The organism is Bacillus sp. SJ-10 (assembly GCF_002843505.1).
GTDB lineage: Bacteria > Bacillota > Bacilli > Bacillales > Bacillaceae > Bacillus > Bacillus velezensis.
The window spans coordinates 2,363,395-2,418,482 of the sequence record NZ_CP025258.1 but is presented as its reverse complement, the minus strand read 5'-3'; the positions used below and the strand labels follow the sequence as shown (position 1 = coordinate 2,418,482).

The following is a 55,088-nucleotide window of genomic DNA, read 5'->3' as shown; positions in this document are numbered from 1 at the left end:
ATTGCATGCGGCGCCTGCGGAGCTGCGGCACCAGACATTTATGATTATGATGATGAAGGCATTGCGTTCGTTACGCTTGACGAAAATAAAGGCGTCGTCGAAGTTCCGGAAGTTCTGGAAGAAGATATGATTGACGCATTTGAAGGATGCCCTACTGATTCAATCAAAGTTGCGGATGAACCGTTCGAAGGCGACCCGCTGAAATACGAATAAAAAAGCCCTCTCCGTGAGAGGAGCTTTTTCGTCCTGAATAAGACTCCGGCTGTTATCGGCCGGAGTCTTATTTTTTGCGATCAGCACAAACAAAAAAGCGTCCGGCTGTTTTCACAGAGCGGACGCTTTCAGTCTTTATTGTGTTTGGATGCTGCGTTTTTGTTCAATCCAAGGTTTCAGCTTCGTAAAGATGAACGTAAAGACGATGGTGATGATAATGCCTTTTACAATGTTAAACGGCAGAATTCCTGCGACAACCGCCGTTTTTAACTGGCTGTTTGACAGTGCCGGTGAATGTAAAAACCAAGTATACGCGGGCAGGATAAGAATATAGTTCAAAATACTCATCAGCACGGTCATCGCCGCGGTTCCGGCCAGAAGGCTCACCGCAAGACCTTTTGCAGAATTGAGCTTTTTAAACATAAACGCCGTCGGCAGAATAAACAGCGTTCCCGCGATAAAATTGGCTGCCTGCCCGACAGGCACGCCGGCCATGCTTCCTTGAATGATATACTGCAGAATATTTTTAATCGCTTCAACCGCAATCCCCGCCGCAGGCCCGTATACCAAAATGGCGATAATTGCAGGAACGTCACTGAAATCAATTTTCAAGTAATCCGGCAGACCCGGAAACGGGAAATTTAACAGCATAAGCACAAAAGCAATACTGCTAAGCATACTGATGACAACTAATTTTTTTACTTTCACAATGCTCTCTCCTTTTCGATCAAATCTCTCGAAAAGAGGAAAGGTTCTTTTGCGCCCCAATAAAAAAACCGCTTTTGTTAAAAAGCGGGAGCTTACTAAGGCTTGGCAAAGAAACGTTTGATATAAGCATCAAAACGTCTGCTGAACCTCCATCTTCTCCCATCCAGACTATACTGTCGGCTCCGGAATCTCACCGGATCCTGCCGCCGAAGCAGCTCGCGGGCTTAGAGCATGATGCTCATCACCGCCGGTAGGGAATTTCACCCTGCCCCGAAGATTGATCTTATGAATTTATTCACATTATATATGATCAAATTGCAATTGTATAGAGAACTGCTCAAATTTAAATAAAATATTGGGGAAGCCCGATTTTCAGCTGATTCTGCGGTGTCCTTTTCTCCTTTACTGCGTCACTACACATTGACACTCTATTGAGAATATGATAAATTATCAGATATTTAGTCAGCTAAACTAGGAGGAAATCTAACAATGTTTCGAGTTTTGGTCTCAGATAAGATGAGCAATGACGGCTTAAAGCCGCTGATGGAATCAGACTTTATAGAAATTGTTCAAAAAAACGTCGCGGATGCAGAAGATGAATTACATACCTTTGATGCCCTGTTAGTCCGCAGTGCCACGAAAGTAACCGAAGAATTGTTTAAAAAAATGACCTCTTTAAAAATCGTCGGCAGAGCCGGTGTCGGGGTAGACAACATCGACATTGATGAGGCCACAAAACATGGGGTTATCGTGATAAACGCGCCGAATGGAAACACCATTTCAACGGCAGAGCATACATTCGCGATGATTTCTTCATTAATGAGACACATTCCGCAAGCCAATATCTCAGTAAAATCAAGAGAATGGAACCGGACGGCTTTTGTCGGGGCGGAGCTCTACGGAAAGACTTTAGGCATTGTCGGTCTGGGCCGGATCGGAAGCGAGATTGCCCAGCGCGCCAGAGCGTTCGGTATGACGGTTCATGTATTCGATCCTTTCTTAACCGAAGAGAGAGCCGGCAAAATCGGCGTAAACAGCCGGACATTCGAAGAAGTGCTTGAAAGCGCGGATATCATTACCGTCCACACGCCTTTAACAAAGGAAACAAAAGGACTGCTTAACAGAGAAACCATTGCCAAAACAAAAAAAGGCGTCCGCCTTATCAACTGCGCAAGAGGCGGCATTATTGATGAAGCTGCGCTTTTGGAAGCGCTGGAAAGCGGCCATGTCGCAGGCGCTGCCCTTGACGTGTTTGAAGTGGAACCGCCAGTTGAATCAAAGCTTCCCGACCATCCGCTGGTGATCGCCACACCTCACTTAGGCGCTTCAACGAAAGAAGCACAGCTGAATGTCGCGGCACAGGTTTCTGAAGAAGTGCTGCAGTTTGCAAAAGGTCTGCCTGTCATGTCAGCGATCAATCTGCCTGCGATGACGAAAGATGAATTCAAAAAAATCCAGCCTTATCACCAAATTGCCGATAAAATCGGAAGTCTCGTGTCACAATGTATGAAGGAACCCGTCAAAGATGTTGCGATTCAATATGAAGGCACCATCGCCAAACTTGAAACATCATTTATTACAAAAAGCCTGCTGTCCGGTTTCTTAAAACCGCGTGTAGACTCAACGGTCAATGAAGTGAACGCCGGCGGTGTAGCAAAAGAACGCGGAATCAGCTTCAGCGAGAAGATTTCCTCCAATGAATCAGGATATGATAACTGCATCAGCGTAAAAGTAACCGGAGACCGGAGCACATTTACGTTAACGGCTACGTATATCCCTCACTTCGGTGAACGAATCGTTGAACTGAACGGCTTTAATATTGACTTAAATCCTGCCGGCCACCTCGTTTATATCCAGCACCAGGATACGACTGGTGTAATCGGACGCGTCGGACGCATCCTCGGCGATAACGATATCAATATCGCTACCATGCAGGTAGGCCGTAAAGAAAAAGGCGGAGAAGCCATTATGATGCTTTCTTTTGATAAACATTTAGATGATAAAGTCGTCAATGAGCTGACTTCAATTCAGGATATTGTTTCCGTTAAACTGATTGACCTTCCGTAACCAACAAAAAACCCAAAACATTCATATGTTTTGGGTTTTTTACGTTTAATGGCTTGGAAGCGGATTAGGCGCCGCAGGCACAGCGATAGGTTTTGTCACATCATAATTACCGATTTTCTTTGTATGCGCATGTGTGAACAGCACCTCAGAATAACCGAATTCCTTCGCGGTTAACAGAAGCCCTTCGATCATTAAAATCCCTTCCAGCGAATCTTCAACCTTATGTTTTTCGGACAATTGAATCCGCAGCTGCTCGCCGTCTTCCCTTTCCGATACCGATGCAATCGCATCTGCTTCTATAATGCTCGCGGTCTGTGAGCCTCCGTCTGTTGTCTTCATCCCGTCAATAGCCTGATATACTGAATAATAGGTTTGTTCAGACGGGATGAGATACTCTTGTCCCAGACTGTCGCTGTAAGAAAAATACGCCCGGTTTGTCTGTTTATGTACGGACATCTCAGCGGAAATGCCGTAAGATTTATAAAAATCCTGTCCGGCTCCGTTTTGAACCTTTTTCAATTTAATCCGCTCGTAAGGACTCCATGTCAAAGTCTCTTTCAGCATCTTTTTCAATAAGTCAGCATCGGCAACTGATTCGATAGAAAGCCGTCCGTTTACCTGCACAAGCAAATCCTTCTTATCCGCCGTTACCTGCACACCGTCCAAAAGGTTCGGCACAGACAGGAAGGATTCGGGCACTTCTAGGTTTTCCGCTTCCGATAAAGCCTCTGAAACCGATTCATCCGGCTTCTTTTTTTCAAAACTGACCGGAATGACGGCGGATGTTTCTGAATCGGCAAATGCCAAAGTAATGTAATTGTTTTTGTTTTGGTTTGAGACGACGAACGTCTTCTGATCCGGCGGCTTGACAGAAGCTGACTGACTGGCTTTTTCTGTCTGGCGGCTGTCAGCGGTAAGATCACCGGAAGATTTGTTTGTCATCAGGTGAGGAGATATAATCAGAGCGATGCACAATGCGCAGACGCCGGCTGCGGCGGGGCCGATCCAGCTTCGGGCCGGCTTTTTCCTGTACGGTTTACCTGTTTCAATATTCCGGTAAATGGCCTCGGGTGAACGATGATCTCTAACCGCCGGAAGTTGTCTTAACAACTCCTCTACTCTTTCTTCGTTCCAATATGACTTCATCATCCATTAGCTCCTCCCTCAAAAGCTCCATCTGTTTCCGAAGTATTTTGAGCCCTCTGTGTTGGGTCGTTTTGACTTTGCTTTCCGAGAAGCGGAGAGCGGCGGCTGTTTCCTGAATGGAATATCCCTGAATAAATCTCAAGATAATAACAGCTCTTTGATCAATGGTGCAATGATCAAGCGCGGTATAAATTTCCCGGACGTTTTCATGCTGTACGGCGAGTTCGTCCGGAAGCAAATGCTGATCTCTGACATCTTGTGTATCCCAATCAAACGTACCCATAATACGCTGTCTGATCGTCTGCTGCTTGCGGAACCAGTCAATCGCCACATGGCGTGCGATGGACAACAGCCATGTTTTTTCACTGCTTCTTCCTTCAAATGTATGATAGGAATTCAAGACGCGGATATACACTTCCTGCGCCAAATCTTCAGCCTGCGACTTATCTTTTACCATATAAAATAAAAATTGATATAAATCTTGATGGTATGCATCATATAATATCTGAAAGGTTTCTTCCATGGGAAACCCCTCCGTTCACTTTTTTGTCGTAAAAATGCGTTGAAAAGTTACATTACAACTATATTACGAGAAACTGGAATTTGGAAGGGAATTTATATTAACATATTCTTAAATTTTTAAAGGAGAAACAAATAAAAAAACACCCGCAGAACATGCGGGTGTTTCGTATGGAACAAGATTGTTCGTCAATTTCAGACGTCATCCTGCACTTTTGTCGGAATATAAAATGTAAACGTCGTCCCTTTGTCGATGCTGCTGTGAACCGCAATTGAACCGCCGTGGGCTTCCACGATATTTTTTACGATGGCGAGTCCGAGTCCGGTTCCCGCCCTGCCTCTTGTTCTTGCTTTGTCCGCTTTATAAAAACGTTCAAAAATAAAAGGCAGGTCCTCTTCCGGTATTCCCGAGCCGGAATCTTTGATATCGATTTTCAGTCCGTCTTTTACGGTCTGAGCCGCGATATGAACGCTTCCGCCTGACTCCGTGTGGCGCAGCGCATTATCTATAAGGTTGGTAAACACCTGTTCCATTTTATCTTCATCAAAGACACACTCCGGCTGAGACACCGAGATGTCTTCTGTGAGCGAAACGCCTTTTTCCTTCGCTACCCCGGAAAATTTGCGGGAGATCTTCTCCAGAAATTCATGCAGGTTTACCGTTTCATAGTGCAGGCCCGTATGTCCGGATTCCATTCTGGCCAAATCCAGCAAATCATTGACGAGCCGGCCCATGCGAAGAGATTCATCATAAATGATCTGCGCGATTTCTTTTTTCTCCTCTTCAGTGCTTGCAATGTCGTCCACTATTGCTTCGCTGTATCCCTGCAGCATAGAAATCGGGGTTCTGAGCTCATGACTGACATTGGCAATAAAGTCTTCACGCAATTTATCCAGCCTGCGCTCTTCGGTCATATCACGGAGCACGGCCACGGCGCCGCGGACGTGTGATTCCGCATAAAGAGGCGACATCAATAAAACCCATGACCTTCCTTGAAGCGTCATTTCAATCATTTGCTCTTTTTCCGTGTTCACTGCATTTTGAAATAGCTCTTTTGCTTCAGGGGGAAGGTTGTCTCCTTCTTTAATGTTCATGTTCTGCTCATAATACCATGCCTGCAGAAAACGTTCGGCCGGCGGGTTGGTCACCAAAATGGTGCCGTCGATATTAATGGTAATGACCCCGTCTGCCATACTGCTTAAAATATTGGACAGCTGTTCTTTTTCCTGATTCAGCGCGTTAATATGGAAATTGAGCTGCCGTCCCATCTGATTAAAGGCAATAGCCAGTTCCCCGATTTCATCTTGGGTCAGAATCGGAATTTTTGTATCAAACTTTCCTTTCGCCAAGTCTTGGGCGCCTTCCCGCATTTTCCGAAGGGGATATGTCACCCTGCTGGATAAAAAGAACGCGAAAAACGTTGTCAGGACGATGGCAATGCCCGCCGCAAGAAAAATATAGCGTGTTGTATGTTTCGTCGTATCTTTGACGGCAAGCAGCGATTGGGATAAAAAGACCATGCCTTTTTTGCCGTCTTTTTCATACGGCACTCCGACGATCAGCCGTTCGTTATCCGAACCGGCATTGTTGGGGACCGCGCGTTTACTTACTTTTTTGCGGTCTGTCAGCGCCTTGTGCAGATCCCGGTCATGTTTGATCTGCTCTAATGTAATAGAGGATAAATGATTATCGTCATTGGGCGAATACCAGACATGCTTATCATCCTGAATGATCGCGATGCTCGTTAAATTGTCCGCCAGTTCCCACGTGATGGATCTGGCAAGCGGCTGGTCTTCATGATTTTCTATTATGACCGCAATTTTATCGGCAAGCTGCGTTAAATCTTTTTCCGCTTCTTCAACGTGGTAATTTTCTATAAATTCCAGAAGCAGCACCGTTAAAATAAATAAAACAATTAACACGAGTGAAAGAATGGTAAACCAAAGCTTTCCTACTACGCTTTTCCAAAACTTCATTCAGCGCCTACCTCAAATTTGTATCCGACTCCCCATACGGTGACGATTTTTTTCGCCGCTCCCGGGGATACTTTATTTAATTTTTCACGGAGCCGTTTGACATGGGTGTCCACCGTTCTGAGGTCTCCGAAAAATTCATACTGCCACACTTCTTTTAAAAGCTTTTCCCTGTCGTACACTTTGTCCGGTGTTTTCGCCAGGAAGTACAGCAGTTCATATTCCTTCGGCGTCAGGCTCACCTCTGTGCCGTCCGCAGTCACCCTGTGAGCATCGTGATCAATGGATAGATGCGAAAAGACGAGCACATTTTTTGTCGGGGTATTGGCTGTCAGATAAGATGTTTGGGAAGCCCTTCTTAAAAGCGCCTTTACCCGAAGCACCACTTCTCTCGGGCTGAAAGGCTTGACGATATAATCGTCCGTACCCGCTTCAAACCCCTGGACGCGGTTGGCTTCTTCCCCTTTTGCCGTCAGCATGATAATCGGCGTCGCTTTTTTTTCTCTGAGCTGCCGGCATACTTCTATTCCGTCCGTTCCCGGCATCATTAAATCCAAGAGCACCAGATCATAATCTGATGCCAGCCCCATTTTAATGGCCTCGTCGCCGTTTTCCGCTTCTTCAATCACATAGTTTTCCCGTTCAAGGTACATTCTTAAAAGGCGTCGAATTCTGGCTTCATCATCTACTACTAATATTTTAGTTTCATTTGTTTGATCCATCGTTTTCCCCCTGCTTTCCTTCTGTTACTTTCATTTTAACAAACTGTGCGGCAGCTTGAGAACTGTATCGGCTTTTTGCATCTATGCGTACGAATGAAGTCCGGCAAGCACGAGATTCACAAAAATTAAGTTAAACATAATAATGGCGAAGCCGATGACGGCAAGCCACGCGGACTTTTCGCCATGCCAGCCTCTTGACAGCCGCAAGTGCAAATACGCTGCGTAAAATAAAAAGGTGATCAGCGCCCATACTTCTTTCGGGTCCCAGCCCCAAAAACGCGTCCATGCAAGCTGCGCCCAAATCATCGCAAACACAAGCGCGCCGAGTGTGAATACCGGAAAACCGATAGAAACAGCGCGGTAGCCGACTTCATCGACCAAGTCCAGATTCACATTTTTGACGAGCGGGCTGATAAGAGCGCTGATTCTCTTTCTGAATATCAGCCTGAGCGCACCGTATAAAACGAGACCTGCGCCAAACGACCAGATCACCGTATTGACCTTTCTGCCTGAAAAAATGGCCGGAAGCTCAATAAGCGGCTTCATTGCGCCTTCCGTAAGCAGTTCTCCGTCATGCGGGCCGACAAGCGCAGGCATATCATATATCATGACGCTTTTGGCCTCTTTTTTATCCACCCAATTAAATTCAGCTTTGTAGTCCGCCAGCCGGAATGCCGACGTGACGGCGATAAATGCCACGGTCGTCACGAGTATAAACATAATGACTTCAAGCCAGAACGTTTTTTTGCCCGGTCTGGATTGGTCGACATGCTTTAACAGGAAAATGACGCCGGCTACAAAACTGATCGCAAGAATCGCCTGCCCGAGCGCCGCCGTTGTGACGTGAATGTACAGCCAATTGCTCTGCAGTGACGGAATAAGCGGCGTGATGTCTGTCGGAAACATGCTTGCATATGCGATAAGCAAAAGCGCGATAGACAATGTGAACATGCCTAATGAAGGCAGTCTGTAAATAAAGTAAATAATAATAAAAGCGAGAACAAGCATCATGCCGAATGACGTCGTAAATTCAAACATATTGCTGACAGGCGCATGTCCGCTTGCCGACCATCTCGCAATGAAGTAGCCGAGATGACAAAGAAATCCGAAAATGGTTAACGTGATTCCGATAGCCGACCAGCGGCCCTTACCGTCCTTAGCACCTTTTGTTCCCCGGATGGCGCCGCCGAAAACCGGGACGGCAATTAAATAAATCAAAAAGGCAGCATAAAGAAAATTTGCGCTCAGCTCCGCCATGACACCACTCCTTTTTCACTAGGCCTGATTTTTGGCCAATTCTTTTTGATCGGCCGGCTCTTGAATCCCGGTCCCGCTAAGAACAAATTCGATATCTTTTTTCAGACCGAACCAGTTTTTGTTCGTATGTCCCGCCACAAGCACTTCATGATCACCTGTTTTGATCCAGATCCTTCTGTGCTGCCAGTACATTCCTTGAATGACGCCGATCATAAAGATCGCGCCGCCGACGGCAAGCACCCATAAGGTTAAGTCTTTTCTGACGGTGAGTCCTGTAATGTTTTTCGTTTCCACATGGTCGAATTTTAATTTGTACTTGTTACTTTCGGAACCTTCAACAGTCTGCTGAATCGCAACAAAACTTTTCTCCCCTTTCGGCTTGTCAGGAGCCGTGATTTTAAAGACAAAAGCCGGATTGTTAGGAACCTTCGTTTTCGTGCTCGGTTCTCCGTCCTTGTTAAAATAAAAATCAGGAAGATAACTGGCGATCTGCACTTTGTAACCGTTACCAAGATCATAGTCCGTGTCGGGATCAAGAAGATTGATCTTCAGTTTGCCGAATGACTGTTTTGTTTTTTGGTCGATCAGCTGAAATACCATCTGATCGAGCTGGTTTTCTTTATAGTCCACCTGATACACAGAATAGGAGTCAAAGCGCAGCGGTTCATTGACGCGGATATTGTTTTCTTTGACTCTTTTAAGCTTCGGCTTTTCACCGAATACAATGTCGCCTTCCCTCTTGTACAAAACCGCGTCCGTTGTGAAGGATTTGGCGACTTTGCCGTTTCCGGCTCTGTCAATGGCGTCGGCGAATACTTTTTTCTCAGTGTCTTTGTTATATGTCTGCATCGTGAACCGGTTGTTTTTTAAGTAATACTTGCCGTCAGTGCCGGGGATCTGGGCGGTTTCGCCTTCACGGACCCAGAGCGTTTCATCGACATACATACCGGGTACAAATCTCAGCATGGCTCCGATCAGAAAAATGATCAGACCGATATGATTGACGTAGGGCCCCCACCTTGAAAAACGGCCTTTTTCCGCCAGAATGCTTCCCTCTTGTTCTCGCACTCTATAATGCTTTTTTTTCAATCGTGTTCTGAGGCTATCAGCCGCATCCCCGCTCAGCTCGGTTTCTGTCCGGCTGTATAGACGCTGCCTCTTCAAAAAGACCGGATTCCGCCGTACTCCTTGATTTTTCAGCGCCCTGTACAAAGGAATCACCCGATCCAGACTGCAGATGACCAGTGATATGCCAATGGATGCGATCAGGAGCATATACCACCATGAGCCGTACAGGTGATGAAATCCCAGCAGATAATACAGTTGACCGATTATGCCGTACTGCTGTTCATAATATGTATCCGGCTGGGCGCCCGGCGGCAGATAAGCTTCCTGCGGAAAAACCGTGCCGAAAGCAGACGCCGCCAGAGTAATGACGATCAGCCATATTCCGACTTTTACGGAAGAAAAGAAGTTCCATACCTTATCTACGATTGTTTTGTTATATGTTTGCGAACGTCTTGCGCTGCCGTCGTACCGCATATCGGCAAGCGGCGATTTTTGATCATCAAGCGGCTTCCCGCACGACTCGCACAAAACCGTCCCGGCTGGATTCACGTGCCCGCATTCACATTTGACCTTTTTCATGAAGACGCCTCCGGCTTAATTAAATTCATATAGTCATGAACCATGCGTTCTGTCATCGTGCCGGTCACCACTTTCACGACGTTTCCGTCGGGATTGATCAAAAATGTCGTCGGAATAGGTGATACGCCGTACGCGTCCAGCACTTGCCGGTCAGTATCGAGCGCAACCGGGAAATTGACGCCGTATGTTTTCATAAAATTATGTACTGCAATTTTTGATTCGCCGACATTTACCGCAACCACCTCGACACCGAGGTCTTTAAAATGCTTGTATTGATTCTCCATGTAGGGAAATTCCTGCTTGCACGGCTCGCACCACGTTCCCCAGAAATTCAGAAAAACACCTTTTCCTTTTAACTGACTCAGTTCTATGAGTCTGCCCTCTGTATCTTTCAGCGCGAAATTCGGGGCTTTGGACCCCTCAGATATACGCTCTCCGTTTGTGTATACGGCATTATAGATGGTATATCCGAGCGCGCAGAGTAAGATGAGAAGGATGCCGGTCCGAATGAATAAACGCCGCCGTTTTTTGTTCATTGTACACTGCTCCCCTCCCCTGCCTGCAAATCCATTCAATTATATCATCAACACGTTTTGTAATTTTTGAAGGTTATGTGAAAATTAGAAAGCGTTTTTACCGTGTTCAGCTAAAGCCCGCAGCCTTTTCACCTCATGCGGCGACAATTCTCTTGCGTCTCCTGTGCGCAGGCCTCTTAAATCTAAAAATGCGTATTCTTCACGTTTTAGTTTCAGCACGTCATGACCGATCGCCTCGAACATGCGGCGGACCTGTCTGTTCCGGCCTTCATGAATCGTCAGCTGAATGATGCTCGTCTGCTTTCTTTTGTCCAGGGAAAGCATTTTCGCTCTGGCCGGCGCCGTCTTGCCTTCTTCAAGCTGAATGCCGCGCTCAAGCTTTCTCAGAAGTTCCTTGGAAGGAATCCCCTTCACTTTGGCGACGTATGTCTTATCAATTTCGTATTTCGGATGCATGAGTTTGTTGGCAAACTCGCCGTCATTTGTCAGCAATAAAAGTCCGCTCGTATCATAATCAAGCCTGCCGATCGGATAAATGCGCTGCGGCACTTCTTTGAAAAAGTCGGTCACCACTTTCCGCCCTTTGTCGTCATCAGCTGCTGAGATCACTCCTCTCGGTTTATAAAGCAGAAAGTACACGGGTTCTTCCCGCTCCACCTTTAATCCGTTTACTTCAATCTGATCAGAACCGGTCACTTTTACGCCGAGCTCTGTTATTACTTTTCCATTCACCTTTACTTTTCCTTCTTTTATCAGCTCTTCCGCCTTTCTGCGTGATGCCACGCCGGCATGAGCAATAACTTTTTGCAGTCTTTCCATGTCGTTCACCTCAAGTATAATCTTACTTTTTTCCCCTTGAACAAACAAGCTTTTTCAGGGAGAGTTATTCTGATATATAAAAAGCGCCTGATTTCAGGCGCTTCCAAATAATAACGTAACTATGATGATTGATGCAACCACCCCGATCAAATCAGCAAGAAGACCAACCTTTAAAGCATCCCCCATTTTTTTGATGCCGACCGCCCCGAAATACACCGTCAGGACATACAGCGTCGTGTCAGTCGATCCCTGCATGACCGAGGCCAGCCTGCCGATAAATGAATCAGGCCCGTACACGGCGATCAGATCTGTCGTCATGCCGAGCGCCGCCGTCCCCGAAATCGGGCGGATCAGAGCAAGCGGCACGACTTCTGCGGGAATGCCGAGCGCTGTAAAGAAAGGCTTGCACAGCCCCATGACAAAATCCAGCGCGCCTGAGGCCCGGAATACGGTAATCGCCACCAGCATCCCGACCAAATACGGAATGATGGAAAACGCAATCTCAATTCCTTCTTTTCCGCCTTCAACGAATGATTCATACGTCGGCACTTTTTTGATCGTGCCGTATATCAATATACCGGCGATAATAATCGGAATCATGGCTAAAGACAGCCAATTCACCATTTCCATTCGCTTACCTCCCTTTTCTTTTGCGGCGGTACCAGAAGTAGCGGTCAATGAAAATCGCGCCGATTCCCGAAATTAAAGTCGCTAAGATGGTCGGCCCGACGATATCGGTCGGTGATTTCGCCGAGTAAGCCATGCGCACGGCAATGACGGTTGTCGGTATCAATGTAATACTCGAAGTATTTACCGCCAAAAAGGTAATCATGGAACGGCTGGCCTCAGACTTACCTCCATTCAGCTTTTTCATCTGCTCCATGGCTTTAATGCCGAGCGGTGTCGCCGCATTTCCCAGTCCGAAAAAGTTTGCCATGAGATTTGATAAGATGTATCCCATCGCCGGATGATCAGGGGGAATATCGGGAAACAGCTTAGAAATAAACGGGCGGCACATTCTGCTGAATATATCCAAAAGGCCGGACTGCTCGGCTATTTTCATCAGGCCGAGCCAGAACACGAGAACGCTCATTAATCCGAACGAGATCGTAACCGCTTCTTTCGCTCCTTTAAAAACGGCTTCATTCACATCCTGCAAGGTACCGTTAAACATCGCAAAGACAAGTCCGATTACCGTCAGACATACCCAGATTAAATTGACCATGACGAACCGCCCGCCGCGCTCATAAACAGGCTCGTAAACGTCTCAATGAAATGCTTTTTCGGTTTTTTATGGCGCTCATTTTCATAATAGACGGGGATCTTGGCGATCACTTTCCCATCATGCATAACAGTCATCCGGCCGACGACATCAGGAATGAGAGAGGCGTCCTTTTTCCAGGCTTTTTTCGGTTTTATTAAGATTGTGCTGATTTTTACATCGTCGATTTCATCCTCTTTTAACAAATATTTGACATCCCGGGCAATAAAAGCGCGCTTTCCGTAAAACGTCTTTTTCAGCTTCGGAATGCCGCCTTTTTTAGCGACGACATAAGTTTTATAGTGATCAAAGACATAATTAAACATATTCATATGGTCATCCCAGTCATCCGGATCATTTATGGTGACCGCGATGAGATCCGTACCGTCTTTTGAGGCCGTCGAGACGAGCGTCCGTTTCGCGATTTTTGTGTAACCCGTTTTTCCGCCTGTGCTGTAACGGTAGAGCCCAGTCAGAAGCTTGTTTTTATTTTTCCATACCCGGTCCATCGTTTCCGCCTTATACACTTTTGTGCCTGAAACGGTCCGGTATTCCTTGATTTTCATCGCATATTTAGTCAAAAGCGCCATGTCATACGCCGTTGAATATAAATTTTCATGGTCGTCCAGCCCGTGCGGATTTTGAAATTTTGTATTTTCCATCCCGATTTGCTCGGCTTTTTTGTTCATCATAAATACAAAACCGTCAAGGCTTCCGCCGACATATTCCGCTATTGCCGCAGCGGCGTCATTTCCTGATCTCAGCATAAGCCCGTATACGAGATCTTTCAGCTTTACTTTTTGTCCCGGCTGAAGATAAATGGCTGAGCCTTCCGTTTTTACGGCATTCGGGGAAACCGTCACGGTCTCTTCCATTTTCCCTGATTCAATCGCCAGCACCGCCGTCATGATTTTCGTAATGCTTGCAATCCGTCGCTTATGATGTTCATCCTTGGCGAATAACACCCGGCCAGATGCTCCGTCGATTATAATCGCGCTTTTTGCGCTGACATGTATTTGGGCATGTGCCGTATTGCCGTCTGTAATGGAAAAAAGAATAACAAAAGTCAAAAGAAATACGGCAGCTTTTTTGAGAAAGCGCATGAATGCTCACGTCCTTGTTGTGGGTTTGTACAAGTTTATGCGCATGTCCATGACTTATGAATACCAATTGCATCACTTTCACATAAAAAAACTCTCCCAAAAGGAAGAGTTTTTATCTGACTGGTGCCATATTTGAGCGTGATGCTTCATATTGCGCCAATTCTTCCCGCATGCGCAGAAATTCACTGCTGAGCGAAAGCAGAAGGCTCCGCAGCGAATCCGGCACTTGCTGGTAGAATTCAATCGCACTTTGGCCTGTATAAGCGGCGCGGCTGTTTTCGTACCATGTATCCTTTTTCGGCATGAAAAATTCTTCCACGCACTGATGATACACTTTATACAGCGTTTTTTCCGCTCTCACCTCATGAAACGGCTCCTGCATTAAGAGCCGGCGGCAGGCTTCCTGGGCGCCTTCACAAAAGACGGTCATCCGCCTCAGCACACTGAGAACGTCGCGGCAGTATGCCTCATCCGCCTCTCCTTGAGCCCGCATCTCCGGCAATGTTGTATGATTTAAATAGCTGCTGACCATCGTGACAACCTCGGCTAAAAATTCACCAGTTTCTTCAGTATGGGCCCTCACAATCGAATTTCCCATTTCCGTCCGTTTCCTTCCTCTCTTGTACTTCGTCATTTGCGTCATTCATCAATGGCCTTTCCCTACTATCGTATGATGAAAAACGATTATTATTTAATATCCTCAAAAGTTTGGTTGAAGTTTTCAAAGAATAAATCGGCTTCCTCCTGGAGAACGTCTTCCTCCGCATTTTCAGGAAGCGGCGGGAGCTCCTCCAATGTTTTTAAGCCGAATTGTTCAAGAAATACCGGTGTCGTGCCGTATAAAATCGCCCGGCCGGGACCGTCGGCGCGGCCCACCTCACACAGCAGCGCTTTTGACACGAGGCTGTGCAGAATCCGCTCAGACTTCACGCCCCGGATATCTTCAATTTCCGCCCGTGTGATCGGCTGCTTGTACGAAACGATCGCCAGCACTTCCAAAGAAGCCTGTGACAGCCCTTTTGACGGCACTTCAATTAGTTTTTTCAAATAAGGCACGAATTCTTTTTTCGTTCCAAGCATATACGTATCCGCATATTCGGTAAGCTCGATGCCCCTGTCATCTTCCTTGTACTGAGCGGCCACTTCTTCCATGATTCCGGCCAGTTCCGCTTCTTCTATTTCAAGCACCGTCACCAATTGCTTTTTGGTCAGCCCTTCATCACCCGCCGCATACAGCAGGGCTTCCACAATTGCTTTCCAATTCACGATATCAAGCGCCATGAATGGATTCACTCCCCGTAATGTATATATCTGAAAAGTTTTCTTCCTGTTCAATGATAATCTGCTGATTTTTCATCAGCTCCAGGACTGCTAAAAACGTCACGACGAGATGGTCCTTTTGCCGAGAAGGAAAAAGCTCCGTGAAGTTTATTCTTCTCCCCGCCGTTTTTAAGCTTTTTACGATTTCGTTCATTCTGTCTTCAATCGGTATTTCCTGCCTTGTAATGGTCGTTTCTTTCGGCCGCGTGATTTTTTTACGCTGAAGCACCTTTTGAAACGCGCCGATCATGTCATAAACGGTCACCGACAGCTTCTGCTCGGTCTGTTTGATTTCTTTTGCATACTCACTTAAATCACTCGGCGGCTTGGTAAATGACTTTTGTCTTTCTTCTTCCCGCTCTTTTAAATCCTTCGCAGCGGTTTTATACTTTCTATACTCAATCAGTTTTTCAATCAGCTCGTCCCGAGGGTCTTCTTCTTCAAGCATTTCGTCTTCAAACAGCTCTTCCTCTTGTTTCGGAAGCAGCATTCTGCTTTTAATGCTGAGAAGCGTCGCCGCCATGACCAGATATTCACTGGCGACATCAAGTTCAAGCTCTTGCATTGTATGTACATATAATAAATATTGTTCAGTAATGGTTGCCACGGGTATGTCGTATATGTCGATTTCAAGACGGTTAATCAGATGAAGCAGCAGGTCCAATGGGCCTTCAAACGTATCAATTTTCACTTGATATTCTACCATTATCTCACCATTTTCAATATCACTCTCATTGCCGGAAAAACTGGCTACCCTTTAGTATAATCCACCGAAATGCTCTCGTCCAATACTTTTATATACGTCCTCCGTTATTTAGAAAATACTGAAAAAGAAGATATACGCCTATACCTTTAAAGGCGGATGCACATATGATAGCCGTGTAAACTTGAAACAAAGGGAGGCTGATTTCACATGAGCGGAGCTTGTTTCGGCGGAGGTTTTGCATTAATTGTCGTTCTGTTTATTTTGCTCGTTGTCGTAGGAGCATCTTACATCTGCTAGTTCCTCAGGCTTCGGACACCAAGCCGCTCTTTTTTCCTTTTCATAACGCTGTGGTACACTGGTTTTAGCATAAAAGGAGGAAGCGGCTTGTATCCTAAAGCTTATATCGGCTTTTTGGCCGAATTTCACGCATCAAGAGATTATTTTGAGTGTCATGAACTGTTAGAGGAATATTGGAAAGAAAGCCCGGCTGAAAAGCGGAGCATTCATTGGGTCGGCCTGATTCAGCTTGCCGTCGCTCTGTATCACCAGCGCAGGGGAAATGAAGCCGGGGCGAAACGGCTGATTGCCAACAGCTTACGTATTCTCCGGTCTGAAAAGCAGGCGGTCTGTTCTCTCGGTCTCAGCCATCCGAAGCTGATTGAGCTGATAGAAACGCTGTCAGACGATATAGAAGCGGGCCTGCCTTACAGAAGTGTTATGCTGCCGATTACAGATGAAGCCCTGAAAGAAGCATGTCTTGCCGAATGCCGCCGAAAGGGCTATACATGGGGGCAAGACGGCGTATCAGATACCTTTCTTATTCATAAACACCGCCTGCGGGACAGGACGGATGTCATTAAGGAACGCGAACGGGAATTTGAGAGAAGAAAAAAAAGCAGAGGCTGACGGTCAGCCCTGCTTTTTCTATATCAAAACAGCTCCCGAAACCGTGAAGATTCCGGGAGCATTTGTCAGTTATTATATGAGATATCCTGATCTTTTTGATGTTGACAGCGTTCAAAAAAGCTTTGCGTTAATTCATTCGGAACGAGTGCCTCCGTTTTGAACAGACGTTTTAAGGCGTCCATCATTTGCTTTCCGATTCCTTGATGGCGGTGAGAAGGATTCACGCTGATATGCCGGATTTCAACTTCTGAGTCCTTTTTTTCGACTCCGATCGCTCCGACGATATCTTCATCCTCTTTCCAAAGAAAGAGCTGGCGGCCAGTATCCGTTTCATAGTCCTTTATTGTCTGCTGAAGCTGCTTGAGATCTTTTTCATTCGGCATAAATGACAGAAGACCCATCGCAATCTTTTCAAACGATTTTTTATAACGAATTAACATAAAAACCCCTCTATATCCAAAATGTCCATTCATGTCCTATCAAACGGATACATAAAGGCGATCCGTTTCCTCACATTATATCATTTTCGCTGCTGTTTTAAACGCTTTTCAACAAATTATTCAAATGAACGGTTTAAATTTGCCATTTCAATGGCAGATACTGCGCAATCCGCTCCCTTATTTCCGGCTTTTGTTCCGGCTCGTTCGATGGCCTGCTCAATGGTTTCAGTCGTCACGATGCCGAAGATTACCGGGACGCCCGTCGCCGTTCCCGCCTGGGCAATGCCTTTTGCCGCTTCATTGCAGACATAGTCATAATGCGTTGTCGCTCCTCTGATAACCGTGCCGAGCGTAATGACGGCATCGTATTTTTTCGTTTCCGCCATTTTCTTTGCCGCAAACGGGATTTCAAACGCTCCCGGCACCCAAGCGACGTCAATGTCGTTTGATTCTACACCGTGGCGAAGCAACGTGTCTTCCGCTCCGCTTAACAGCTTGCTCGTAATAAATTCATTAAATCTGCCGACGACGATTCCGATTTTAAGTCCTGTTCCTACTAGGTTTCCTTGTATGATATTCATATGTTATCCATCCTTTTTTGTGAGATTTGTTTTTAGAAATGAAGCAGATGTCCAAGTTTTTTCATTTTGGTCTGTAAATATTGCTTGTTATGCTCACTCGCTTCCATTTGAAGCGGCACCCGTTCTGAAATGCTGAGACCGTATCCTTCGAGGCCGGCGATTTTCCGGGGGTTATTGGTTAAAAGTTTCATATGCTGAACCCCTAAGTCGCGGAGAATCTGGGCGCCGATGCCGTAGTTGCGCAGATCAGGCAGAAAGCCGAGCGCTTCGTTCGCTTCAACCGTGTCATACCCTTGTTCCTGCAATCGGTACGCCTTCAGCTTATTGATTAAACCGATTCCTCTGCCTTCCTGGCGCAAATACAATAGAACGCCGCGGCCTTCTTCAGCAATTTGCGCAAGCGCGGCATGAAGCTGAGGTCCGCAATCACAGCGATGGGATGCAAACACATCGCCCGTCAGGCATTCTGAGTGCACTCTGACAAGAACGGGTTCGCTGTTAAACGGGACATCCCCCATGACAAAGGCGAGATGTTCTTTTCCGTCAACCTCGTTTGTATATCCGTAAACTCTAAACGTGCCGAAGTCAGTCGGCAGCGTAATATCAACTTCTCTGTTCACAAGTGTCGTAATGTTGTAACGGTACTCTATTAAGTCTTTTATCGTAATCATTTTCAGATGGTGGCGTTCGGCGATTTCGGCTAACTCCGGCACTCTGGCCATTGTGCCGTCTTCATTCATAATTTCACAAATGACGCCCGCTCCCTGAGATCCGCAGGCTTTTGCAAGGTCAACGGCTGCTTCCGTATGGCCGGCCCGCTTCAGGACGCCTCCTTTTTTTGCGATTAAGGGGAAAATGTGGCCCGGACGCTGAAAATCGTCAGACACAGATTCTTCGTTCAACAGCGCCTGAATGGTAAAGGATCGTTCCTGCGCGCTGATGCCCGTTTTTGTCAGCCTGTGGTCAATACTGACCGTAAACGCGGTCTCATGTGAGTCCGTATTATGATCGACCATCGGGTGAAGATCCAGCCGGCCGGCGATGTCTTCAGACAGCGGCGTGCAGATCAGGCCTCTCCCATGGGTCGCCATAAAATTAACCACTTCCGGCGTGGCATGCTCAGCCAGCGCTACGAAATCTCCTTCGTTTTCTCTGTCTTCATCATCGACAACAATGATGACTTCACCTTTTTTCAGCGCCTCTAACGCCTCTTCTATCGGATGAAACATATCGATCTTCCTTTCTAAAAGCCGTTCTCGCTTAAAAAGGCTTCCGTGATAGTTTGATTGCTTTTGGTTTGTTCTGTTTTGTGCAAAAAGCGGTATAAGTATTTACCGATCATGTCACACTCAATATTTACGGTCGATCCGACTGTTTTCGTCTGAAAAATCGTTTCTGAGATGGTATGCGGAATGATGGATACCGTCACGCTTTCGTCTGATAGACCGAAAATCGTCAGGCTCACGCCGTCTACCGTAATTGAACCTTTCAATACGAGCGTTTTTGTCAATTCCGGCGAAAGTTTTAAATCGTAATAGACCGCGTTGCTTTTTTTCTCGATCCGCGTAATTTCCGCCGTTCCGTCCACATGCCCTGATACAAAGTGGCCGCCGAACCGTCCGTTGGCGGACATCGCTCTTTCCAGGTTTACTTTACTGCCTTTTGACAAGCCGTTCAGCGAAGTGGCTTTCACTGTTTCCGGCATGACATCAACCGTAAATTGATTGTCAGAAAATCCGGTTACGGTCAGGCAGATGCCGTTTACCGCAATGCTGTCGCCAAGCTTCACATCACTTGTCACTTTTGAAGCGGCGATGGTTAATGCCATGGAAAGGCCTGTCTTTTTGATTGCTTGGATCGTGCCTGTTTCTTCAACGATTCCTGTAAACATCGTCACCATCCTTTCCATCTTTAGGTATGGCCGTCAGTTTTATATCCGGCCCGATTTGGGTGATTTGTGTGAATTGTAAATGGGGGACATCTTTCATTGATTGAAAACCTTCACCGGAGATCAAGCTGGGAGCAAGCGTTCCTCCGATTAATTTAGGGGCGAAATAGAAATGAAGCTCTTGAAAACAGCCTTCCTTGACAAAACTTCCGTGTACGGATGCTCCGCCTTCCACATAAACGGACATTATGCCGTTTTCAGCGAGAATGCTGAGCACCTCAGGGACGTGAATGCGGTCTGTTTCCAGCGGAATAACTTTTATTCCGAGTGCGGTCAGCCGGTCTTTCTTTTGCACGTCTGCATCTTTGGCCGTAAATATCCATGTCGGCGCAGCGCCGTCAGTGAGCACATTTGCCGTTTCAGGAATGGTCAGCTTTGTATCGAGAATCACTCTGACCGGCTGCTTCACTGCATCAGGAAGCCTGCAGGTCAGGCTCGGATTATCGGCTTTGACTGTGCCTGCTCCGACAAGAATGCTTTGATGCGATTTCCTGTATTGCTGGGCATCAAGCCTTGCCGCCTCTGATGTAATCCATTTGCTGTCACCGGTTTCAGTCGCTGTTTTCCCGTCAAGGCTCGCGGCCGCTTTCAAGGTGACATACGGAAGTCCGGTCCGCATGAAGTGAAGAAACATTTTATTCAGCTCTTCTGCCTGCTGCCTGAGAAGTCCGGTTTTCACTTCGATGCCCGCTGCTTCCAGCATTCCGATGCCTTTTCCGGCTACAAGCGGATTCGGATCTTTCACAGCAATGAACACCCTTTCTATCCCCGACTTTATTATCAGTTCGGCGCATGGCGGTGTTTTTCCGTAATGGCTGCAAGGCTCCAGCGTCACATACAAATCGGCGCCTTTTGCGTGTCTGCCGGCCATATGAATCGCGTGAACCTCGGCATGCGCTTCTCCGTATTGCAAATGGGCGCCCATTCCGACGATCTGTCCGTTTTTGACGACGACAGCGCCGACAAGAGGATTGGACTGTGTCTGTCCTTCACCGCGTCTGGCAAGTTCTATTGCCGTATTCATATAATATTCTTCCATCGTTATCCCTCCCTTCTTCCACGCAATTTGGCGTCAAAAAAGCCCCGAATGTTTACACAGTTCGGGGCTTTGCCAGTTTTAATCCATAGGAAATAAGACTATACAGTAAGTTTATTTTTTGCATAGCTTCTCTCATCCTTCTCCCATCCAGACTTTCACTGTCGGCTTCAGCTTTTCACTGAATCCACCGTATACAGATGCATACGGGTCACGGGCTGTAAAGCGCAAAGCGCCTTATTACCGCCGGTCGGGATTTTCACCCAGCCCCGAAGGATACAATCAATATTTTTTTGTCCTTATCCGCTATTATAACATCCTTTGCGGCAGGCGCAATGAATTTGCACCTAATTATTCAGAAAAATAAAAAGCGCCCTTTTCCCATAAAAGGCGCCTATATTTATTCGTTCACTTTGACGACTTTCAATAAGCCGTCAATCCGGTTTGATTTACTGAAATACGCTTTAATTTTATCTCCCTTTTTCACATCGGAGAGATCCTGCTTCAGCTTGTCGCCGTTAAAAATAATTTTTGTGCCGTTTGCTGCCGTACCGTGGTACTCAGTTCCTTCGATTTTCGTAATTTTATATGTCTTGACTGTATATTCTTCTTTTTCCTGGGACAGGGTTTGTCCGATTGCAGTCGGCACGTCTTTCAGTTCAATATCGTTTATGACCATATAACCGCCCGCCAATAACAGCAGCAGTACAAGTAAAATGGCTGCTTTTGTTTTAATTCTTCCCATTTTTCTACCTCCAGCCCGTATCAATCTATTCATTACTATGTCATATTCCTTTTTTTCATGAATAGAAAACCGTTCTTCCCTGCGTGAGTTATTCATATAACGTTTCATAAAGGGAAGATGTTTCATGTATCTGTAAAACTTTCTATCTATTAAATAGATATACGAATTTATGTTCTGTTTTTGAGGGTGGAAAGATAAATTTATATAAAAAAGCAGTTTTCTCATGAAGAAAACTGCTTGTACGGTTTATTTCGTCTTGCGAATTTCGTTAAACGGGAAGAAGACGAATTTCGATGTGCCCGCTATTTGTTTTTTCGTAAAAAGACCGAGGCCGTTGCGGCTGTCCATAGATTCTCTGCGGTTATCACCCATGACGAAATATTTGTCGTCCGGCACTTTCACCGGGCCGAAGTCTTCCGTCAGCCGGTCATAGCCGTCTTGCTTCGCTTTTTTCTTGTTTGCCGCTAAATACGGTTCGGACACTTTTTTGCCGTTGATATACAGCTGATCGTTTTTCATTTGCACCGTGTCGCCGGGAAGTCCGATAATCCGTTTGACATAGTGTTCATTTTCTCCGTTCAGAACGACGATCTGGCCGCGTTTGAAGTCGCTTATGTATTTGACCGTCATATTGACAAAGATTCTCTCGCGGTCATGCAGCGTCGGATCCATTGATCTTCCATCAACGAGATAAGGGGCAAATAAAAAGTTTCGGATGAGCAGTGCCAGAACGACAGCGATGATAATGGCTTTCGCCCAATCAAGTACGGCGCTTTTTTTAGAAGTTTTTTCTTTTTCTGATTTCAAGTGATTTCCTCCCATTAGCCATGGTCGTTTTTATTTTACCATGAATCCCTGCACAGAGGGCAAATAAGCCCCGCACCCCATCCATTTTTTTCATTTTATAAGCCGGATCTGCTGATTTTACGGTATTTCACGAAGCTTCCGATCCGCCAAATGCACAAATACACAAAAGCAAGTTCCATCGTTAAAACGGCGAATTCCGCCGCGTCAATGTTTTTGAAATATTGGCTGAGCACGATGCGGATCGCAATAATCGCGATAATGACATATTTAAAGTTTTTATTCCGCTTGGAGTAGACAAAGCCGTCTTCCCGGATTTCATAGGCGGTTTGCGACAGCATGATGACACCGAATACCGCGCCTAACAGTCCGGCGATGGCGAGCTCCCAAAGAGCGGGAAAATGAAACGGCTTTCCCGGGATATTCATGAGCTGGCTGATGCTGAATGTAAAAATGACGGCGATAATCAAAAGCGGGAGAATGATGCCGAAGCCGCCGCCTTTAATCGGCCTGTTTCCCTTTTTCACCCTGAACCAAATCATAAGTGCGAGAATGATAATGACAAATAAAACGGTTGCCAATTGAACCAACGTTTCTACCTCTTTTCATTGTTGTAATCGGTCTTTTTCACTATACCAGAATGATCGCTGATGTTCATATATGTATTTTTTCATGATTTACACATGAGAATTTTCATATACACAAAAAAACCCGCCTGAAAAAGGCGGGTTTTACGTCATTATCCTTCTACACGGATTTCTTTCATTTTGTCTCCGTTAGACATGTTTTTCGCATGCTCTAAACCGCTTGTCACTTTTCCGAATACAGTATGAACGCCGTTTAAATGCGGCTGCGGCTCATGTACGATGAAGAATTGGCTTGAACCCGTGTCTTTACCGGCATGCGCCATTGATAAAGAACCGGCTTCGTGCTTATGCGGATTGCCTTCTGTTTCACATTTGATCGTTTTTCCGCTTCCGCCCATGCCTGTCCCAGTCGGATCTCCGCCTTGGCTGACAAAGCCCGGAATCACGCGGTGGAAAATAACGCCGTCATAAAAGCCCGTATTCGCCAGGTTTTCAAAGTTAGCGACTGTATTAGGCGCTTCATTCGGATAAAGTTCAAATTCGATTCTGCTGCCGTTTTCCATTTCGATGTAACCAGTTTTCATTCTCATTCCTACTTCCGTATTGTTTTTTGTCAAAGCCTTCTTCAATATGAATTTCAATTGTAAGCCGGCTTTCTTTTTGATATTCTTTTGAAGGAAGAGGCCTCTGCTCTTCTTTTCGCGGCTATTATACCACACCTTCAGCCGGAAAACGAATCTCCCCGCTTCCGCAGAAAGAAAATGAAACCAGAACAGCTTCACAGCCGTCTATGTATCGGAACTGCTTCACGCAGGCCCTCACAAACCGCTTCAAAACGGCATTTGTGAAAAGAAGGAGGTTAACCGCTTTGAAAAAAATGTGGATTGGATTGCTGGCGGCGGCCGTTGTATTGTGCACAATACCGAAAATCAGCCTGGCCGATGCCGCAGTCGGAGATGTCATCGTCACACTGGGGGCGGATCTGTCAAACGAAAACCGTCAGAAAGTGCTTGACGAATTAAATGTCCCTGATAACGCGACAAAAGTGACGGTCACGAATAAAGAAGAACATGAATATCTGGGAAAATATATATCGAATGCCCAAATCGGCACAAGAGCCATCTCTTCATCATCCATCACGGTGGCAAAGAAAGGGTCCGGGCTTGACGTTAAGACCCATAATATCGATTCCATCACGGATGAAATGTACTTAAACGCCCTGATGACAGCAGGAGTGAAAGATGCGAAAGTATACGTGACGGCGCCGTTTGAGGTATCAGGCACCGCAGCATTAACGGGAATCATCAAGGCATATGAAGTCTCATCAGACAAAGCGATTTCAGAAGATGTAAAACAGGTCGCCAACCAAGAGCTTGTCACCACTTCAAATCTCGGGGATAAAATCGGGGATAAAAACGCCTCCGCGCTCATCGCAAACATTAAAGATGATTTCGCGAAAAACGGTGTGCCCGATACAAAAGAAGGAATCGAGAAAAAGGTCGATGATGCGGCTTCAAACCTTAACATTACACTGACTGACGCTCAAAAAGACCAGCTCGTTTCATTGTTTAATAAAATGAAAAACGCCAAGATTGATTGGGGCCAAGTCGGCAGCCAGCTCGATAAGGCAAAAGACAAAATCACGAAGTTCATTCAATCCGATGAAGGCAAAAGCTTTGTTCAAAAAGTCATTGATTTCTTCGCTTCGATTTGGAATGCGATCGTGTCTGTATTTACAGGAGACAGCGGATCAAGTTCTAACAGCTGAATGCAAAAAGAGACCGGACGCCATTGTTCCGGTCTCTTTTTTATTTATTGTTTGACCCCCGTCTTAAACGGCAGATCCAGTTTTACAATGTCTTCATAAGTTTCCCTTCTAATGACAAGATGCGCTTCGCCGTCTTCCACAAAAACGACGGCGGGACGCGGAATGCGGTTGTAGTTGTTAGCCATGCTGTATCCGTACGCTCCCGTGCAGAAAACGGCGAGAAGATCGCCTTCTTTCACTTCCGGAAGATCTATATCCCAAATGAGCATATCCCCGCTTTCACAGCACTTACCCGCGATGGATACCGTTTTGTCGTGGTGTTCTCCGATTCTGTTTGCCGATACGGCTTCATATTTCGCCTGATACAGTGCAGGACGGATATTATCGCTCATGCCCCCGTCAACCGCTGCATATTTACGGGTGCCGGGCACTTCTTTTTGCGAACCGATGGTATAAAGCGTCGTTCCGGCGTCTCCGACGAGCGAGCGTCCCGGTTCAATCCAGATCTCCGGAATGTCAAAAGCGTGCAGCGCTGCGTTTTCTTTTACCGCTTCGATAATTTTTTCCACATAAACGGCGGGATGAAGAGGTTCATCCTCCTCCGTGTAGCGGATGCCGAAGCCTCCCCCTAAATTCAGCACTTCAGAGACAAAGCCGAATGATTCTCTCCATTCATTCAGTTTTGCGAAGATTTTTTCTGCGGCCAGCACAAAGCCCGCCGTATCAAAAATTTGCGATCCGATGTGGCAGTGAACGCCGAGAAGGCGGATATGGTCCGACTGTAATACTTGTTCAATCGCCTTTTCTATTTGCCCGTTATGCAGATCAAAACCGAATTTGGAATCTTCCTGTCCCGTCGTAATATAATCATGCGTATGCGCCTCTACCCCCGGAGTGATCCGCAGAAGCACATCCATTGTGCGCCCTGATTTGCGGCACAGTTCCGCGAGTAAGGAAATTTCATAAAAATTATCAACGACGATGCAGCCGATTTGATGATCGAGCGCCATTTTCAACTCTTCTTCGCTTTTGTTATTGCCGTGAAAATGAATCCTGTCAGCCGGAAAACCAGCCGCAACCGCCGTAAACAGCTCTCCGCCGGATACAACGTCCAATGAGAGCCCCTCCTGCTCAGCGAGCTGTATCATCGCAACGGAAGAAAACGCCTTGCTCGCGTACGCGACCTGCGCCTTTAAATCCGCGTCAATGAATGCCTGTTTAAAGCTTTTAGCGCGCTCACGTATTAAAGCCACATCGTAAACATAAAGAGGCGTGCCGTAATGCTCCGCTAAATACAGCGCGTCCACACCTCCGATTTCCAAATGACCTAGTTTGTTTTGTCTGCTTGTGCCATGTAAGAACAATGCTCATTCCCTCTTTCTGATCCGCATATGGGTGAAAAGGACAGCTTCTTTTGAGCTGTCCTTATACAAGTCCCGTATAAGTTAAGACATACAATATCATAATCTTCTGTCGGTTTCAATGCGATTATGAACCGCTTGGCTGTCTTTGACGGTCTTTCGGGTGAACAATGCTCGGTCTGACTTTCGCTCCCGGCACTGTCGTCCGGACGAGCACCTGCCACAGCGCCTTGCCGTTAAACGGTAAAAACGGCCATAAATACGGCGTATGAAACGAGCGGATATTCGCCATTATGATCAGCAGCAATGTAAAACCTATCACAAAGCCTTTCACTTGGAAAATGGCCACGAGCACCATTAAGATGAGGCGTATCATTTTATTGGCGAGGCTGAGCTCATAGCTCGGGGTCGTAAATGATCCGATGGCGGCGATCGATACGTACAGAATCACTTCTGCTGAAAACAGCCCCACCGCTATGGCGATTTGACCGATCAGCACCGCCGCAATCAGACCCATGGCGGTGGATAAAGCGGTCGGCGTATGGATCGCGGCCATCCTGAGAAACTCAATCCCCAAATCGGCCAAAAAGATTTGCAGAATGATCGGGATATGCGTATTTTTATTTAAACCGATAAAATCCAATCTTTCAGGCAGAAGAGACGGTTCAAGAACAAAGAGGAACCAGATCGGAAGCAGAACAGTTGAAGCGATAATACCGAAGAACCTGATCCATCTTAAAAATGTTCCCACTGAAGGCGCCTGCCTGTATTCTTCCGCATGCTGAACATGGTGAAAAATCGTGGTCGGCGTTATGATCACGCTCGGTGACGTATCAACGACGATGATGACGTGCCCTTCTAAAATGTGATTGGCGGCCACATCCGGCCGCTCCGTGTATCTGACCATCGGAAACGGGTTGTAGCCCTGTTTGACGATGAATTCCTCCACCGTTTTATCAGCCATCGTCAATCCGTCAATGTCAATCGCATTCACTTCGTTTTCGACGATGCTGACAAGGTCCGGGTCCGCGATGTCTTCTATATACACAATCGCAAGATCGGTCTTAGAGCGCTCGCCGACTTTCGTAATTTTGACGCGGAGCCTTTCGTCCCTGATTCGTCTTCTGATCAATGCTGTATTAATGACGATATTTTCGATAAAACCGTCTCTTGCTCCGCGGACGACCTTTTCCGTATCCGGTTCTTCTGGTGTGCGTCCGGGGTAACTTCTGACGTCAACGATAAAGGCGAAGCCCGCGTCTTCAACGATAACGGCGACAAGTCCGGAAAGCACCTGATCCGTTGCTTCGTCGAGCGTTTTGACTTTTTGGACCTGCTGATTGACAAGCCTGTTTTCAACAACGTCAATCGCTTCATCCGCATTTTCGTCATAATTATTGACGTCGACGAGCTGTTCCATTAAATGAATGATAAACAAAGTATCGGTTAATCCGTTGACAAAGTAAATCTGGACTTCCCGGTCTAATACTCGAACTTTGCGGACGCCGACATCATAGCTCGTTCCCATACCGACGCGGTCTTTAAAAAATTGTTCATTTTTTCTAGGATCCCGGTACACCTTGATCATGTTTTCCGGTTTTTCCGGCATAGCTTTCGCTCCTTTCTAAAATGAATTCGACCGCCTTCATCGTAATCGGCGAGCCTTTGGATATGTCATCTTTTCTCCCCATCTTTCCTATGTCGCCGATGCCCACAATGAGGGGAACGTCCAATTTATCCAGACAATACACCGTATCTCCGTTCATTCTGTGCTCGTCCATTTCTCTCATTCCGGTTTTATCGACGCCAAACTCCGTCACTTCTCCATCACGGTCAATGGAGACATCGACTTTCGTCCATTCAGCCTGATGGGTCTTAGAAGCGACCGCAATCACCCCCAGCACTTCAATGTCCTGATGTGAGGCGACATATTTCAGCGCCGTTTCGCCCGGCCCTTCCCCTTGCAGGCCTGAATCGTCAAACATGACAAACACCGGGTCATTCGGCGCGGCTTTAATCAGCTGAACAAGTTCGGGGCCGCTTCTCGTTGACGGATTGCCTTTTGATTGGGAAATACACCGTCCGCCTGCTTGTTCCGCGGCATATTCAATTGTTTTGGCGGCGTATACGTCCCCGTCTGTCACAAGAATGACCTTCCGTTTCGTCATCAGGCATTATCCTTTCGGTTTAAAAATAACGGCTACAAGAAATGCGAATAAAATCGCTGAAGATATACCGGCGGAAGTAAGTTCAAAAATCCCCATGGCGATCCCGATAAATCCATGCTCGTGAGCTTGATGCATGGCGCCGTGCAATAAGCTGTGACCGAAGCTGACGATGGGAACCGTCGCGCCCGCGCCCGCGAATTCGATAAATTTGTCATATATTCCGAACCCATCTAACAAGGCGCCGATGACGACAAAAGTTGTCATTACATGGGCGGGTGTCAGTTTAAAAATGTCAAGCAGCAGCTGACCGATAATGCATATGATTCCCCCGCAAACAAAAGCCAACAGATATTCCATTTATGATGCACCTCCCGCCCGCTCAAATACCACACCGTGCGCGATGGTCGGAATGGTTTCCTTCTGCTGGATCATTGTCGGACTTAAAAGCGCTCCTGTCGCGACAACGAGTACCCTGTTTAGAGTCCCTGCTTTTAATTGATTAAAAATATGTGTGTACGTAACAAGCGCGGAGCAGGCGCAGCCGCTTCCGCCCGCAAACACCTGCTGGTCCGGCGTATAGATGAGAAGACCGCAGTCATCGTGTTTCGTTCCGGCGGGATAGCCTTCTTCTTTGAGCAAATCTTTCACGATCGGCGAGCCGACGCCTGAAAGGTCTCCCGTTAAAATCAGATCATAATCATCCGCCGTGCGGTTTAAGTCCTGCAGGTGCTGTTTGATTGTGTCGGCAGCGGCGGGCGCCATGGCGGATCCCATATCGAACGGGTCCGTAATCCCGAGGTCGCTTACTTTTCCCACTGTTGCGCTTGTAATCTTGATATCAGAAGGGTTTTGGCTGATGATGACCGCCCCGCCCCCCGTGACCGTTGAAGTGGCGGTATCCGGTTTTTGCCCGCCATACTCCGTCGGATTGCGGAATTGCCGTTCTGCCGTCGCGTTATGGCTGCTCGTGGCTGCGATCGCCCGGTTCGCAAAACCGCCGTCAATGAGCGCGGATGCGACCGCAATCGTTTCCATTGATGTCGAACAGGCGCCGAACAGACAGAGGAACGGAATTTTCAGATGTCTGGCGACGTAGTTGGCGGTCACATTTTGATTTAAAAGATCCCCCGCGAGTAACAAATCAATATCGCTCTTTTTCAAATTCTGTTTTTGCAAAGCGGAGTTGATGGCATCTTCCATTAACTGACGTTCCGCCATTTCCCAGTTTTTCTGATTGCAATGCATTTCATCGTATGTCTTATCAAACAGCGAACCGAGCGGGCCGTCTTTTTCTTTCGGTCCGGCTGCCGTCCCCGCCGCATTTACAAATAACGGGTTTTCAAATACCCAGGTTTGCTTTCCGGTCAATTTCATTTTTTCTCCTCCTACGAAAACAGTTTTTCACAAGCAAACCGTATCAGGCCTACGATATAGGCTGCCACGACGCCGAATACAATGACGTTTCCCGCCAATTTAAACATGTTTGTCGCTACTCCGAGCACGAGTCCTTCACTTCTGTGTTCCAGAGCCGCGCTTGTCATACTGTTTGCAAAACCCGTCACCGGCACGGCTGAACCCGCTCCGGCAAACTGCCCGAGTCTGTCATAAATGCCGAATCCGGTCAAAAGGGCGGAAATTAAAATAAGAGTGGCGGACGTCGGGTTGCCCGCTGTTTTTTCATTAAAATTAAAAAAGTGGATGTAAAAGTCTTGAAGAGCCTGCCCGATCAGACAGATCAAACCGCCGATCAGAAAGGCTTTGACGCAATTCCAAACATATGGCGGTTTCGGCTGATAGTCTTTCACTTTTGTTTTGTAATTTTCTTTTAAGTTTGTCACGTCGGTTCCTCCTTATGAATGATGGATAAAATACAGCCAATGAAATAAAGAGCCGGCTATTTTGCCGAACACAATGGCCATCAGCAATATGATGATTTTGCTGCCGAAGCCGATCCGTTTGGCAAGAATGGGAAGCACATTCAGCACTTCTGTAAGCGCGGCGGCCAGCATGCCGACAAACATGCCGGCCAAAAGCCCGACCGGAACGGCCAGCCATTCAGATAAAAAAAAGTGATTCATATTTAAGGTTTCCCAGCCGCCGAACACAGCTCCTGAAATAACGGCTCCTTCGTAGGCCTGTACAAAGCGCATTGTTTTTGTCAGCTGCATAAGGCGGGGGACGATTCCCATAACGGTTAAAAAAGCCACAAAGCCTGCCCCCACGGTCAGCCCTCCGCCAAGCCCGACAAACATAACGAAAAGAATGCTAACGATCATGCAGATCTTTCATCGTCTCTTCATTTTCGTGCATTGCGACATAATGATCGAGATCAAGCTGATAATTAAACATCTCGACTTCCAGCGGGCTTGGCTCTTCATTCAGGCGTTTTTTGAAGATGTGATTAAAAAAGACGATCATACCGAGACCGAGGCCGATGCTGTATGGAATCTGAAGCAGATACGGGTATTCATTCCGTTCGCCCGTTATGATTTCATATAAGGCGATATGAACTTCTCTCATACTGACATCTTCATGAAAATTCATAATGGCAAGACATGAACCGATAAAAAGCAGGAGCCAGACACCGACGAACAAAACGGCTGACAGCTGCTTTTTCTGGTAATGGATTTCCACTATCGTTTCAGCGCCGCCGACGGTCTGTACATCAAGCGCAGGAAAAGCGGTATGAATGGTTTTCAGCACTTTTATAATGTCCAGCACGACGATATTTTTGTCTTTTTTCGTGACCTTATACAGCGGCAGTGCCGACAGTTTTTTTTTCAGCTTTTGCTGTCCCGCGATCTGCGCGGCGTCGCCGACTGTGATGATATCTCCGGTATGAGCCTTCACGCGGTGGCGAAGTCTGAGAAATATTCGTCTTTCCATCTTGCATCACCATCTTTCGGGTGGTTATATATGTAGTATGTGGTTCACTTTTGTTCTCATTCATCAGCGGCAAAAGACCATAAATTACCACCGATGCACAAATAAAAAAAGCCGGCCCGTAAAAGGTCAGCTTTCCGTATGATCCATCTGCACTTTAATCTGCTTTAATATTTTTTTCTCCAGCCTCGATACCTGGACTTGGGAAATCCCGAGCCGTTCGGCTACCTCCGACTGTGTCTGATCTTTATAATATCTCAGATAGACAATGAGTTTTTCCCGTTCTTCCAAATCACTGATCGCTTCCTTGAGGGCGATTTTGTCAAACCACTTCTCTTCTGAATGATCGGCGATCTGATCAAGCAGGGTGATCGGGTCTCCGTCATTTTCATACACGGTCTCATGAATGGATGAAGGCGCCCGCACCGCTTCCTGCGCAAGCACCACATCCTCCGCATCAATTTCTAAATGGTCCGCGATTTCCTGAACGGTCGGCACTCTTCCGTATGTTTTTGACAGTTCATCTTTCGCCCGGCGTATTTTATTGCCGAGCTCTTTTAAAGATCTTGATACTTTGACGGTTCCGTCATCGCGGATGAAGCGCTGGATTTCTCCGATAATCATCGGCACGGCATAAGTTGAAAAACGGACATCATAGGACAAATCGAATTTATCAACGGATTTTAACAATCCGATACAGCCGATCTGAAACAGATCGTCCGGCTCATAGCCTCTGTTTAAGAACCTTTGAACGACGGACCACACAAGACGCATGTTTTTTTCTATGAGGAGGTCTCTTGCCTGCTGGTCGCCCTCTTGGCTCTTTTTGATCAATTCTTTGACTTCATGGTCCTTGAGCTGCGCGTTTTTGCTGTTTTTCTTAACCTCCACATCCATAACAAATCTCCTTAATTACAAAGCGCTTTGCTTTTTGATAGGTGTTTTGTTAAGCGTATCGTCGTTCCCATCTCCGGCGAGGAATCAATCGTGACATCATCCATGAAGTTTTCCATAATGGTAAAGCCCATTCCGGAGCGCTCAAGCTCGGGTTTTGTCGTAAAGAGCGGCTGGCGCGCTTCCTCAAGATCCGTGATCCCGAGGCCTTCGTCACGTATGGTCAGATAGACGACATGATCCTCCAGCGTAACGGAGATGTACACCTTTCCGTCGCAGTTTTCTTCATAGCCGTGGATGATCGCGTTTGTTACCGCTTCTGATACGACGGTCTTGATTTCCGTCAGCTCATCCATCGTCGGGTCGAGCTGTGCGATAAAAGAAGCAACTGTTACGCGCGCAAACGATTCGTTCTGACTGAGGGCTGAAAATTCAAGATGCATCTCGTTTTTCATGATGCCACCCCCAACGTTAAAAGCGCTTTTTGTTCTGATTGTTCGAACCTGATGATTTTAAACAGGCCGGACATGTCAAACAGACGTCTCACCGCGGGCGAAATCGCGCACACGACCATTTCTCCGCCGAGCTGTTTAATTTGTTTATAACGCCCTAAAATCACGCCGAGGCCGGAGCTGTCCATGAAGGTAAGATCTTCAAGGTTCAGCACGATGTGACGGATGCCGTCAGCCTCCAGCGATTCAGTAACCTTTTGTTTTAATGATTCTGCCGTATGATGGTCGAGTTCACCTGTTAATCGAATACAAAGCACGGATTCTTTGACATGAAAGTCAATTCCAAGGCTCATGCTCATTCCTCCTTGATATGATCGGATAATGAGTGTTTCGATTTTCGGGAAAGCAATTCCTTCACTATGACAAAACTAGTGCCCGTTCGCCACGATTATTTAAATTTTGTCCAATCCCCCATCGTGCGCTTCAGAAAAGTGAGAAAACCCGCTTTTTCCATGTCGTCTTTTGCCGTGACCGGGCTTTCAACGAGCACCTTTCCGTCTTTTTTCAGAACGAGGCTGCCGAGCACCTCTCCTTTTTTAACCGGAGCCGTTACATTGCCGTTGATTTTCACTTCTTTTTTTACTTTGTCCATGTTCTCTCCCTTTTTGGCCAGAAGAGAAATCGGCTCAGATGTGGTCAGCTTAACCAGTTTCTGTTTTCCTTTTTTTATTTTTACCGTTCCGACGATTTGATCCCGTTTGTACAGCGGGTGTGTTTTGAACTGGCTGAAGGCGTAATCAAGCATTTTGGTCACTTGGGCGTTTCTTTCTTTCGGAGTGCTGGCTCCGAAAACGACAGCAATGACCCTCATATTTCCTTTTTTAGCGGTGGCGGTTAAACAATACTTCGCTTCGCCTGTAAAGCCCGTCTTCACGCCGTCTACACCCGGATAAAATTTGATCAGCCGGTTTGTATTGACGAGCCAGAACTTTTTGTCTGTATTTTCTCTTAAATAATCCTCATACGTTCCCGTAAATTGAGTGATTTTATCATACTTTAATAATTCCTTCGCCATTTTCGCCATGTCATAAGCAGAGCTGTAATGGTCTTTTTCTGGCAGTCCCGTCGGGTTTTTGAAGGAGGTATCTTTCAATCCCAATTCTTTTGCTTTTTTGTTCATCCGGCTGACGAAATCCTCTTCTGAACCGGCGATATACTCCGCCATTGCGACAGATGCGTCATTTCCGGAAGCTATCGCAATTCCTTTGAGCATTTCTTTTACCGTCATTTCTTCTCCGGGTTCAAGGAAAATCTGTGATCCGCCCATGGACGCGGCATGTTCACTCGTCCTGACTTTATCGCTCATCTTTATTTTCCCTTTGTCAAGCGCTTCCATGATTAAAAGCATGGTCATGATTTTTGTCATGCTTGCCGGCGCCAGACGCTCCCGGCTGTTCTTGTTATAAAGAATGCTTCCCGTATCGCGTTCAATCAGCACGGCGCTTTTGGCTTCATGAGCGAGCTCCGATGTATGTTTTCCGTCCGGCTTTGCAAAAGCGGACGGTGCTGATGCCGTTAATAAAATGCCAATCAACAAAGTGGATATAAGACGTTTCATCTCCAAAGCCCTCCATTTCATAATCCTTTTTATTTTTTCCAAATCCGGTGGTTTTATACGCCTTATCTGGAAAATGTTTCGTGTTGAGGGCATAAAAAAACAGCTGCTTCCGAAGAAACAGCTGACTTATGCTGACTTATTTTTGAGATCGTGCGACTACGGCTTTTACAAGCTTCAAAAAGCCGCCTTTTACTTTTTCCGTCATTTCCATTACTTCTTCATGGGATAACGGCTGGTCAAGAATACCTGCCGCTGCGTTGGAAATGCATGAGATGCCGAGCACGCGCATCCCCGCGTGGTTGGCGACGATGACTTCCGGCACGGTCGACATGCCGACAGCGTCAGAACCCATCGTTCTTAAAAACCGAACCTCAGCAGGCGTTTCGTAAGACGGCCCCGTAACAGCTGTATACACCCCTTTTTGAACAGGAATGCCCAGCTCATCGGCCGTTTTTTCAGCCAAGCTTGACAGCTCTTTGTCATAGGCTTCTGACATGTCCGGGAATCTCGGTCCGAATTCAGCTTCGTTCGGCCCGATTAACGGGTTGGTGCCCGTAAAGTTGATGTGGTCTGTAATGATCATTAGATCGCCGGCGCGGAATTCAGTATTGATACCGCCGGCTGCGTTCGTCACGACAAGAGATTCAACGCCGAGCGCCTTCATCACGCGGACGGGAAATGTGACCTGATCCATTGAGTAGCCTTCATAGTAATGAAAGCGGCCCTGCATCGCGATGACCTGCACGCCTTCAAGCGTTCCCATCACAAGCTGGCCGGCATGGCCTTCTACCGTTGAGACCGGAAAATCAGGGATCGTTTCATATGTAAGCTTGACAGCTCCTTCAATTTCATCGGCCAATACGCCGAGCCCTGACCCTAAAATCAGACCGATCTTTGGTGTTTCTTTCACGTGTTCTTTAATAAATGCAGCAGCACGTTCGATCTTTTGTTTCAAAAAAAAGTCCCCCTACTGTAATCTTGATAAAAAGCTTTTTCCGTATTCCGGCTTTTCCGTTTTGAAATTATCCGCAATGGTTGCGCCGATATCGGCAAATGTATCCGCAAGCGGCAGCTGTTCAGTGTGTTTGTGCTTTTTGCTGTAAACAAGAAGCGGCACATACTCCCGCGTGTGATCCGTGCCGTGATGGACAGGATCATTGCCGTGATCCGCAGTGATGATAAGCAGATCGTCTTCTTTCATTTTCTCAAACACTTCCGGAAGCCTCGCGTCGAATTCCTCGAGCGCTTTTCCGTACCCTTCCGGATCGCGGCGGTGTCCGTACAGCGCGTCAAAATCAACGAGGTTGGCAAAGCTCAGGCCCGTGAACTCTTCACCGAGCGTTTCAATCACTTTGTCCATGCCGTCCATATTAGATACCGTGCGGCGGGAAGATGTAATGCCTTCTCCGTCATAAATATCAGAAATTTTGCCGATGGAAATGACGTCTAATCCGCTGTCTTTCATCCCGTTCATTACCGTGCGGCCGAACGGTTTGAGCGCATAATCATGACGGTTCGGCGTGCGTTTGAAGCTGCCCGGTTCTCCGACGAACGGTCTTGCGATAATCCGTCCGACCATGTACTTCGGATCAAGCGTCAGTTCTCTGGCCGTTTCACAGATGCTGTACAGTTCGTCAAGCGGAACGACATCTTCGTGAGCCGCAATCTGTAGCACGGAATCTGCTGATGTATAAACAATCAGCGCACCCGTTTCCATATGTTCTTTTCCGAGCTCGTCCAGAATCGCCGTGCCTGAAGCCGGCTTATTTCCGATGATTTTCCGTCCTGAACGCCGCTCAAGTTCCTGAAGAAGTTCATCCGGAAATCCTTCCGGGAACACTTTAAACGGTTTTTCAATGTAGAGGCCCATAATCTCCCAGTGCCCCGTCATCGTATCTTTCCCGTTTGACGCCTCCTGCATTTTTCCGTAGTACGCAAGAGGGTGCTCCGTTTTTTCCACGCCCTTAATGTCTCCGATCAGTCCGAGACCGAGCTGCGCCATATGGGGCATATGTAAGCCGTTCATGTGCTCTGCGATGTGTCCGAGCGTATTTGCGCCTATATCATTAAAATCGGCGGCGTCCGGCGCTTCACCGATTCCGACAGAATCCATTACGATCAAAAATACCCGGTTATATTTGTATTCAGACATCATAAAAGCCTCCTTTTCTTCCATCTGTCCATTGTAGCTTACAGAGGTCAGACAACTCAAGTATAAACCGTTTACATTCTTGTTGACAATGCCGATTCAAATAATTAGAACCTTCTCTGTATTCCGCCAATCCGGCAAAAAAAGCCGCGGCCCCTCTGGCAGCGGCTCCTAAGCGCGCGGATGATACTGTTTGTACACGTCCTTCAGCCTTGTTTTCGTCACATGCGTATAAATTTGCGTCGTGGAAATATCGGCATGTCCGAGCATCTCCTGCACGGCGCGCAGATCCGCGCCGTTTTCGAGCAGGTGCGTTGCAAAGGAGTGCCGGAGCGTGTGCGGTGTCAGCTCTTTTTTAATCCCCGCTTCAAGGGCGATTTTTTTCAGGTTTTTCCAGAATCCCTGACGGCTGATCTGCCTGCCGTGATGATTCAGAAAAAGCGCTTCGGTTACGTTTTTCTTTAGTAATTTCCCTCTGGCTTTTTCAATGTATGCTTCTATCGCATGAGAAGCGGCTTCACCAATCGGCACAATCCGCTCTTTCCGCCCTTTTCCGAAGCAGCGGACAAATCCCATCGTCAAATGGACGTCGGATAATTTCAGCTCGATCATCTCGCTGACCCTGATGCCGGTTGCGTACAGCAGTTCAAGCATGGCTTTATCCCTGAGACCGAACGGGCTGTCAAGCTTAGGCGTGTCCAATAACCGCTCAACTTCGTGAAGCGCCAATACTTTCGGAAGCGTCCGCTCTGTTTTTTGTGTTTCAATATGTACCGAAGGATCTTTATCCGCGGCTTTTTCCCTTAACAGAAATTGATGAAAAGACCGGATCGACGCCAAATGCCTCGCAGACGTCTTGCCGGATTTCCCGGAGTCCTTTATATGCTTTAAATATTGAATAATATGAAGACGGGTCACATCATTCCATGAAGTGATCTGAAGGGTTTCAGTTAAGAAGAGAGAATAACTTTTCAGATCACGCTCATAGGACATCATCGTATTTTGGGACAGCCCTCTTTCTACCCTCACATAATGGATGAAATCCTTAATTTGATCCTTCACTCTTGATCTACTCCCCGTTTTGGTAAAAAAAGATCAATCGGCCGAACCAGCCGTCTTTCTCCTCATGTTCCGTTTTGGCCACTTTGACGGCGGAGCCTTCCGGTTTATCGTACCGATGATAGTTTTCATACTCTGAATTCACCCATATCATAGCATAATAGAACAGCGCGGTAAAACCTGTGAACAGAATAAACACTTTGATCGTATCCGCGGCTGTTTTTAGGAATCTGCCCATCTTTCGATCGACCCTTTCTTTTGGCGGCTGTTAGTACACCTTATGCCAATTTCAAAGGCTTTTATACATAAAAACAGCAAAAAACCCTTTCCTGGCAGAAAAGGTTCGTAGGCTTTTACTCTGTTTCATCCCCGCGGCAGCGGTGGCAGATTCCGTGAAAAGTCAATCTATGATCTTTAATTTTAAATTTCCAATCACGTTCAATCACTTCTTCAACGTCTTCAAGCAGATCTTCTTCAATTTCATCGACAGCTCCGCACTCCATGCACACCAAATGGTGATGAAAGTGAGCCGCGCCTTCTTTGCGAAGGTCGTAGCGGGATACGCCGTCCCCGAAGTTAATTTTATCAACGACTTTTAATTCTGTTAATAATTCTAATGTACGGTATACTGTAGCGAGACCAATTTCAGGAGATTTCTCTTTTACGAGGAGGTATACATCTTCTGCGCTTAAATGGTCTTCTTCGTTTTCAAGCAGCACTCTTACCGTTGCTTCCCGCTGTGGCGTAAGCTTGTAGCTTGACGAGTGCAGCTGCTTTTTAATTCGATCAATACGGTTTTCCATGTCTTTCCCTCCTACGCCGCATTCCATGACTCATTATAACAAAATACGCGCAGAGTTCCAACTATAATTATTATAAACTGATAAATAAAAGTATTATTTTGTGATAATTATTCTAAAATATGCGTGATGACAGCTTTTCCATAAACAGCGGAGACACGTACGCCTCGAGCAGCGAGGCGATGACCGAGAAGAAAACGATGAGAATCAGCACGAAGGCATAGCGTCCGAACCATTGGATCGGCGCGTCATGAAGGCTGCGTTTGACAAACAGCTGCCGGATCAATTTCAGGGAAAAAGCGATGGAGCATGTCCCCATGATAAGGTATGCCGGAATGAGAACGATGTTTTGCGGCAGAACCGAAATAAATGACAGGAAAAACCCGTTCATCCCCATTTGATTCACTAAAAAACCGACCGTGAAGCCGACGACGATTCCTTTTAAGAACACCATAATGAAAATAACCGGAAGACCGATCACGGAAATACCGAGAATCCACATCAGCCCCAAATATTTTACATCATGAAAGACGGCCTGCCAAAACATTTCTGAAGCGCCGGCATGTTTTCCGTCAGACAGCTGTCCGAAAAACTTGCTTAAATAGTAATACAGATCTTCTTTCTGCGTGATGGTCATGCTGTTGACGATGATCGCCCCGAAAATGACCCCCATCAAAAACAAGACAAACACAAATATATAAAGTGACAGATGATCCTTTACATGGCGAAAAAACAGTTCTTTGTACGATTGTTTTCTCATACCGCTTTCCTCCCGCTAATCTATTGACTTGATTTAGTAGATTGTATGAAAGAAAAGAGAAAACATGACAGAGAAATCATAGAAAGGCGCGAGATTCCGGCATAAAAAAAGAACCCCCATCATCACTCCGGTGATCATAGGGGTTCCTTTTTTTATGCTTTATTCTTTCAAGCCTGTCTTTTTTGGTTTTCGTCACTCTTTCATGGGTGCTGAAAGACGGCGCCGTCCCCCTTGACAGGACTGCGTCACGCATCCCGTTTCTTTTGAGATGCTCCCGCATTTTTTTCGTTTTGCTCTTCGCCATGTGCCAATCACTCCTTTTTCCCTTTTCTTTACCATAACAAAAAAATCCAGATGTGTTCATGAATACGGCTCATGTTTCGACCGGTAAGCGCGCAGAGACGTTTTGGCAGATGAATAGCTCCCCATTGCGGCGTATCCGTAAAAAAACCCCATAAAAATCCCCGCATACACGTGTTCATGATGACCGAAAACGATAGACACAACATTTCCGGCAGCAAGGGCAATCGTGGGAACGAATATGCCCGGAACCCGGCAGAACACTTTGATCAGCTGTGTAACGCATAAGACGACCGGCACGCCGATCACAGCATCCCAAATATTTGTATGGATCAGCGGAAAATAATCCACATTGACACCTCTTTTTTCCGTCTTTTGCTATCTGTTAGCCTGCCTAAGAATTCCGCTTCCTATTCATGATAAAAAAACAGCACCGGCACATGTCCGGTACTGTAAGAGTTGTTTATTTTCCTGCCGCGGCCCGTTCTACGGCTGCTGATACGGCCTGATGCACGTCCGCATCCAAAGGCTGAGGCACGAGATCGCCGTGTTTTGTGCAAGAGGCGATGGCTTCTGCGGCCGCCACAAGCATTTCATGGTCGATTTTCTTGCTTTTGGCGTTCAGCGCGCCGCGGAAAATCCCCGGGAAGCCGAGAACATTATTGACTGAACGGCCGTCAGCTGCATAAGCGGCTCCGGCTTGTAATGCCTCTTCCGGTTCAATCTCCGGCTTCGGATTAGATAAAGCCAGAATGACGTGTCCTTTTCTGACATCCTCTTTTTTAATGAGACCCGGAACTCCTGTGGTGCTGATCACAATGTCACACGTGTCCATTAATTCTTTGATGCTTCCAAGCGGCTGACCTCCGTACTGAGCGAGGCGGTTCATTGCGTCTTCTGACTTGTCCGTTCCGCAGACCGCTTTGACTCCGTATGCCATAAACATGCGGCAGATGGCGACGCCTGCCGCGCCGAGACCGATCTGACCGACCTTCGCTTCTTTTAAATCAAGACCGGCGCTTTTACAAGCGGAAATGGCGGCGGCGAGCGTGACGACCGCCGTGCCGTGCTGGTCATCGTGCATAACCGGAATGTCCAGTTCTTCTTTCAGGCGGTCTTCAATGTCAAAGCAGTGGGGCGAACCGATATCTTCAAGCAGAATTCCGCTGAACCCCGGAGAAATATGTTTTACCGTGCGAATGATTTCTTCCGGATCAGAGGTATCGAGCAAAATCGGAATTCCGCTGATACCCGCCAGCTGGTCAAAAAGCGCGGCTTTCCCTTCCATTACGGGCATTCCGGCGACAGAGCCGATATTGCCGAGGCCGAGAATCGCCGTGCCGTCGGTGACAATGGCGACAGAATTGCTGATTGTCGTATAGATGGATGCTTTTTCAGGCTCGTTTTCGATCAGTCTGCACACATCGGCGACGCCCGGCGTATAAACACGGCCAAGCTCAGCCAATGTCCGGATCGGCATTTTGCTTTTCATCTGAATTTTGCCGCCTTCATGAGCAGAGAGCACTTCATCTGAGACTGTATGAAGCCGGATGCCTTCACCGAGAGCTTCAATGGCTTGAATGATTTCCTGCAGCTGCTCTTCATTTTCAGCCTGCACCGTAATGTTGCGCATTGTGTAGTTCGGGCCGACTTTAACGGTTTCAACTTCCCCGATATCTCCGCCCATCACTCCGATGGCGGTTGCCACTTTTCCGAGATTTCCGGGAACAGTCGGCGTTTCAATCATTAACGTCCGAATCATATGCTTTGTAATCATGAAATGAACCTCCTAACTCAATTTTTGAGATTGTAAGGATTTTTCTTTCGTGTACCAAATGAATTTCCCCGTGTATCCGTACAATATTGCCAGTCCGATAGATACAAAACTGAGCCACATGAACGGCAGATAAGAAAATGTGGATACGCCGAGAATGCCGGCCATATAGATGCCGTTATCAGACCACGGCACCATCCCTGAAGTAAGCGTGCCGCCCACCTCTGCGTTCCGGGATAAAACTCTTCTGTCAAGTTTCAGTTTATCATAACTGTTCTCCATGATTTTCGGCGTCAGAATCAATGACACGTACATCGCACAGCCGAAAATGTTTCCTAAAAGGGCGACGATCAATGTCGAAAGCGTTACATTTCCCGGTGTGGTCAGCTTTTTCTCAAAAGTTGAGACAATCACTTTTAATACGCCGAGCTTCTCAAGAATTCCTCCAAAACCAAGACCGAACAGGATAACGACTAACGTATCCAGCATACCGGTAATGCCTCCGCGGTTTAACAGGCCGTTTAAAAATTCGACGTCCGTTTTAATAGAAAAACCATTATAAGCAGTCGCGATGGCACTGGCAAAATTCATTCCCTGAAAGACGGAAGCCCAGATTGCGCCAAGCAAAGCACCGATGATAATAACGGGCATAGACGGCTTTTTCAAAATCAGAAGGACAACGACGACAACAGCCGGAATGAGCATCCATATATGAATGTCAAACGTTTTCTGCAATGAAGATTTTAAAAATTCCACTTTGTCGAGATCAATATTTTTTCCGCCGTATATAAATCCCGTTACGGTAAATAGAATGGCCGTAATAATATAGGACGGAATTGACAAATACATCATCGCTCTGACGTGTGACAGCACATCCACCTTAGAAAGCGTGGAGGCAAGCACCGTACTGTCAGACAGCGGTGAAAGCTTGTCTCCGAAGTAAGCGCCGGACAAAACGGCTCCCGCTACGATCGGAAGCGGTATACCCATTCCCTCTCCGATGGCAATCATGGCGATCCCCGCGGTTCCCACGGTTCCCCACGACGTTCCGGTCGCAACGGACATAACGGAACAAATAACCAGTGTAGCAAGCAGGAAAACATGAGGATTAATAAACTCTAAACCATAATAAATTAACGTCGGCACAACGCCGCCGGCAATCCATGTCCCGATGAGCGCACCGACCGAAACAAGAATCAACACCGCTTCAAGACCGTTTGATATCCCGGTGACAATCGAATCCTGCAAGTCTTTATATGAATATCCCAGCCTGACTCCGAGAATAATAGCGAAAAACCAGGATATTAATAGAGCTAGCTGGATCGGCAGGTCTAAAAACACTGTGAACGATAAGACAAGTGCTAAAAACCCGAATAATAAGATAATTATTTCCAATAAATTTGGCAATCTGACCTCTTTCACAAGAAAATCCCCCTAGAAGAAAAAAGCTAAAACGCTTTCATCAAATGATATAACAAATTATACTATACTGCCTCATCCCTTTGTATGGCAACCGCCTATTCACTAAAAAACGTGAAAAGGCGGCTGTTGTTGCTTTAAAATTTATTTTTCTAATAGATCTTTTCCGGCAATTCCCGGTTTTGTCATTTCATACGGATTCAAAATGATATCCAATTCTTCTTCTGTCAGTACATCATTTTGAAGGCAAAGATCTCTTACAGATTGCCCCGTCATGATTGCTTCACGGGCAATTCGCGCAGCCGCTTCATACCCGAGGTGCGGATTGACCGCTGTAATGACGCCGACGCTTTTTTCCACGTATTGCTTCAGACGTTTTTCGTTGGCTTCAATTCCCGCCAGACAATGATCGGTAAATGAACGGAACCCGTTATTCATGATGCTGATGGATTGAAGCAGGTTAAATACGAGTACCGGCTCCATTACGTTAAGCTCCAGCTGGCCCGCTTCTGAAGCGAGGCAGATCGTATTGTCATTCCCGATGACCTGAAAGGCGATTTGGTTGATCAGCTCTGCCATTACAGGGTTGACTTTCCCAGGCATAATGGATGATCCCGGCTGACGGGCCGGCAGTGAAATTTCCGCAAGTCCCGCGCGCGGACCTGAAGCCATTAAGCGCAGATCGTTGGCGATTTTAGACATGTTCATCATGCATACTTTCAACGCGGCTGAAACTTCCGTATACGCATCAGTGTTTTGTGTGGCGTCAACCAAATGGCCGGCGCCGACAAGCGGCAGTCCGCTGATGTCAGCCAGGTGCTTCACAACCTGTTCTATGTAGCGCGGATCGGCGTTAAGCCCCGTACCTACGGCCGTTGCCCCCATGTTTACTTCATACAGATGCTGGCGGGATTGTTTAATTCGCTTTATGTCACGCTCAAGCACGCGGCTGTATGCTTCAAATTCCTGTCCGAGACGGATCGGCACAGCGTCCTGAAGGTGTGTGCGCCCCATTTTAATGACAGAATCAAATTGTTTCGCTTTATCTTTAAAGACACTGAGCATATGCGCCATCGTATCAAGGAGCTTATCCAAAAGTTTCAAGGTTGAAATATGGATTGCCGTCGGGAACACGTCGTTCGTCGATTGTGACATGTTGACGTGTGTGTTCGGGCTGAGGTGAATGTATTCACCTTTTTTATGCCCCATGATTTCAAGAGCCCTGTTGCCGATTACTTCGTTGGCATTCATGTTCATGGACGTTCCGGCTCCCCCTTGGATCGGATCGACGATAAATTGGTCATGCCATTTTCCCTCAAGAATTTCATCTGCGGCCTGTACAATCGCATTCCCGATTCCTTCATACAGCCGTTTTACATCCATGTTGGCAAGCGCCGCCGCTTTTTTGACGATGGCGAGCGCATTAATCATTTCTTCGTGGATGCGGTATCCGGTAATCGGAAAGTTTTCTTTCGCGCGCAGCGTTTGTATTCCGTAATACACATCAGCTTCAATTTGTTTTTCTCCGAGGAAATCTTTTTCCTGACGATATTCTTTTTGCGCGTTTGTCATGCTAAAACCCTACTTTCTCTTTGTGGTAGTCATGTTTTTACAGTACAACGTCGTCTGCGATCGGTGTCTCCATAATGTTTTTGACTTCAGCCAAGTTGTGAGACTGGCCGAGCGCCCACATTAATTTCGGCACGATGGCTTCCGTGTTCATATTTCTGGAGCGGATAATGAGATCTTGATTGACTCTTCGGCCGACTTCATAGACGCTCATGTCCTCTCCTTCTTCAAGACATTGTGTCGTAATGACGACGACAATGCCGCTTTCAATCATTTCATTGACTTTGGCGAGAATGTCTCTTCCTTCAAACGGCACGCCGCCGCTGCCGTAGCTTTCAATGACGATTCCTTTGTACATGCCCTTTAATGCGTCAAACATTTCCGGTTTCAGCCCCGGGTGGAGCTTGAGCAGGCACACGTCCGTGCAAAGTGAAGTATTGACCGTAAAAGCATCGTCTTTTGGCATGTGCACTTGTTTGTTATATTCAATTCCGTTTTCGGTAATAAACGCGATATACGGATAGTTAATGCTCTCAAATGCATCATAGCTTTTCGTTCTTAATTTAATGGCGCGTGTGCCTTGAATGACTCTGCCGTCAAATACGACGTATACGCCGCCCACCCCTTCACATGCGAAGCGGATCGCGTCCGTGATATTTTTTTTGGCATCGGTTTTTTGAAATGTAATCGGGATTTGCGAACCCGTAATGACGATCGGTTTATCAGCATGCTGAAGCATATAAGACAGTGCCGCTGATGTATAAGCCATTGTGTCTGTCCCGTGCGTAATGACGAACCCGTCATATGCGTCATATTTTTCTTTGACAGCATTTGCGATTTCGGCCCAGTATTCAGGCTGCATATTTGTGCTGTCGATGTTCATTAACGAATGGGTTTCCATCGTGTAATCGTTATCAAGTTTTGATACGTAGGTTAACAATTCGTCTGCTTTCACCCCGGGTGCAAGCCCGTTTTCTCCTTCGACTGAGGCGATTGTTCCTCCGGTTGTTAACAGCAATAATTTTTTCATACCCTGCACCTCTTCATCCATTTCTCAAGATGTGTTAAGCATTCGCTTTTCGCATACTTTTAATCAAATTATAGACAGACGAATGAAATTAATCAAGTGATTATTATTCAGTTCGCGTACACTTTTACATATCGATATGATATAATTTGCTCAAGTGAAAAGGAGCGGTTTTGAATATGAATTTAGATCGTTTAACTGAACTGAGAAAAAAGAAAAATTGGTCTCTTCAATATACGGCTGACCGTCTCGGCATCGCCAAAAGCACGTACGCCGGGTATGAATCAGGATACCGGCGTCCGTCATTCGAGGCGCTGGGCACGCTTGCCGATCTGTTTGACACGACGTGCGACGATTTACTGGGGCGCACTGAAAAAAAAGCGGAGCCGTTTACCCAGACCATCGAATTAACAAACGCCGCACAAGGCCGCGGCACACTGACCGTTGACGGACAGCCGCTGAATCAGGATGAAATCATCGAATTGATTGCGTTTGTCCGCACGAAAAAGAAGGTGCAGGAGGAGCTCCGCTAAAAACCGGCTTTTTTACGGCTTGATTCGGCCGTACGTCCCTCCGCCCCCGGCCTCAAGGACAAGTTGCCCGGTGCGCGCTTTATGAATGACAGCCGCTATTTTAGGCTGGACGACACGCGCCAATTCCTCTTCTTGCGCCTGATGAAGAATCGCCATCTCCGTCCCGAAGGCCCGTTTCAGTTTTTCTAACGTTTTCGGCCCGACCCCGGGAATGAACTGCAGCGGGGTTTGATGAATATACGGCGGCCGCGGCACGCGGCTTTTTTTCGGGCCGCTCAGTTCCTCCAGCCGTTCACTGACCCCTTTTGTCATTGTTTTCCCCCCGCACTCCGGACATGCGGAAGCTCCTTTTTCAACCGGGCTGCCGCAGCGGTCGCAAGCCGTCCGGTAATACTTCCCGAGCTTCGGGTTCAGCCCGTAATTCGCCGTGATTTTTCTTCCGTCCTTCCCTTTTAAAGCCAGCGAAAATTCCGTGAAATTCGCCTCTTTAAGAAGCATTTCATTATATTCTCTGCCGATTTTCCCTAAGGAATGCGCATCAGAATTTGTTAAAAATGTATACGGATCAAGTTCCGTTACCCGCGAAGCCATGTCGGTGTCGCAGCTTAACCCGAGTTCCGCCGCATCAATGAGCGCCGGGTCGAAAACTTCTGTCAAAGAAGATCTGACCCCTTTTCCGTACAGGCTTTTATGCGGGGTGAACATATGGGCGGGAATAAACAGCCCGCCCAATTCCTTTGTTTTCCTCTGAAGATTCAAACCGGTTTCATAAATGCGCTGGGAACTGAGATGGATATTTTTAAGCCTTTTTGCGAGCCACTCAGAAAACATCTTCATTTCGGCAAGAGACGGCATAAAGACGAGAACGTGAATCGGCCCGCGGCATGTGTGATCATAGATTTCAAGCTCACTGCCCAATAGAAGCGTCGTATTCCGATACCGGATGCCGCCTTCTTTCAGCTCACGGTATCTGCCTTCATCAATTCCGCGCTCGATTTCTTCTATGACTTCCGGGGAATGGCAGTCGATGATGCCCAATAGTTCAATTCCCTTCCCCTCACTGGCTTCTTCTAAAATCCGGTGCAGCGTCAACGTTTTGGCCCCGGTGATTTTGACCGGTTTTCCCGTATGGGTGCGGCCGATATGAATATGCAGATCCGCATAGATGGTTTTCATCATTTTTCCTTCAGCGCTTCTTTCAGCTGGAGATACTGAATCGCGTACGCCGTTTTTGCGTCATACACCCTGCGGGATTCAATCAGCTTCACGGCCTCTTCAAGCGTGACCTGCATGACTTCGACAAATTCATCCTCATCCAGCTCTCGTTTTTCTTCCAGCGGCGAAAGCCCTTCCGCAAGAAAGAGATGCACGATTTCATCAGCAAACCCGGGTGATGTATAAAAAGCGGTGATTTTCGTCAAGGTTTCCGCCGTATATCCCGTTTCTTCCTCGAGCTCTCTTAACGCCGTATGTTCCGGCTCTTCTCCCTTTTCAAGCTTCCCGGCCGGAATTTCAACGATTGTCCGTTCCAGCGGCTTCCTGAACTGGTTCACCAAAATGATTTTTCCTTCCTCGGTCACCGCAAGTACGGCCACCGCTCCCGGATGTTTGACGATTTCCCGCTTGCTTGTTTTTCCGTTCGGGAGCTCTACATCCTCTAAGTAAAGATCTATGACTTTCCCGTCATACAGCTTTTTTTTCGCAAGTGTTTTTTCTTCTAAATGTTTCATCATGTCATCTCCCGTTCTGTCTCTCTATTATGCCTCATATATTTTATCATACATGCATGAGAGGGAGGTGCTTTTCGATTGAAGGTGTACCGGAAGGATAAGAGTATCGTATTGGTCGGAAAGGCGTGGGAAGTGCGGGCTAAACTGAAAGAATACGGACGGACATTCCGCTATGTCGGAGATTGGATCACCGGGCCTTAACAGTTGAAAACTTCGCGCCTTTATATTACGGTCAATAAAAGACTATAAAAAGGAGCGAAACGATGAGAAAACGCACACTGGGACATTCTGATTTAGAAATAAGCGAAATCGGGCTCGGCTGTATGTCGCTGGGTACGGATAAAGCTAAAGCGCTGTCTATTTTGGATGAAGCGATCGAGCTTGGAATCAATTATTTAGATACCGCTGATCTTTATGATTTCGGCAGAAATGAGGAAATTGTCGGGGAGGCCGTCAAAAACCGCAGGCACGACATCATTTTAGCCACGAAAGCCGGAAACCGCTGGAATGATGATAAAGACGGCTGGCATTGGGACGCTTCCAAAGGATACATAAAAGAAGCGGTCAAAAACAGCCTGCGCCGGCTGAAAACGGACTATATCGACCTTTATCAGCTGCATGGCGGCACGATGGAAGACCATATTGACGAAACGATCGAAGCTTTTGAGGACTTAAAACAGGAAGGTGTCATCCGGTATTACGGCATTTCCTCGATTCGTCCGAATGTTATTAAAGAATATGTGAAAAAATCAAATATCACCAGCATTATGATGCAATACAGCCTGCTGGACCGGCGTCCCGAGGAGTGGCTTCCCCTTTTAGAGGAGAACGGAATCAGCGTAGTCGCAAGAGGGCCTGTCGCTAAAGGGCTTCTTACGGAAAAACCGCTTGATCAAGCGGCCGCAAGCGTAAAAGAGAACGGCTATTTAACATATTCTTTTGCAGAACTGGCAGAAACCAAAAAAGCGATCAGCGCTGCCGCACCTGACTTGAGCATGACGGAGCTTTCTCTTCAATACTTGCTGTCACAGCCGGCCGTCGCTTCTGTCATCACCGGAGCCAGCTCACTTGAGCAGCTGAGAGAAAACTGTTCGGCTGCAGAGGCCCGGCGTTTAAGCAGCCATGAAATCAAAGCCCTGCAATATCATACAAAACGGGACGTATACGAAGCCCATCGTTCTTAAACAATAAAACCGGCACCTTTTCAGATGCCGGTTTATTTATATTTGTGCCAATCGAGACTGCTTTCATTCAGCAGCTCTTCAAAGCTTTTATGTTTTTCTTTTTCTTTTCGTTTTCTGATTTGTTCCGCCTTTTGCTGCGCCTGCTTTTTCTCGTCTTCTTCCTTCAGCTCACTTTTCATTTGCAAAAGCCTGGCCTTCAGATCTTCCTCCAGATCGTCTTTTAAGCTGTGTTTTTCTTTAGGCAGCTGCTTTTTCATCATTACGCCCCCCGTATCTGAATATGGTGAAGCAAGTGTACCACGGAGCGCCGGAGGCCGGCAACGTTCACGGTCCCAAAAAGCCGGAGGAAGGATTTTTTATATTAAAGGAGGGTGCCTGTGTGAAAAAATGGCTGGCGGTGTTCGGTTCGGCTTGCGCAGTCTTTTTGGCTGCCGGATTCGCTTTTACGAATCTGATTATGTTTATGAAGAAAAAGACGGATGAAGATATCATGAAAAAAGAAACGGCGGACGGGCATGATAGATTTGATTCCTTTCAGGCCATGGAAAAAGAAGAGGCCGTCATCCTGTCACGCCACGGGTATGAGATCAAAGGCTTTTACGTCGCCCCGCATCATACGGCAAACACCATGATTATTTGTCACGGCGTTACCGTAAATTCGTTCAATTCATTGAAATACATGGATTTATTTTTAGATTTAGGCTGGAATGTGCTCGTATATGACCACCGCGGGCACGGAAAAAGCGGCGGCAGAACGACGAGCTACGGCTATTTTGAAAAAGATGATTTGGAAGAAGCCGTGAATTGGGTGAGACACAAAACCGGAGACGGCGGTCAAATCGGCATCCACGGGGAATCGATGGGAGCGGTGACGGCCTTATTATACGCGGGCGGGCATCAGGATGAAAACGGCGCTGATTTTTATATTGCGGACTGTCCGTTCGCAAGCTTTCGCGATCAGCTCGCCTACAGGCTGAAGCGGGAGTTCCGGCTGCCTCCGTGGCCGCTTCTGCCTTTGGCTGATTTCTTTTTGCGGATGAGAGAAGGATACCGTATCCGTGATGTATCTCCTCTATCGGTTATCAGCCGCATCCGGCAGCCCGTGCTGTTTATTCACAGTAAGGAAGATGATTATATACCTCCCGCTTCTTCCGAATTGCTGCACCGCAGAAAACGCGGCCCTAAGATGCTCTATCTGGCCGAATCGGGCGGGCATGCCATGTCGTACACCAAAAATCCGGAGAGCTACCGCAAAGCCGTTCAAACCTTTTTAGATACCATGACGCAAACGTAAAAAAGCGAAAGAACGTATGCTGGTTCTTTCGCTTTCCCGTCATAAAACGTCGGTAATCCCGTCCATATTTTCTCCGATCCAGTCAATGGCGAGGTCGATTGTCGTAAACTCCTGCGCTTTGAAGGTCATCTCATCCTGAAGCAGCCAGACATCCTTCTGAACGGATTCAGCGCCTCCGATGGACCAGTGCAGCAGACTGTACGGATGGTTGTTGTTCAAAAAGGATACCCACGTTTTATGCTGTGCCGTCTGTTTAATGGCTTTCAGCTTTTGATTCACTTTCCGTTTCTCCCTGCTTTACTAATATGCTCATTCTCGGGCTCAGCATCTCTGCCGGGCTTTTTAAGACGAGCGTTTTTGCCTTTTCATTGTAATCGATTGTCATTTCCTCGTCAAAAAACACTTTTTGTGAGGTCTGGATGTAAAGCGGAAGTCCGTTGGTTTCAATAGCTTCGCATTGTCCCGTTAATTCGTCCGCCAGCCAGATGGTCGGCACGCCGCTCACCGCGCACCCGCAGCCTTCTGCGTCATAGCGGAGCTGCGCTTTTTTCCCCGGGTTGGCGTCCATCGCCTGCTGAAGTGTGTGTTTCGCCGCATCCGTCACATGTATTTGCATAGATGATCCTCCGTTTTTCATTTTCGCCATTGTAGCATACCGAGCCGCTGTATGCATTGTTTCTGCTTTCTTTACAGCAGCCCGCTCTCCCAGACCTTTGCCTCTTGTTCAGCCGCCTTGATCCAGTCATTTTTCCCTTCACTATACTTTGCCATATCGTATGGGTGTGTCTCAGCGAGGTGCCGTTTCAGTTCCATGTATTGAGCCGCTTTTTCAGGCTTTGCAGTGAGGTAATCCCGGAACAGCAGATGACGCTTCACGTCCGGATGGCCTGTTTCGTATATGTGAACGTGGTGTGTGCGCTTGTTGCCGCCTTTTTGAAAGAAACGCCGGCCCTCTATCCCGTTTTCCCCTTTCGCCTCATAGCCGAGCGCTTCCAGCTGCGGACTGAATCGGTCGGCATCCAAAATATCTTTGACCTCCGCCAGTATATCGATGACGGGTTTGGCGGCCATCTGCGGGATGGAGGTGCTGCCGATGTGGCTGACAGAATGAAGTGCTGGACCGAAGATTCGGATCAAGTCCGCCTTCTCTCTTTCAAACATTTCTTTCCATTCCGGCTTGTACGGAACAACTTCCGCTTTCCTCTTCGGATAAAGATGAAAAAACGAGAGGGTCAGCCCTTCCGGCGTCTCAATCTGTCCGGCTTCCGTGAACCCGGTTTTTAAATAGAGAGAGACTGCCGGAACGTTTTGGCTGGCGGTAGCCGCCTCTATTTTTTGGGCGTCCCGGTTCTCGTCTATCACAAATTGAAGAAGCGCCCGTCCGATCCCTTTCCGAAAGCCGGACGGATGCACCGTCAGCCTGCATATGACAAGGTCATATCCCCTTTTTTCATACGAAATGACGCCTGCAAGCTGATCTTTTTCCTTGAAACCGGCAAACGTCTCCCGTGACCGCTGTATATCATCGGGTGTTTCATGCAGGGCGGGAATGCCGAAAAAACCGATCAGCTCGGCTTCTTTTTGATAAGAGCAGCGCTGAACCGCCGCAATTTCCCGCGCGGTCTGTTCTTGTGTATGCTGTAAAAATGTAATCAATCTTCCGCCCCTTTTGACGCAAACATCCGCTGTGACTCCGTCTTCGTAATGCGGACCGCGTACGCTTCATACCAGGCGCTTTTTCCTTTTTGTTTTGCCGCCTGGTGGTCCGTATGATCTTTCCACCTTTTAATCGCCTCCAGGCTGTCCCAGTAGGAAACCGTGATGCCGCAGCCGTTTTCCTCCCGAACGCTTTCCGCGCCTAAAAATCCCGGCTGTCCGCCTGCCAAATTCATCATGCGCTCTGCCGTATGTTCATATTCCTTATCATATTTTCCCTTTATTGATGAAAAAATGACCGCATAATAGGGCGGTTTGGGCGTGTTAGCTAAAAAACCCATATTCATCCCCCTCTACATATATTTCACAAACAGAATCCGGTCTTCTCCCGGACCGTCATAATTCGCAAAAACAGGGATTCCGTTTACGGTTTTGGTTCCTTTTTCAACTTCAAAGCCTAATTTTGTATGATAAGCGATTGATACTTTATTGACAGGCGCCGTCACGCAATTGACTTTTGTGCAGCCCCTTTTCTTCACCGTCTCCATAAATCGGTCGTAGAGCTGTTTTCCAATTTGCATTTTTCTGAAATCCGGATGCACACCGGAAAAATGAATGTAGGCTGTCTCAGGGTCTGTTTGTGACTGAAAACCGATTAAAAAACCGGTCATTCCCTCCGGCCCGTACGTGATAAAGCTTGTGTCCTGAAAATGTTCAAAAAACAAGCGCGGCAGTTTGTCTTTCATCTGCCTGCCGCCCCACCATTCATTCAAAACAGACGTAACCATTTCATAGTCTTCAGAGGTAATTGTTCGAATATCCATTATCGATTGACTCTCCTTTTCGTCCGGCAAAATGAATGTCAGCTCTTCTCATTGGAATATAAAAAATTATATGTGGGTTGTTTGCAATTGTAAATGATTTCTTTTCAAGCAAACGAATCAGCATGCCTTCCAGCCGGGGAATGATTTACCAGTATAAACGTGATCATTGTTCGGGTACAATGAAAAACAGAACAAATGTTCCCGGAGGTTTTTTTATGGCTGATATTCTTCTTGTAGATATGCAATCGTTTTATGCGTCTGTGGAAAAAGCGGAAGCGCCTCATCTCAAAAACCGGCCCGTGATTGTCTCGGGAGATCCCGAAAGACGCAGCGGCGTCGTGCTTGCGGCTTGTCCGCTCGCCAAACGATACGGCGTAAAAAATGCCGAACGGCTGTGGGAAGCGCAGGCCAAATGTCCCGACGCCGTTATTGTCCGTCCGCGGATGCAGCGGTATATTGATGTATCCGTCATGATTACCGAACTGTTTGAACGGTATACCGATCTTGTAGAACCCTACTCCATCGATGAGCAGTTTCTCGACGTGACCGGAAGCAGGCGGCTGTTCGGTGATCCTTTTACAATTGCCAAAAGCATTCAGCAAGCGATTATGCGTGAATTCGGAATTTATGCCCGTGTCGGCATCGGGCCGAATAAGGCGCTCGCGAAAATGGCTTGCGACCATTTTGCCAAAAAAAACGCATCCGGCATCCACAGATTGGATATGTCAAATATCAGGCAGGATCTGTGGCCGCTGCCGGTCGGAAAATTATTCGGCATCGGAAAACGGATGGAGCATCATTTAAGACGGATGGGCATCAGCACAATCGGCGGGCTTGCCGGGCACCCAGCCGAACTGCTGAAAAAACGCTGGGGCATTAACGGCGAATTGCTTCAGCGGACAGCCCGCGGCATCGATCCCTCTCCGGTCACCGTCAACACGCACAGCCGGCAAAAAGCGATCGGCCATAACATGACCCTCCCGAGAGACTACAGCCGCTTTGAGGATATCAAAGTCGTGCTGCTGGAGTTAAGCGAAGAAGTGGCCCGCCGCGCCCGTTTCAAACAATACATCGGCCATACGGTTTCGGTCAGCATCAGAGGCGCTGATTTTGAATTTCCTTCAGGTTTTCACAGACAGAGAAAGCTGGTGTCTCCGACTAATTTCGGAATGGATATTTTCAAATCGGCGGTCAAGCTCTTCAAAGAGCATTGGAACGGTGAGCCCGTCCGCAGCGCCGGCGTCTCCCTTTCCCAGCTGGAGCCTTGTGATTATGTTCAGCTGAGCCTGTTCGATGCCCAGGAAAAAAAGATCAGTCTCGGCAAAGTATTGGATGATATTCATGAGCGGTACGGCCCTGCGTCGCTCCTCCATGCCGCTTCACTGACAGAGGCCGGCCAAGCCTTTCACCGGGCTGAAAAAATCGGCGGGCATTACAAATAATTTGAGGTGATATACATGAATCCGAACAAATTAACACCCGGGTATAATGTCATGTGGGAATCAAGCCGGATGATGCTGCCCGAACATCGGGAGCAGCTGCTTGCGAAAAAACGAAAAGAACGGGAATTCCGGCCTCCGGAACTGAGCGAAGAGCAACTGAACGACATGAACCGCATCATTGCGGCGTCAATTAAAGAAGACAGGGCCATTTCGGTCACCTACGCTTCCGCACACGGCCCCCGCCGCTTTTGGGGCTGGGTAAAACAAGTGATGCATGACGAAAAACGTTTAAAAATCATAAACGATGAAGATGCGTTAACGCTGCCGTTTCATCGTATTCTCTCAGCTGAATTGGAATAAAAATCCTACCCCGGCCTGACAGAAAATATGATAGAAGAGTGGGAGGATCACATGATATTTAGTAGAATAAAGATGAATGACAAGAATAGGAGAATATATGATGGATCAATTTATAGAAAAAATGCTGGGACAAGCCCTCCGCCAGTATGGACGGAATGTGTCGACAGATCCGCTGAGCCCCTATGAAAAACAGAGTTTAAAAAAAGCTTTAGAAGAAAGAAGGAATGAAGAACCCGATGAGGATCTCCATGCCCATGTAGAAGATATTATCTACGATTACGTCACCAATCAGGGGCAGTTTTCCTGACACGGACGTTTATGCACCGGGCGATAAGGGAAACGTCCGAGAGTAAACCCTTAAAGATTGCGTGGTGCAGGATATGCCTGTCGGGCCTTATTTCAGGATCGGCTATGCCGTTCTTCTGTTATTTCTCATCATTTATCTCGGAACATTAATAGACTTTTTGTTCCAGCCTGTTGTGATTACGGTTAAAACCTTGTTTCCGCCTATTGTATTATCGGGCGTCCTTTACTATTTGTGCCGCCCGCTCGTCAGAGTGCTGCATGCGAAATTAAAGCTGCCCGAAGGAATCGCGATTTTAGCGATTTATGCGGGAACAGCCGGCCTTTTTGTCCTCTTCCTTTATACGGCGGGCCCTGCCGTTCAAAAACAGTTTACAGCCTTCACAGATCATATTCCGGAGCTTTCCGCAAAAGCTGAAAATTGGATCGGGCATCTTCAGGACAGCAAATGGTTTTCCCGGCTTCAGCATGGGGATTCCTTTAAAAAATTAGCAGACAAAGCCGCAAATTATTCCGGTTCAATCGCTGATTCTCTCAGCAGCCTGGCCGGTACGGCTGCCAATGCCGCCATCACCGCCGCCATTATTCCGTTTGCGCTGTATTACATGTTAAAAGAAGGACACAAAGCCCCCCGGCGACTGCTGCGGCTTCTTCCGGAAAAACATCAAAAAGAAGGAAAACAAATCCTTCGGGACATGGATGAAGCTCTCAGTTCA

68 protein-coding genes, 1 pseudogene and 2 riboswitches (2 of these 71 only partly in view) are annotated in these 55,088 nt (G+C 47.1%); of the genes and pseudogenes, 13 read left to right on the top strand and 56 right to left on the bottom strand.

Annotated elements, in window-relative coordinates; all coding sequences use genetic code 11:
* On the top strand, positions 1-213 hold the 3' portion of the coding sequence (locus CXL14_RS12240; protein ID WP_003153403.1) for a ferredoxin. The gene continues 36 nt to the left of window position 1, outside the view; 213 of the gene's 249 nt are visible here — the last part of the coding sequence; its start codon lies beyond the left edge, outside the window; it ends in the stop codon at positions 211-213.
* A gap of 135 nt (positions 214-348) precedes the next feature.
* Here CXL14_RS12240 and CXL14_RS12235 read toward each other — a convergent pair whose 3' ends face one another.
* A complete protein-coding gene (locus CXL14_RS12235; protein WP_003153402.1) occupies positions 349-921 on the bottom strand; it encodes a riboflavin transporter FmnP in 573 nt (190 codons plus the stop codon).
* 147 nt (positions 922-1,068) lie between these two features.
* Positions 1,069-1,203, bottom strand: a riboswitch (FMN riboswitch).
* Positions 1,204-1,410: 207 nt separating this feature from the next.
* On the opposite strand from CXL14_RS12235, the gene serA reads away from it, so the two are divergent.
* Entirely contained in the window at positions 1,411-2,988 is a 1,578-nt protein-coding gene (gene serA / locus CXL14_RS12230; protein WP_007409437.1) for a phosphoglycerate dehydrogenase, read from the top strand.
* Positions 2,989-3,033: 45 nt separating this feature from the next.
* On the opposite strand, the gene CXL14_RS12225 is transcribed toward serA, so the two are convergent.
* The 14 genes from CXL14_RS12225 to CXL14_RS12160 all read right to left on the bottom strand — a co-directional run bounded on the left by CXL14_RS12225 (position 3,034) and on the right by CXL14_RS12160 (position 15,998).
* Entirely contained in the window at positions 3,034-4,098 is a 1,065-nt protein-coding gene (locus CXL14_RS12225) for a hypothetical protein (RefSeq protein ID WP_014721442.1), read from the bottom strand.
* The gene (sigX, locus tag CXL14_RS12220) at positions 4,073-4,657 is read right to left on the bottom strand and encodes an RNA polymerase sigma factor SigX (RefSeq protein ID WP_014418276.1); all 585 of its coding nucleotides are present in this window, start codon (positions 4,655-4,657) and stop codon (positions 4,073-4,075) included. Before sigX ends, CXL14_RS12225 begins: the two co-directional genes overlap by 26 nt.
* A 191-nt stretch (positions 4,658-4,848) precedes the next feature.
* The gene (locus CXL14_RS12215; RefSeq protein WP_007409435.1) at positions 4,849-6,630 is read right to left on the bottom strand and encodes an ATP-binding protein; all 1,782 of its coding nucleotides are present in this window, start codon (positions 6,628-6,630) and stop codon (positions 4,849-4,851) included.
* On the bottom strand, positions 6,627-7,349 hold the full coding sequence (resD, locus tag CXL14_RS12210; RefSeq protein WP_003153397.1) for a DNA-binding response regulator ResD: 723 nt from the start codon (positions 7,347-7,349) through the stop codon (positions 6,627-6,629). Before resD ends, CXL14_RS12215 begins: the two co-directional genes overlap by 4 nt.
* An 81-nt stretch (positions 7,350-7,430) precedes the next feature.
* Complete coding sequence (gene ccsB / locus CXL14_RS12205; RefSeq protein WP_003153395.1) at positions 7,431-8,606, bottom strand: c-type cytochrome biogenesis protein CcsB; 1,176 nt, start codon at positions 8,604-8,606, stop codon at positions 7,431-7,433.
* 18 nt (positions 8,607-8,624) lie between these two features.
* On the bottom strand, positions 8,625-10,253 hold the full coding sequence (resB, locus tag CXL14_RS12200; RefSeq protein ID WP_003153393.1) for a cytochrome c biogenesis protein ResB: 1,629 nt from the start codon (positions 10,251-10,253) through the stop codon (positions 8,625-8,627).
* Positions 10,250-10,789, bottom strand: a complete 540-nt coding sequence (gene resA, locus CXL14_RS12195) for a thiol-disulfide oxidoreductase ResA (protein ID WP_014418277.1) — start codon at positions 10,787-10,789, stop codon at positions 10,250-10,252. The genes resB and resA overlap by 4 nt, the downstream gene beginning before the upstream one ends.
* Before the next feature lie 84 nt (positions 10,790-10,873).
* Positions 10,874-11,608 carry a 23S rRNA pseudouridine(2605) synthase RluB gene (gene rluB, locus CXL14_RS12190; protein WP_007612296.1) on the bottom strand — a complete coding sequence of 245 codons (735 nt, stop codon included), beginning with the start codon at positions 11,606-11,608 and terminating at the stop codon, positions 10,874-10,876.
* Between the two features lie 93 nt (positions 11,609-11,701).
* The gene (gene spmB / locus CXL14_RS12185; protein WP_003153387.1) at positions 11,702-12,238 is read right to left on the bottom strand and encodes a spore maturation protein SpmB; all 537 of its coding nucleotides are present in this window, start codon (positions 12,236-12,238) and stop codon (positions 11,702-11,704) included.
* 4 nt (positions 12,239-12,242) lie between these two features.
* On the bottom strand, positions 12,243-12,833 hold the full coding sequence (locus CXL14_RS12180) for a nucleoside recognition domain-containing protein (protein WP_003153385.1): 591 nt from the start codon (positions 12,831-12,833) through the stop codon (positions 12,243-12,245).
* Positions 12,821-13,972, bottom strand: a complete 1,152-nt coding sequence (locus CXL14_RS12175; protein WP_101287817.1) for a D-alanyl-D-alanine carboxypeptidase family protein — start codon at positions 13,970-13,972, stop codon at positions 12,821-12,823. The genes CXL14_RS12180 and CXL14_RS12175 overlap by 13 nt, the downstream gene beginning before the upstream one ends.
* Before the next feature lie 112 nt (positions 13,973-14,084).
* Positions 14,085-14,570, bottom strand: coding sequence for a DUF3907 family protein (locus CXL14_RS12170; RefSeq protein ID WP_101287815.1), 486 nt, complete (start codon positions 14,568-14,570; stop codon positions 14,085-14,087).
* A gap of 89 nt (positions 14,571-14,659) precedes the next feature.
* Entirely contained in the window at positions 14,660-15,253 is a 594-nt protein-coding gene (scpB, locus tag CXL14_RS12165; RefSeq protein WP_007409428.1) for an SMC-Scp complex subunit ScpB, read from the bottom strand.
* Positions 15,243-15,998 carry a segregation/condensation protein A gene (locus CXL14_RS12160; RefSeq protein WP_007409427.1) on the bottom strand — a complete coding sequence of 252 codons (756 nt, stop codon included), beginning with the start codon at positions 15,996-15,998 and terminating at the stop codon, positions 15,243-15,245. Before CXL14_RS12160 ends, scpB begins: the two co-directional genes overlap by 11 nt.
* Positions 15,999-16,205: 207 nt before the next feature.
* Between CXL14_RS12160 and CXL14_RS12155 the strand changes: the two genes are divergently transcribed.
* Together CXL14_RS12155 and CXL14_RS12150 are read left to right on the top strand one after the other, a co-directional pair.
* Positions 16,206-16,295, top strand: a complete 90-nt coding sequence (locus tag CXL14_RS12155; protein WP_003153376.1) for a YjcZ family sporulation protein — start codon at positions 16,206-16,208, stop codon at positions 16,293-16,295.
* 87 nt (positions 16,296-16,382) lie between these two features.
* A complete protein-coding gene (locus CXL14_RS12150; protein ID WP_061862346.1) occupies positions 16,383-16,904 on the top strand; it encodes a DUF309 domain-containing protein in 522 nt (173 codons plus the stop codon).
* Between the two features lie 65 nt (positions 16,905-16,969).
* Here CXL14_RS12150 and ribT read toward each other — a convergent pair whose 3' ends face one another.
* The 9 genes from ribT to CXL14_RS12100 form a co-directional block, all read right to left on the bottom strand.
* A complete protein-coding gene (gene ribT / locus CXL14_RS12140; RefSeq protein WP_003153373.1) occupies positions 16,970-17,344 on the bottom strand; it encodes a GNAT family N-acetyltransferase RibT in 375 nt (124 codons plus the stop codon).
* Between the two features lie 116 nt (positions 17,345-17,460).
* Positions 17,461-17,925 (bottom strand): 6,7-dimethyl-8-ribityllumazine synthase, encoded by a 465-nt coding sequence (ribH, locus tag CXL14_RS12135; RefSeq protein WP_003153372.1) that lies wholly within the window; start codon positions 17,923-17,925, stop codon positions 17,461-17,463.
* 32 nt (positions 17,926-17,957) lie between these two features.
* Complete coding sequence (locus CXL14_RS12130; protein WP_061862347.1) at positions 17,958-19,154, bottom strand: bifunctional 3,4-dihydroxy-2-butanone-4-phosphate synthase/GTP cyclohydrolase II; 1,197 nt, start codon at positions 19,152-19,154, stop codon at positions 17,958-17,960.
* A gap of 14 nt (positions 19,155-19,168) precedes the next feature.
* Positions 19,169-19,816, bottom strand: a complete 648-nt coding sequence (gene ribE / locus CXL14_RS12125; protein WP_007409425.1) for a riboflavin synthase — start codon at positions 19,814-19,816, stop codon at positions 19,169-19,171.
* Complete coding sequence (gene ribD / locus CXL14_RS12120; RefSeq protein WP_101287813.1) at positions 19,797-20,912, bottom strand: bifunctional diaminohydroxyphosphoribosylaminopyrimidine deaminase/5-amino-6-(5-phosphoribosylamino)uracil reductase RibD; 1,116 nt, start codon at positions 20,910-20,912, stop codon at positions 19,797-19,799. Before ribD ends, ribE begins: the two co-directional genes overlap by 20 nt.
* Before the next feature lie 131 nt (positions 20,913-21,043).
* A riboswitch (FMN riboswitch) is annotated at positions 21,044-21,190 on the bottom strand.
* A gap of 119 nt (positions 21,191-21,309) precedes the next feature.
* Positions 21,310-21,654 carry a hypothetical protein gene (locus CXL14_RS12115; protein ID WP_003153366.1) on the bottom strand — a complete coding sequence of 115 codons (345 nt, stop codon included), beginning with the start codon at positions 21,652-21,654 and terminating at the stop codon, positions 21,310-21,312.
* 246 nt (positions 21,655-21,900) lie between these two features.
* Positions 21,901-22,476, bottom strand: a complete 576-nt coding sequence (gene lepB / locus CXL14_RS12110; RefSeq protein ID WP_014721447.1) for a signal peptidase I — start codon at positions 22,474-22,476, stop codon at positions 21,901-21,903.
* Between the two features lie 80 nt (positions 22,477-22,556).
* Positions 22,557-23,048, bottom strand: coding sequence for a CcdC protein domain-containing protein (locus CXL14_RS12105; protein WP_007409421.1), 492 nt, complete (start codon positions 23,046-23,048; stop codon positions 22,557-22,559).
* A 149-nt stretch (positions 23,049-23,197) separates the two neighbouring features.
* Complete coding sequence (locus CXL14_RS12100; RefSeq protein ID WP_003153363.1) at positions 23,198-23,629, bottom strand: peptidylprolyl isomerase; 432 nt, start codon at positions 23,627-23,629, stop codon at positions 23,198-23,200.
* Between the two features lie 284 nt (positions 23,630-23,913).
* Between CXL14_RS12100 and CXL14_RS12095 the strand changes: the two genes are divergently transcribed.
* Positions 23,914-24,813: a DUF1002 domain-containing protein gene (locus tag CXL14_RS12095; protein ID WP_014418285.1), complete on the top strand. Its 900-nt coding sequence runs from the start codon at positions 23,914-23,916 to the stop codon at positions 24,811-24,813.
* Between the two features lie 44 nt (positions 24,814-24,857).
* On the opposite strand, the gene lysA is transcribed toward CXL14_RS12095, so the two are convergent.
* From lysA to CXL14_RS11975, 24 genes are all read right to left on the bottom strand, one after another.
* Complete coding sequence (gene lysA, locus CXL14_RS12090; RefSeq protein WP_012117893.1) at positions 24,858-26,177, bottom strand: diaminopimelate decarboxylase; 1,320 nt, start codon at positions 26,175-26,177, stop codon at positions 24,858-24,860.
* A gap of 124 nt (positions 26,178-26,301) precedes the next feature.
* Positions 26,302-27,783 carry a spore germination protein gene (locus CXL14_RS12085; protein WP_007409417.1) on the bottom strand — a complete coding sequence of 494 codons (1,482 nt, stop codon included), beginning with the start codon at positions 27,781-27,783 and terminating at the stop codon, positions 26,302-26,304.
* Positions 27,737-28,345, bottom strand: coding sequence for a stage V sporulation protein SpoVABEA (locus tag CXL14_RS12080; RefSeq protein ID WP_088056466.1), 609 nt, complete (start codon positions 28,343-28,345; stop codon positions 27,737-27,739). Before CXL14_RS12080 ends, CXL14_RS12085 begins: the two co-directional genes overlap by 47 nt.
* Before the next feature lie 3 nt (positions 28,346-28,348).
* The gene (spoVAE, locus tag CXL14_RS12075; protein ID WP_007409415.1) at positions 28,349-28,699 is read right to left on the bottom strand and encodes a stage V sporulation protein AE; all 351 of its coding nucleotides are present in this window, start codon (positions 28,697-28,699) and stop codon (positions 28,349-28,351) included.
* Positions 28,700-29,716, bottom strand: coding sequence for a stage V sporulation protein AD (gene spoVAD / locus CXL14_RS12070; protein ID WP_014418288.1), 1,017 nt, complete (start codon positions 29,714-29,716; stop codon positions 28,700-28,702).
* Between the two features lie 11 nt (positions 29,717-29,727).
* Entirely contained in the window at positions 29,728-30,180 is a 453-nt protein-coding gene (gene spoVAC, locus CXL14_RS12065) for a stage V sporulation protein AC (RefSeq protein ID WP_007612334.1), read from the bottom strand.
* 12 nt (positions 30,181-30,192) lie between these two features.
* Positions 30,193-30,618: a stage V sporulation protein AB gene (locus CXL14_RS12060; protein WP_014418289.1), complete on the bottom strand. Its 426-nt coding sequence runs from the start codon at positions 30,616-30,618 to the stop codon at positions 30,193-30,195.
* Entirely contained in the window at positions 30,608-31,228 is a 621-nt protein-coding gene (locus CXL14_RS12055; protein ID WP_003153349.1) for a stage V sporulation protein AA, read from the bottom strand. The genes CXL14_RS12060 and CXL14_RS12055 overlap by 11 nt, the downstream gene beginning before the upstream one ends.
* 126 nt (positions 31,229-31,354) lie before the next feature.
* Positions 31,355-32,122 (bottom strand): RNA polymerase sporulation sigma factor SigF, encoded by a 768-nt coding sequence (gene sigF, locus CXL14_RS12050; protein ID WP_003153348.1) that lies wholly within the window; start codon positions 32,120-32,122, stop codon positions 31,355-31,357.
* 11 nt (positions 32,123-32,133) lie between these two features.
* Entirely contained in the window at positions 32,134-32,574 is a 441-nt protein-coding gene (gene spoIIAB, locus CXL14_RS12045; protein ID WP_003153347.1) for an anti-sigma F factor, read from the bottom strand.
* A complete protein-coding gene (gene spoIIAA / locus CXL14_RS12040) occupies positions 32,571-32,924 on the bottom strand; it encodes an anti-sigma F factor antagonist (protein WP_007409411.1) in 354 nt (117 codons plus the stop codon). The genes spoIIAB and spoIIAA overlap by 4 nt, the downstream gene beginning before the upstream one ends.
* Positions 32,925-33,019: 95 nt before the next feature.
* Positions 33,020-34,189: a D-alanyl-D-alanine carboxypeptidase family protein gene (locus CXL14_RS12035; RefSeq protein WP_014418290.1), complete on the bottom strand. Its 1,170-nt coding sequence runs from the start codon at positions 34,187-34,189 to the stop codon at positions 33,020-33,022.
* 136 nt (positions 34,190-34,325) lie between these two features.
* A complete protein-coding gene (locus CXL14_RS12030; protein ID WP_007612343.1) occupies positions 34,326-35,144 on the bottom strand; it encodes a purine-nucleoside phosphorylase in 819 nt (272 codons plus the stop codon).
* A gap of 12 nt (positions 35,145-35,156) precedes the next feature.
* Positions 35,157-36,341, bottom strand: coding sequence for a phosphopentomutase (gene deoB, locus CXL14_RS12025; RefSeq protein WP_015417748.1), 1,185 nt, complete (start codon positions 36,339-36,341; stop codon positions 35,157-35,159).
* A gap of 168 nt (positions 36,342-36,509) precedes the next feature.
* Positions 36,510-37,400, bottom strand: coding sequence for a site-specific tyrosine recombinase XerD (gene xerD / locus CXL14_RS12020; protein ID WP_012117897.1), 891 nt, complete (start codon positions 37,398-37,400; stop codon positions 36,510-36,512).
* A 7-nt stretch (positions 37,401-37,407) separates the two neighbouring features.
* Positions 37,408-37,635 carry a YqzK family protein gene (locus CXL14_RS12015; protein ID WP_003153331.1) on the bottom strand — a complete coding sequence of 76 codons (228 nt, stop codon included), beginning with the start codon at positions 37,633-37,635 and terminating at the stop codon, positions 37,408-37,410.
* Between the two features lie 115 nt (positions 37,636-37,750).
* A complete protein-coding gene (gene fur / locus CXL14_RS12010; RefSeq protein WP_003153330.1) occupies positions 37,751-38,200 on the bottom strand; it encodes a ferric iron uptake transcriptional regulator in 450 nt (149 codons plus the stop codon).
* A 112-nt stretch (positions 38,201-38,312) separates the two neighbouring features.
* Complete coding sequence (gene spoIIM / locus CXL14_RS12005) at positions 38,313-38,957, bottom strand: stage II sporulation protein M (protein WP_007409404.1); 645 nt, start codon at positions 38,955-38,957, stop codon at positions 38,313-38,315.
* 76 nt (positions 38,958-39,033) lie between these two features.
* On the bottom strand, positions 39,034-39,261 hold the full coding sequence (locus tag CXL14_RS12000; protein ID WP_012117898.1) for a hypothetical protein: 228 nt from the start codon (positions 39,259-39,261) through the stop codon (positions 39,034-39,036).
* Between the two features lie 56 nt (positions 39,262-39,317).
* Entirely contained in the window at positions 39,318-39,608 is a 291-nt protein-coding gene (locus CXL14_RS11995) for a hypothetical protein (protein WP_003153325.1), read from the bottom strand.
* Positions 39,609-39,720: 112 nt separating this feature from the next.
* A complete protein-coding gene (locus tag CXL14_RS11990; protein WP_007409402.1) occupies positions 39,721-41,034 on the bottom strand; it encodes an NAD-dependent malic enzyme in 1,314 nt (437 codons plus the stop codon).
* Between the two features lie 12 nt (positions 41,035-41,046).
* Positions 41,047-42,453 (bottom strand): Na+/H+ antiporter NhaC, encoded by a 1,407-nt coding sequence (nhaC, locus tag CXL14_RS11985; protein ID WP_014418292.1) that lies wholly within the window; start codon positions 42,451-42,453, stop codon positions 41,047-41,049.
* Positions 42,454-42,594: 141 nt separating this feature from the next.
* Positions 42,595-44,022: an aspartate ammonia-lyase gene (gene aspA / locus CXL14_RS11980; RefSeq protein WP_003153322.1), complete on the bottom strand. Its 1,428-nt coding sequence runs from the start codon at positions 44,020-44,022 to the stop codon at positions 42,595-42,597.
* Between the two features lie 37 nt (positions 44,023-44,059).
* Positions 44,060-45,049, bottom strand: coding sequence for a type I asparaginase (locus tag CXL14_RS11975; RefSeq protein ID WP_003153321.1), 990 nt, complete (start codon positions 45,047-45,049; stop codon positions 44,060-44,062).
* Positions 45,050-45,225: 176 nt separating this feature from the next.
* Here CXL14_RS11975 and CXL14_RS11970 point away from each other — a divergent pair, with 176 nt between their 5' ends.
* Positions 45,226-45,579, top strand: a complete 354-nt coding sequence (locus CXL14_RS11970) for a helix-turn-helix domain-containing protein (RefSeq protein ID WP_003153320.1) — start codon at positions 45,226-45,228, stop codon at positions 45,577-45,579.
* A gap of 12 nt (positions 45,580-45,591) precedes the next feature.
* Here the strand turns inward: CXL14_RS11970 and CXL14_RS11965 are convergent, their stop codons facing one another.
* The gene (locus CXL14_RS11965; protein WP_014418293.1) at positions 45,592-46,755 is read right to left on the bottom strand and encodes a TIGR00375 family protein; all 1,164 of its coding nucleotides are present in this window, start codon (positions 46,753-46,755) and stop codon (positions 45,592-45,594) included.
* Complete coding sequence (locus CXL14_RS11960; protein WP_003153317.1) at positions 46,755-47,309, bottom strand: NUDIX hydrolase; 555 nt, start codon at positions 47,307-47,309, stop codon at positions 46,755-46,757. The genes CXL14_RS11965 and CXL14_RS11960 overlap by 1 nt, the downstream gene beginning before the upstream one ends.
* Positions 47,310-47,387: 78 nt before the next feature.
* Here CXL14_RS11960 and mciZ point away from each other — a divergent pair, with 78 nt between their 5' ends.
* Positions 47,388-47,510 carry a Z-ring formation inhibitor MciZ gene (gene mciZ, locus CXL14_RS11955; RefSeq protein ID WP_003153315.1) on the top strand — a complete coding sequence of 41 codons (123 nt, stop codon included), beginning with the start codon at positions 47,388-47,390 and terminating at the stop codon, positions 47,508-47,510.
* Between the two features lie 62 nt (positions 47,511-47,572).
* Positions 47,573-48,493: an aldo/keto reductase gene (locus CXL14_RS11950; RefSeq protein ID WP_014418294.1), complete on the top strand. Its 921-nt coding sequence runs from the start codon at positions 47,573-47,575 to the stop codon at positions 48,491-48,493.
* Positions 48,494-48,525: 32 nt separating this feature from the next.
* Here the strand turns inward: CXL14_RS11950 and CXL14_RS11945 are convergent, their stop codons facing one another.
* Positions 48,526-48,750 carry a YqkE family protein gene (locus CXL14_RS11945; RefSeq protein WP_007409396.1) on the bottom strand — a complete coding sequence of 75 codons (225 nt, stop codon included), beginning with the start codon at positions 48,748-48,750 and terminating at the stop codon, positions 48,526-48,528.
* Positions 48,751-48,872: 122 nt separating this feature from the next.
* Here CXL14_RS11945 and CXL14_RS11940 point away from each other — a divergent pair, with 122 nt between their 5' ends.
* Positions 48,873-49,787, top strand: a complete 915-nt coding sequence (locus CXL14_RS11940; protein ID WP_025649815.1) for an alpha/beta hydrolase — start codon at positions 48,873-48,875, stop codon at positions 49,785-49,787.
* Positions 49,788-49,826: 39 nt separating this feature from the next.
* Here CXL14_RS11940 and CXL14_RS11935 read toward each other — a convergent pair whose 3' ends face one another.
* The 5 genes and pseudogenes from CXL14_RS11935 to CXL14_RS11915 all read right to left on the bottom strand — a co-directional run bounded on the left by CXL14_RS11935 (position 49,827) and on the right by CXL14_RS11915 (position 52,267).
* The gene (locus CXL14_RS11935) at positions 49,827-50,066 is read right to left on the bottom strand and encodes a DUF2552 family protein (RefSeq protein WP_003153307.1); all 240 of its coding nucleotides are present in this window, start codon (positions 50,064-50,066) and stop codon (positions 49,827-49,829) included.
* Entirely contained in the window at positions 50,041-50,403 is a 363-nt protein-coding gene (locus CXL14_RS11930) for an iron-sulfur cluster biosynthesis family protein (protein WP_014305346.1), read from the bottom strand. Before CXL14_RS11930 ends, CXL14_RS11935 begins: the two co-directional genes overlap by 26 nt.
* Positions 50,404-50,477: 74 nt before the next feature.
* Positions 50,478-51,443, bottom strand: a pseudogene (locus tag CXL14_RS11925) (GNAT family N-acetyltransferase); the annotation flags it as partial.
* A complete protein-coding gene (locus tag CXL14_RS11920; protein WP_014418297.1) occupies positions 51,440-51,784 on the bottom strand; it encodes an antibiotic biosynthesis monooxygenase family protein in 345 nt (114 codons plus the stop codon). The gene CXL14_RS11920 and the pseudogene CXL14_RS11925, both read right to left, overlap by 4 nt.
* A 12-nt stretch (positions 51,785-51,796) precedes the next feature.
* Positions 51,797-52,267, bottom strand: a complete 471-nt coding sequence (locus tag CXL14_RS11915) for a GNAT family N-acetyltransferase (RefSeq protein WP_014418298.1) — start codon at positions 52,265-52,267, stop codon at positions 51,797-51,799.
* 215 nt (positions 52,268-52,482) lie between these two features.
* On the opposite strand from CXL14_RS11915, the gene CXL14_RS11910 reads away from it, so the two are divergent.
* The 4 genes from CXL14_RS11910 to CXL14_RS11895 all read left to right on the top strand — a co-directional run.
* A complete protein-coding gene (locus CXL14_RS11910; protein ID WP_014418299.1) occupies positions 52,483-53,709 on the top strand; it encodes a DNA polymerase IV in 1,227 nt (408 codons plus the stop codon).
* Positions 53,710-53,724: 15 nt separating this feature from the next.
* Positions 53,725-54,069, top strand: coding sequence for a YolD-like family protein (locus tag CXL14_RS11905; protein WP_014418300.1), 345 nt, complete (start codon positions 53,725-53,727; stop codon positions 54,067-54,069).
* 100 nt (positions 54,070-54,169) lie between these two features.
* Complete coding sequence (locus CXL14_RS11900) at positions 54,170-54,376, top strand: YqzH family protein (RefSeq protein ID WP_003153294.1); 207 nt, start codon at positions 54,170-54,172, stop codon at positions 54,374-54,376.
* Between the two features lie 73 nt (positions 54,377-54,449).
* A protein-coding gene (locus CXL14_RS11895) for an AI-2E family transporter (protein ID WP_014418301.1) crosses the window boundary here: on the top strand, positions 54,450-55,088 show its 5' portion. It continues 432 nt past the right edge of the window; the window shows 639 of its 1,071 coding nt (coding positions 1-639); its start codon is at positions 54,450-54,452; its stop codon lies beyond the right edge, outside the window.

Excerpts from the sequence above, each read along its gene's own strand:
- serA (WP_007409437.1), top strand. The coding sequence starts at position 1,411 with ATGTTTCGAGTTTTGGTCTCAGATAAGATGAGCAATGACGGCTTAAAG.
- sigX (WP_014418276.1), bottom strand. The coding sequence starts at position 4,657 with ATGGAAGAAACCTTTCAGATATTATATGATGCATACCATCAAGATTTA.
- CXL14_RS12215 (WP_007409435.1), bottom strand. The coding sequence starts at position 6,630 with ATGAAGTTTTGGAAAAGCGTAGTAGGAAAGCTTTGGTTTACCATTCTT.
- resD (WP_003153397.1), bottom strand. The coding sequence starts at position 7,349 with ATGGATCAAACAAATGAAACTAAAATATTAGTAGTAGATGATGAAGCC.
- ccsB (WP_003153395.1), bottom strand. The coding sequence starts at position 8,606 with ATGGCGGAGCTGAGCGCAAATTTTCTTTATGCTGCCTTTTTGATTTAT.
- resB (WP_003153393.1), bottom strand. The coding sequence starts at position 10,253 with ATGAAAAAGGTCAAATGTGAATGCGGGCACGTGAATCCAGCCGGGACG.
- resA (WP_014418277.1), bottom strand. The coding sequence starts at position 10,789 with ATGAACAAAAAACGGCGGCGTTTATTCATTCGGACCGGCATCCTTCTC.
- rluB (WP_007612296.1), bottom strand. The coding sequence starts at position 11,608 with ATGGAAAGACTGCAAAAAGTTATTGCTCATGCCGGCGTGGCATCACGC.
- spmB (WP_003153387.1), bottom strand. The coding sequence starts at position 12,238 with ATGGAAATGGTGAATTGGCTGTCTTTAGCCATGATTCCGATTATTATC.
- CXL14_RS12180 (WP_003153385.1), bottom strand. The coding sequence starts at position 12,833 with ATGGTCAATTTAATCTGGGTATGTCTGACGGTAATCGGACTTGTCTTT.
- CXL14_RS12175 (WP_101287817.1), bottom strand. The coding sequence starts at position 13,972 with ATGCGCTTTCTCAAAAAAGCTGCCGTATTTCTTTTGACTTTTGTTATT.
- CXL14_RS12170 (WP_101287815.1), bottom strand. The coding sequence starts at position 14,570 with ATGGGAAATTCGATTGTGAGGGCCCATACTGAAGAAACTGGTGAATTT.
- scpB (WP_007409428.1), bottom strand. The coding sequence starts at position 15,253 with ATGGCGCTTGATATCGTGAATTGGAAAGCAATTGTGGAAGCCCTGCTG.
- CXL14_RS12160 (WP_007409427.1), bottom strand. The coding sequence starts at position 15,998 with ATGGTAGAATATCAAGTGAAAATTGATACGTTTGAAGGCCCATTGGAC.
- CXL14_RS12155 (WP_003153376.1), top strand. The coding sequence starts at position 16,206 with ATGAGCGGAGCTTGTTTCGGCGGAGGTTTTGCATTAATTGTCGTTCTG.
- ribT (WP_003153373.1), bottom strand. The coding sequence starts at position 17,344 with ATGTTAATTCGTTATAAAAAATCGTTTGAAAAGATTGCGATGGGTCTT.
- ribH (WP_003153372.1), bottom strand. The coding sequence starts at position 17,925 with ATGAATATCATACAAGGAAACCTAGTAGGAACAGGACTTAAAATCGGA.
- CXL14_RS12130 (WP_061862347.1), bottom strand. The coding sequence starts at position 19,154 with ATGTTTCATCCGATAGAAGAGGCGTTAGAGGCGCTGAAAAAAGGTGAA.
- ribE (WP_007409425.1), bottom strand. The coding sequence starts at position 19,816 with ATGTTTACAGGAATCGTTGAAGAAACAGGCACGATCCAAGCAATCAAA.
- ribD (WP_101287813.1), bottom strand. The coding sequence starts at position 20,912 with ATGGAAGAATATTATATGAATACGGCAATAGAACTTGCCAGACGCGGT.
- CXL14_RS12115 (WP_003153366.1), bottom strand. The coding sequence starts at position 21,654 with ATGGGAAGAATTAAAACAAAAGCAGCCATTTTACTTGTACTGCTGCTG.
- lepB (WP_014721447.1), bottom strand. The coding sequence starts at position 22,476 with ATGGGAGGAAATCACTTGAAATCAGAAAAAGAAAAAACTTCTAAAAAA.
- CXL14_RS12100 (WP_003153363.1), bottom strand. The coding sequence starts at position 23,629 with ATGAAAACTGGTTACATCGAAATGGAAAACGGCAGCAGAATCGAATTT.
- CXL14_RS12085 (WP_007409417.1), bottom strand. The coding sequence starts at position 27,783 with ATGCCGGAAAAACCGGAAAACATGATCAAGGTGTACCGGGATCCTAGA.
- spoVAE (WP_007409415.1), bottom strand. The coding sequence starts at position 28,699 with ATGGAATATCTGTTGGCTTTTGTTTGCGGGGGAATCATATGCATTATC.
- spoVAD (WP_014418288.1), bottom strand. The coding sequence starts at position 29,716 with ATGAAATTGACCGGAAAGCAAACCTGGGTATTTGAAAACCCGTTATTT.
- CXL14_RS12060 (WP_014418289.1), bottom strand. The coding sequence starts at position 30,618 with ATGATCGTTAGCATTCTTTTCGTTATGTTTGTCGGGCTTGGCGGAGGG.
- CXL14_RS12055 (WP_003153349.1), bottom strand. The coding sequence starts at position 31,228 with ATGGAAAGACGAATATTTCTCAGACTTCGCCACCGCGTGAAGGCTCAT.
- sigF (WP_003153348.1), bottom strand. The coding sequence starts at position 32,122 with ATGGATGTGGAGGTTAAGAAAAACAGCAAAAACGCGCAGCTCAAGGAC.
- spoIIAB (WP_003153347.1), bottom strand. The coding sequence starts at position 32,574 with ATGAAAAACGAGATGCATCTTGAATTTTCAGCCCTCAGTCAGAACGAA.
- spoIIAA (WP_007409411.1), bottom strand. The coding sequence starts at position 32,924 with ATGAGCCTTGGAATTGACTTTCATGTCAAAGAATCCGTGCTTTGTATT.
- CXL14_RS12035 (WP_014418290.1), bottom strand. The coding sequence starts at position 34,189 with ATGAAACGTCTTATATCCACTTTGTTGATTGGCATTTTATTAACGGCA.
- deoB (WP_015417748.1), bottom strand. The coding sequence starts at position 36,341 with ATGTCTGAATACAAATATAACCGGGTATTTTTGATCGTAATGGATTCT.
- CXL14_RS12015 (WP_003153331.1), bottom strand. The coding sequence starts at position 37,635 with ATGGGCAGATTCCTAAAAACAGCCGCGGATACGATCAAAGTGTTTATT.
- fur (WP_003153330.1), bottom strand. The coding sequence starts at position 38,200 with ATGGAAAACCGTATTGATCGAATTAAAAAGCAGCTGCACTCGTCAAGC.
- spoIIM (WP_007409404.1), bottom strand. The coding sequence starts at position 38,957 with ATGAGAAAACAATCGTACAAAGAACTGTTTTTTCGCCATGTAAAGGAT.
- CXL14_RS12000 (WP_012117898.1), bottom strand. The coding sequence starts at position 39,261 with ATGGCGAAGAGCAAAACGAAAAAAATGCGGGAGCATCTCAAAAGAAAC.
- CXL14_RS11990 (WP_007409402.1), bottom strand. The coding sequence starts at position 41,034 with ATGATTACAAAGCATATGATTCGGACGTTAATGATTGAAACGCCGACT.
- aspA (WP_003153322.1), bottom strand. The coding sequence starts at position 44,022 with ATGACAAACGCGCAAAAAGAATATCGTCAGGAAAAAGATTTCCTCGGA.
- CXL14_RS11975 (WP_003153321.1), bottom strand. The coding sequence starts at position 45,049 with ATGAAAAAATTATTGCTGTTAACAACCGGAGGAACAATCGCCTCAGTC.
- CXL14_RS11970 (WP_003153320.1), top strand. The coding sequence starts at position 45,226 with ATGAATTTAGATCGTTTAACTGAACTGAGAAAAAAGAAAAATTGGTCT.
- CXL14_RS11965 (WP_014418293.1), bottom strand. The coding sequence starts at position 46,755 with ATGAAAACCATCTATGCGGATCTGCATATTCATATCGGCCGCACCCAT.
- CXL14_RS11960 (WP_003153317.1), bottom strand. The coding sequence starts at position 47,309 with ATGAAACATTTAGAAGAAAAAACACTTGCGAAAAAAAAGCTGTATGAC.
- CXL14_RS11950 (WP_014418294.1), top strand. The coding sequence starts at position 47,573 with ATGAGAAAACGCACACTGGGACATTCTGATTTAGAAATAAGCGAAATC.
- CXL14_RS11945 (WP_007409396.1), bottom strand. The coding sequence starts at position 48,750 with ATGAAAAAGCAGCTGCCTAAAGAAAAACACAGCTTAAAAGACGATCTG.
- CXL14_RS11930 (WP_014305346.1), bottom strand. The coding sequence starts at position 50,403 with ATGCAAATACATGTGACGGATGCGGCGAAACACACACTTCAGCAGGCG.
- CXL14_RS11920 (WP_014418297.1), bottom strand. The coding sequence starts at position 51,784 with ATGGGTTTTTTAGCTAACACGCCCAAACCGCCCTATTATGCGGTCATT.
- CXL14_RS11915 (WP_014418298.1), bottom strand. The coding sequence starts at position 52,267 with ATGGATATTCGAACAATTACCTCTGAAGACTATGAAATGGTTACGTCT.
- CXL14_RS11910 (WP_014418299.1), top strand. The coding sequence starts at position 52,483 with ATGGCTGATATTCTTCTTGTAGATATGCAATCGTTTTATGCGTCTGTG.
- CXL14_RS11905 (WP_014418300.1), top strand. The coding sequence starts at position 53,725 with ATGAATCCGAACAAATTAACACCCGGGTATAATGTCATGTGGGAATCA.
- CXL14_RS11900 (WP_003153294.1), top strand. The coding sequence starts at position 54,170 with ATGGATCAATTTATAGAAAAAATGCTGGGACAAGCCCTCCGCCAGTAT.